At 42.9% G+C, this 56,747-nt stretch carries 60 protein-coding genes, 4 tRNA genes and 1 pseudogene (2 of these 65 cut by a window edge); 30 read left to right on the forward strand and 35 right to left on the reverse strand.

Annotation, left to right across the window (positions count from 1 at the left end; translation table 11 throughout):
* On the reverse strand, positions 1-794 hold the 5' portion of the coding sequence (locus A4G13_RS07690) for a LysR family transcriptional regulator (protein ID WP_090656537.1). 124 nt of this gene lie to the left of the window's left edge; only the first 794 of its 918 coding nucleotides appear in the window; its start codon is at positions 792-794; the stop codon falls past the left edge of the window.
* 104 nt (positions 795-898) lie between these two features.
* On the opposite strand from A4G13_RS07690, the gene A4G13_RS07695 reads away from it, so the two are divergent.
* From A4G13_RS07695 to A4G13_RS07710, 4 genes are all read left to right on the forward strand, one after another.
* A complete protein-coding gene (locus tag A4G13_RS07695; protein WP_011201269.1) occupies positions 899-1,564 on the forward strand; it encodes an NAD(P)H-dependent oxidoreductase in 666 nt (221 codons plus the stop codon).
* A 131-nt stretch (positions 1,565-1,695) separates the two neighbouring features.
* Positions 1,696-2,157, forward strand: coding sequence for a DMT family transporter (locus A4G13_RS07700; protein ID WP_090656534.1), 462 nt, complete (start codon positions 1,696-1,698; stop codon positions 2,155-2,157).
* A 114-nt stretch (positions 2,158-2,271) separates the two neighbouring features.
* Positions 2,272-2,793, forward strand: coding sequence for a hypothetical protein (locus A4G13_RS07705; protein ID WP_090656531.1), 522 nt, complete (start codon positions 2,272-2,274; stop codon positions 2,791-2,793).
* Positions 2,786-3,874, forward strand: coding sequence for a ComEC/Rec2 family competence protein (locus A4G13_RS07710; RefSeq protein ID WP_090656528.1), 1,089 nt, complete (start codon positions 2,786-2,788; stop codon positions 3,872-3,874). Before A4G13_RS07705 ends, A4G13_RS07710 begins: the two co-directional genes overlap by 8 nt.
* A gap of 43 nt (positions 3,875-3,917) precedes the next feature.
* Here A4G13_RS07710 and A4G13_RS07715 read toward each other — a convergent pair whose 3' ends face one another.
* On the reverse strand, positions 3,918-5,129 hold the full coding sequence (locus tag A4G13_RS07715; RefSeq protein WP_090656525.1) for an ATP-binding protein: 1,212 nt from the start codon (positions 5,127-5,129) through the stop codon (positions 3,918-3,920).
* A gap of 222 nt (positions 5,130-5,351) precedes the next feature.
* Here A4G13_RS07715 and A4G13_RS10555 point away from each other — a divergent pair, with 222 nt between their 5' ends.
* Complete coding sequence (locus A4G13_RS10555) at positions 5,352-5,732, forward strand: hypothetical protein (RefSeq protein WP_090656523.1); 381 nt, start codon at positions 5,352-5,354, stop codon at positions 5,730-5,732.
* A 42-nt stretch (positions 5,733-5,774) separates the two neighbouring features.
* Here A4G13_RS10555 and A4G13_RS07725 read toward each other — a convergent pair whose 3' ends face one another.
* The 4 genes and pseudogenes from A4G13_RS07725 to A4G13_RS07745 form a co-directional block, all read right to left on the reverse strand.
* Positions 5,775-6,428: a DNA alkylation repair protein gene (locus A4G13_RS07725; RefSeq protein WP_090656520.1), complete on the reverse strand. Its 654-nt coding sequence runs from the start codon at positions 6,426-6,428 to the stop codon at positions 5,775-5,777.
* A 214-nt stretch (positions 6,429-6,642) separates the two neighbouring features.
* The gene (locus tag A4G13_RS07730; protein WP_090656517.1) at positions 6,643-8,784 is read right to left on the reverse strand and encodes a YecA family protein; all 2,142 of its coding nucleotides are present in this window, start codon (positions 8,782-8,784) and stop codon (positions 6,643-6,645) included.
* 64 nt (positions 8,785-8,848) lie between these two features.
* Positions 8,849-9,640: pseudogene (locus A4G13_RS10560) on the reverse strand (type II toxin-antitoxin system death-on-curing family toxin); the annotation flags it as partial.
* Between the two features lie 54 nt (positions 9,641-9,694).
* Positions 9,695-10,552 carry an AraC family transcriptional regulator gene (locus A4G13_RS07745; RefSeq protein WP_090656574.1) on the reverse strand — a complete coding sequence of 286 codons (858 nt, stop codon included), beginning with the start codon at positions 10,550-10,552 and terminating at the stop codon, positions 9,695-9,697.
* Positions 10,553-10,683: 131 nt separating this feature from the next.
* Here A4G13_RS07745 and A4G13_RS07750 point away from each other — a divergent pair, with 131 nt between their 5' ends.
* The 6 genes from A4G13_RS07750 (at position 10,684) to A4G13_RS07775 (ending at position 14,924) form a co-directional block, all read left to right on the forward strand.
* Positions 10,684-11,136 carry a ferritin-like domain-containing protein gene (locus A4G13_RS07750; protein WP_165898028.1) on the forward strand — a complete coding sequence of 151 codons (453 nt, stop codon included), beginning with the start codon at positions 10,684-10,686 and terminating at the stop codon, positions 11,134-11,136.
* A gap of 19 nt (positions 11,137-11,155) precedes the next feature.
* Positions 11,156-11,947, forward strand: a complete 792-nt coding sequence (locus tag A4G13_RS07755; protein ID WP_090656509.1) for an HpcH/HpaI aldolase family protein — start codon at positions 11,156-11,158, stop codon at positions 11,945-11,947.
* A gap of 26 nt (positions 11,948-11,973) precedes the next feature.
* Positions 11,974-12,414, forward strand: coding sequence for a YiiD C-terminal domain-containing protein (locus tag A4G13_RS07760; protein WP_090656507.1), 441 nt, complete (start codon positions 11,974-11,976; stop codon positions 12,412-12,414).
* Between the two features lie 41 nt (positions 12,415-12,455).
* A complete protein-coding gene (locus A4G13_RS07765) occupies positions 12,456-12,887 on the forward strand; it encodes an organic hydroperoxide resistance protein (protein ID WP_090656504.1) in 432 nt (143 codons plus the stop codon).
* A gap of 44 nt (positions 12,888-12,931) precedes the next feature.
* Entirely contained in the window at positions 12,932-13,558 is a 627-nt protein-coding gene (locus A4G13_RS07770; RefSeq protein WP_090656501.1) for a glutathione S-transferase family protein, read from the forward strand.
* 223 nt (positions 13,559-13,781) lie between these two features.
* On the forward strand, positions 13,782-14,924 hold the full coding sequence (locus A4G13_RS07775; RefSeq protein WP_011201252.1) for an NADH-dependent flavin oxidoreductase: 1,143 nt from the start codon (positions 13,782-13,784) through the stop codon (positions 14,922-14,924).
* 65 nt (positions 14,925-14,989) lie between these two features.
* On the opposite strand, the gene A4G13_RS07780 is transcribed toward A4G13_RS07775, so the two are convergent.
* The 4 genes from A4G13_RS07780 to A4G13_RS07795 all read right to left on the reverse strand — a co-directional run bounded on the left by A4G13_RS07780 (position 14,990) and on the right by A4G13_RS07795 (position 17,793).
* Positions 14,990-15,562 carry a flavin reductase family protein gene (locus tag A4G13_RS07780; protein WP_011201251.1) on the reverse strand — a complete coding sequence of 191 codons (573 nt, stop codon included), beginning with the start codon at positions 15,560-15,562 and terminating at the stop codon, positions 14,990-14,992.
* A gap of 9 nt (positions 15,563-15,571) precedes the next feature.
* Positions 15,572-16,147, reverse strand: coding sequence for a flavin reductase family protein (locus A4G13_RS07785; RefSeq protein ID WP_011201250.1), 576 nt, complete (start codon positions 16,145-16,147; stop codon positions 15,572-15,574).
* A gap of 149 nt (positions 16,148-16,296) precedes the next feature.
* Entirely contained in the window at positions 16,297-16,812 is a 516-nt protein-coding gene (locus A4G13_RS07790; protein ID WP_011201249.1) for an NAD(P)H-dependent oxidoreductase, read from the reverse strand.
* A 15-nt stretch (positions 16,813-16,827) separates the two neighbouring features.
* Complete coding sequence (locus A4G13_RS07795; RefSeq protein ID WP_090656500.1) at positions 16,828-17,793, reverse strand: aldo/keto reductase; 966 nt, start codon at positions 17,791-17,793, stop codon at positions 16,828-16,830.
* 107 nt (positions 17,794-17,900) lie between these two features.
* Between A4G13_RS07795 and A4G13_RS07800 the strand changes: the two genes are divergently transcribed.
* The 4 genes from A4G13_RS07800 to A4G13_RS07815 all read left to right on the forward strand — a co-directional run bounded on the left by A4G13_RS07800 (position 17,901) and on the right by A4G13_RS07815 (position 20,594).
* Positions 17,901-18,794: a LysR family transcriptional regulator gene (locus A4G13_RS07800; RefSeq protein WP_090656498.1), complete on the forward strand. Its 894-nt coding sequence runs from the start codon at positions 17,901-17,903 to the stop codon at positions 18,792-18,794.
* A 119-nt stretch (positions 18,795-18,913) separates the two neighbouring features.
* Positions 18,914-19,351, forward strand: coding sequence for a MarR family winged helix-turn-helix transcriptional regulator (locus tag A4G13_RS07805; RefSeq protein ID WP_090655457.1), 438 nt, complete (start codon positions 18,914-18,916; stop codon positions 19,349-19,351).
* Positions 19,351-20,205 (forward strand): ABC transporter six-transmembrane domain-containing protein, encoded by an 855-nt coding sequence (locus A4G13_RS07810; protein ID WP_090655460.1) that lies wholly within the window; start codon positions 19,351-19,353, stop codon positions 20,203-20,205. The genes A4G13_RS07805 and A4G13_RS07810 overlap by 1 nt, the downstream gene beginning before the upstream one ends.
* Before the next feature lie 98 nt (positions 20,206-20,303).
* Positions 20,304-20,594 (forward strand): DUF1330 domain-containing protein, encoded by a 291-nt coding sequence (locus tag A4G13_RS07815; protein WP_041640067.1) that lies wholly within the window; start codon positions 20,304-20,306, stop codon positions 20,592-20,594.
* A 33-nt stretch (positions 20,595-20,627) separates the two neighbouring features.
* On the opposite strand, the gene A4G13_RS07820 is transcribed toward A4G13_RS07815, so the two are convergent.
* Positions 20,628-21,527 (reverse strand): LysR family transcriptional regulator, encoded by a 900-nt coding sequence (locus tag A4G13_RS07820; RefSeq protein WP_090656637.1) that lies wholly within the window; start codon positions 21,525-21,527, stop codon positions 20,628-20,630.
* Between the two features lie 40 nt (positions 21,528-21,567).
* Positions 21,568-22,527: a hypothetical protein gene (locus A4G13_RS07825; protein ID WP_090656640.1), complete on the reverse strand. Its 960-nt coding sequence runs from the start codon at positions 22,525-22,527 to the stop codon at positions 21,568-21,570.
* Positions 22,528-22,642: 115 nt separating this feature from the next.
* Here A4G13_RS07825 and A4G13_RS07830 point away from each other — a divergent pair, with 115 nt between their 5' ends.
* Entirely contained in the window at positions 22,643-23,314 is a 672-nt protein-coding gene (locus A4G13_RS07830) for a nitroreductase family protein (protein ID WP_090656643.1), read from the forward strand.
* Positions 23,315-23,483: 169 nt separating this feature from the next.
* On the opposite strand, the gene A4G13_RS07835 is transcribed toward A4G13_RS07830, so the two are convergent.
* Both A4G13_RS07835 and A4G13_RS07840 read right to left on the reverse strand, forming a co-directional pair.
* The gene (locus A4G13_RS07835; RefSeq protein ID WP_090656645.1) at positions 23,484-24,392 is read right to left on the reverse strand and encodes a LysR family transcriptional regulator; all 909 of its coding nucleotides are present in this window, start codon (positions 24,390-24,392) and stop codon (positions 23,484-23,486) included.
* Between the two features lie 28 nt (positions 24,393-24,420).
* On the reverse strand, positions 24,421-25,287 hold the full coding sequence (locus A4G13_RS07840) for a LysR family transcriptional regulator (RefSeq protein ID WP_090656648.1): 867 nt from the start codon (positions 25,285-25,287) through the stop codon (positions 24,421-24,423).
* 138 nt (positions 25,288-25,425) lie between these two features.
* On the opposite strand from A4G13_RS07840, the gene A4G13_RS07845 reads away from it, so the two are divergent.
* The 6 genes from A4G13_RS07845 to A4G13_RS07870 all read left to right on the forward strand — a co-directional run bounded on the left by A4G13_RS07845 (position 25,426) and on the right by A4G13_RS07870 (position 30,961).
* Positions 25,426-26,568 (forward strand): NADH-dependent flavin oxidoreductase, encoded by a 1,143-nt coding sequence (locus tag A4G13_RS07845; RefSeq protein ID WP_176752356.1) that lies wholly within the window; start codon positions 25,426-25,428, stop codon positions 26,566-26,568.
* A 9-nt stretch (positions 26,569-26,577) separates the two neighbouring features.
* The gene (locus A4G13_RS07850; protein ID WP_011201306.1) at positions 26,578-27,432 is read left to right on the forward strand and encodes an alpha/beta fold hydrolase; all 855 of its coding nucleotides are present in this window, start codon (positions 26,578-26,580) and stop codon (positions 27,430-27,432) included.
* Positions 27,433-27,535: 103 nt separating this feature from the next.
* Positions 27,536-27,778: a tautomerase family protein gene (locus tag A4G13_RS10595; protein ID WP_090656653.1), complete on the forward strand. Its 243-nt coding sequence runs from the start codon at positions 27,536-27,538 to the stop codon at positions 27,776-27,778.
* Positions 27,772-28,671 carry a DsbA family protein gene (locus A4G13_RS07860; RefSeq protein ID WP_090656656.1) on the forward strand — a complete coding sequence of 300 codons (900 nt, stop codon included), beginning with the start codon at positions 27,772-27,774 and terminating at the stop codon, positions 28,669-28,671. The genes A4G13_RS10595 and A4G13_RS07860 overlap by 7 nt, the downstream gene beginning before the upstream one ends.
* A 240-nt stretch (positions 28,672-28,911) precedes the next feature.
* Entirely contained in the window at positions 28,912-29,853 is a 942-nt protein-coding gene (locus tag A4G13_RS07865; RefSeq protein ID WP_090656658.1) for an alpha/beta fold hydrolase, read from the forward strand.
* A gap of 163 nt (positions 29,854-30,016) precedes the next feature.
* Positions 30,017-30,961 (forward strand): DUF1848 domain-containing protein, encoded by a 945-nt coding sequence (locus tag A4G13_RS07870; RefSeq protein WP_090656662.1) that lies wholly within the window; start codon positions 30,017-30,019, stop codon positions 30,959-30,961.
* 191 nt (positions 30,962-31,152) lie between these two features.
* On the opposite strand, the gene A4G13_RS07875 is transcribed toward A4G13_RS07870, so the two are convergent.
* The 6 genes from A4G13_RS07875 to A4G13_RS07900 form a co-directional block, all read right to left on the reverse strand.
* Positions 31,153-32,229, reverse strand: coding sequence for a carboxymuconolactone decarboxylase family protein (locus A4G13_RS07875; RefSeq protein WP_243739730.1), 1,077 nt, complete (start codon positions 32,227-32,229; stop codon positions 31,153-31,155).
* A 20-nt stretch (positions 32,230-32,249) separates the two neighbouring features.
* Positions 32,250-32,618 carry a DUF2255 family protein gene (locus A4G13_RS07880; protein WP_090656665.1) on the reverse strand — a complete coding sequence of 123 codons (369 nt, stop codon included), beginning with the start codon at positions 32,616-32,618 and terminating at the stop codon, positions 32,250-32,252.
* Between the two features lie 33 nt (positions 32,619-32,651).
* Complete coding sequence (locus A4G13_RS07885) at positions 32,652-33,698, reverse strand: alpha/beta hydrolase (RefSeq protein WP_090656668.1); 1,047 nt, start codon at positions 33,696-33,698, stop codon at positions 32,652-32,654.
* A gap of 55 nt (positions 33,699-33,753) precedes the next feature.
* A complete protein-coding gene (locus tag A4G13_RS07890) occupies positions 33,754-34,344 on the reverse strand; it encodes an NAD(P)H-dependent oxidoreductase (RefSeq protein WP_165898029.1) in 591 nt (196 codons plus the stop codon).
* Between the two features lie 86 nt (positions 34,345-34,430).
* Positions 34,431-35,180: an SDR family oxidoreductase gene (locus A4G13_RS07895; RefSeq protein ID WP_090656674.1), complete on the reverse strand. Its 750-nt coding sequence runs from the start codon at positions 35,178-35,180 to the stop codon at positions 34,431-34,433.
* A gap of 255 nt (positions 35,181-35,435) precedes the next feature.
* Positions 35,436-36,230: an SDR family NAD(P)-dependent oxidoreductase gene (locus tag A4G13_RS07900; protein WP_165898030.1), complete on the reverse strand. Its 795-nt coding sequence runs from the start codon at positions 36,228-36,230 to the stop codon at positions 35,436-35,438.
* Positions 36,231-36,441: 211 nt separating this feature from the next.
* Here A4G13_RS07900 and A4G13_RS07905 point away from each other — a divergent pair, with 211 nt between their 5' ends.
* Positions 36,442-37,332: a LysR family transcriptional regulator gene (locus A4G13_RS07905; RefSeq protein WP_041640273.1), complete on the forward strand. Its 891-nt coding sequence runs from the start codon at positions 36,442-36,444 to the stop codon at positions 37,330-37,332.
* A gap of 107 nt (positions 37,333-37,439) precedes the next feature.
* On the opposite strand, the gene A4G13_RS07910 is transcribed toward A4G13_RS07905, so the two are convergent.
* The 5 genes from A4G13_RS07910 to A4G13_RS07930 all read right to left on the reverse strand — a co-directional run bounded on the left by A4G13_RS07910 (position 37,440) and on the right by A4G13_RS07930 (position 43,051).
* Positions 37,440-38,072 carry a tellurite resistance TerB family protein gene (locus A4G13_RS07910; protein WP_090656681.1) on the reverse strand — a complete coding sequence of 211 codons (633 nt, stop codon included), beginning with the start codon at positions 38,070-38,072 and terminating at the stop codon, positions 37,440-37,442.
* Between the two features lie 128 nt (positions 38,073-38,200).
* Positions 38,201-39,880, reverse strand: a complete 1,680-nt coding sequence (locus A4G13_RS07915; RefSeq protein ID WP_090656686.1) for a fructose-specific PTS transporter subunit EIIC — start codon at positions 39,878-39,880, stop codon at positions 38,201-38,203.
* 4 nt (positions 39,881-39,884) lie between these two features.
* On the reverse strand, positions 39,885-40,826 hold the full coding sequence (gene fruK / locus A4G13_RS07920; RefSeq protein WP_090656689.1) for a 1-phosphofructokinase: 942 nt from the start codon (positions 40,824-40,826) through the stop codon (positions 39,885-39,887).
* A 3-nt stretch (positions 40,827-40,829) separates the two neighbouring features.
* Complete coding sequence (fruB, locus tag A4G13_RS07925; RefSeq protein ID WP_090656691.1) at positions 40,830-42,338, reverse strand: fused PTS fructose transporter subunit IIA/HPr protein; 1,509 nt, start codon at positions 42,336-42,338, stop codon at positions 40,830-40,832.
* Positions 42,339-42,541: 203 nt separating this feature from the next.
* On the reverse strand, positions 42,542-43,051 hold the full coding sequence (locus tag A4G13_RS07930) for a hypothetical protein (protein ID WP_041640275.1): 510 nt from the start codon (positions 43,049-43,051) through the stop codon (positions 42,542-42,544).
* A 205-nt stretch (positions 43,052-43,256) separates the two neighbouring features.
* Between A4G13_RS07930 and glpE the strand changes: the two genes are divergently transcribed.
* Positions 43,257-43,577 (forward strand): thiosulfate sulfurtransferase GlpE, encoded by a 321-nt coding sequence (gene glpE, locus A4G13_RS07935; RefSeq protein ID WP_165898052.1) that lies wholly within the window; start codon positions 43,257-43,259, stop codon positions 43,575-43,577.
* Between the two features lie 20 nt (positions 43,578-43,597).
* Here glpE and A4G13_RS07940 read toward each other — a convergent pair whose 3' ends face one another.
* The gene (locus A4G13_RS07940) at positions 43,598-43,921 is read right to left on the reverse strand and encodes a DUF5389 family protein (protein ID WP_050738265.1); all 324 of its coding nucleotides are present in this window, start codon (positions 43,919-43,921) and stop codon (positions 43,598-43,600) included.
* 65 nt (positions 43,922-43,986) lie between these two features.
* On the opposite strand from A4G13_RS07940, the gene A4G13_RS07945 reads away from it, so the two are divergent.
* A complete protein-coding gene (locus A4G13_RS07945) occupies positions 43,987-44,862 on the forward strand; it encodes a rhomboid family intramembrane serine protease (protein ID WP_090656696.1) in 876 nt (291 codons plus the stop codon).
* A 40-nt stretch (positions 44,863-44,902) separates the two neighbouring features.
* On the forward strand, positions 44,903-45,661 hold the full coding sequence (locus A4G13_RS07950) for a DeoR/GlpR family transcriptional regulator (RefSeq protein WP_090656699.1): 759 nt from the start codon (positions 44,903-44,905) through the stop codon (positions 45,659-45,661).
* A 171-nt stretch (positions 45,662-45,832) separates the two neighbouring features.
* On the opposite strand, the gene tuf is transcribed toward A4G13_RS07950, so the two are convergent.
* The 5 genes from tuf to A4G13_RS07975 form a co-directional block, all read right to left on the reverse strand.
* Positions 45,833-47,017 carry an elongation factor Tu gene (tuf, locus tag A4G13_RS07955; protein WP_011199348.1) on the reverse strand — a complete coding sequence of 395 codons (1,185 nt, stop codon included), beginning with the start codon at positions 47,015-47,017 and terminating at the stop codon, positions 45,833-45,835.
* 121 nt (positions 47,018-47,138) lie between these two features.
* A tRNA-Thr gene (locus A4G13_RS07960) sits at positions 47,139-47,214 on the reverse strand.
* 3 nt (positions 47,215-47,217) lie between these two features.
* Positions 47,218-47,292: transfer RNA gene (locus A4G13_RS07965), tRNA-Gly, on the reverse strand.
* Positions 47,293-47,341: 49 nt separating this feature from the next.
* A tRNA-Tyr gene (locus tag A4G13_RS07970) sits at positions 47,342-47,426 on the reverse strand.
* A 27-nt stretch (positions 47,427-47,453) separates the two neighbouring features.
* Positions 47,454-47,529, reverse strand: a tRNA-Thr gene (locus A4G13_RS07975).
* Positions 47,530-47,746: 217 nt separating this feature from the next.
* Here A4G13_RS07975 and coaA point away from each other — a divergent pair.
* Complete coding sequence (gene coaA / locus A4G13_RS07980) at positions 47,747-48,700, forward strand: type I pantothenate kinase (RefSeq protein ID WP_424945105.1); 954 nt, start codon at positions 47,747-47,749, stop codon at positions 48,698-48,700.
* A 106-nt stretch (positions 48,701-48,806) separates the two neighbouring features.
* Here coaA and A4G13_RS07985 read toward each other — a convergent pair whose 3' ends face one another.
* On the reverse strand, positions 48,807-49,196 hold the full coding sequence (locus A4G13_RS07985) for a RidA family protein (RefSeq protein ID WP_090655643.1): 390 nt from the start codon (positions 49,194-49,196) through the stop codon (positions 48,807-48,809).
* Between the two features lie 119 nt (positions 49,197-49,315).
* On the reverse strand, positions 49,316-51,940 hold the full coding sequence (gene adhE, locus A4G13_RS07990) for a bifunctional acetaldehyde-CoA/alcohol dehydrogenase (RefSeq protein WP_090655646.1): 2,625 nt from the start codon (positions 51,938-51,940) through the stop codon (positions 49,316-49,318).
* A gap of 386 nt (positions 51,941-52,326) precedes the next feature.
* Here adhE and A4G13_RS07995 point away from each other — a divergent pair, with 386 nt between their 5' ends.
* A complete protein-coding gene (locus tag A4G13_RS07995) occupies positions 52,327-53,679 on the forward strand; it encodes a patatin-like phospholipase family protein (protein ID WP_090655649.1) in 1,353 nt (450 codons plus the stop codon).
* On the opposite strand, the gene A4G13_RS08000 is transcribed toward A4G13_RS07995, so the two are convergent.
* Both A4G13_RS08000 and A4G13_RS08005 read right to left on the reverse strand, forming a co-directional pair.
* Positions 53,671-54,264 (reverse strand): aminotransferase class IV family protein, encoded by a 594-nt coding sequence (locus A4G13_RS08000; RefSeq protein WP_090655652.1) that lies wholly within the window; start codon positions 54,262-54,264, stop codon positions 53,671-53,673. The two genes, A4G13_RS07995 and A4G13_RS08000, sit on opposite strands and share 9 nt — an antisense overlap.
* Before the next feature lie 8 nt (positions 54,265-54,272).
* Positions 54,273-55,256: an aminodeoxychorismate synthase component I gene (locus A4G13_RS08005; protein ID WP_090655654.1), complete on the reverse strand. Its 984-nt coding sequence runs from the start codon at positions 55,254-55,256 to the stop codon at positions 54,273-54,275.
* A gap of 105 nt (positions 55,257-55,361) precedes the next feature.
* On the opposite strand from A4G13_RS08005, the gene A4G13_RS08010 reads away from it, so the two are divergent.
* A complete protein-coding gene (locus A4G13_RS08010) occupies positions 55,362-55,931 on the forward strand; it encodes an anthranilate synthase component II (protein WP_011201345.1) in 570 nt (189 codons plus the stop codon).
* Between the two features lie 56 nt (positions 55,932-55,987).
* A protein-coding gene (gene trkA / locus A4G13_RS08015) for a Trk system potassium transporter TrkA (RefSeq protein ID WP_090655657.1) crosses the window boundary here: on the forward strand, positions 55,988-56,747 show its 5' portion. It continues 617 nt past the right edge of the window; the window shows 760 of its 1,377 coding nt (coding positions 1-760); it begins with the start codon at positions 55,988-55,990; its stop codon lies off the right edge, out of view.

Here is a 56,747-nt window from a genome sequence, read left to right on the forward strand (position 1 = left end):
TTATATTCAGGTAATAAGCGAACTACCTTGCCTTCCTTCAATAAATCTGACGCCGCCCAATTCGCCAGTAAAGCAATGCCCATTCCTTGAACGCAAGCCGTCGCAATCGCATTGCCGTTATTGCTGGTCAGCGCAATTTTAGGCGAACAGGCTTGCCAGTTTTCTCCCTCTTGTAATAGCCAGCGTAACGTCCCCGTTTTTCCTTTGTAAAATAAAGCATGGTGTTTCGCCAAATCAGCAGGAGCCTTAGGCGTACCGTACTTCTGCAAATAACTTGGCGAAGCGGCCAGACAAAAATGCTGTTGAGCCAAAATTCTTACTTTCAAGCTACTATCATTTAACGGCGCAAGGCGGAAAATAATATCGGTGCTATCGGTAAAGGGGTCGATATAATCATCCGTTTGCACTAAGTTAATGATAAGATTCGGATAGCGTGCTTGTAGTTCCGCCAAGTGGGGAATAATATGCAATTGCCCAAAAAACACAGGGGCATTGATACACACCGTGCCGGCAATTTCTGCCGTTTGTGCGGTAATCGCCTGTTCGGCGGCTTGAAATTGGCTCACGATTTGGCGCGCATATTCCGCCAGTAACAAACCGGTTTCCGTGGGGGTGATTGCTCGGGTATTACGGTAAAACAGTGCGGCTCCCCAGTCATCTTCGAGTTGCTTAATTAAGCGGGAAAGCATAGAAGCGGAAAGATTCTCCCGGCGGGCAACTTCCGACAGACTTCCCAGCTCAAGGACTTGTAAAAATAATTTTAAAGCGTAAACGCTGGTGTTTTTGGTGTTCATTGTTGTAATTTTTGCAAAGGTGTTTTGTTTATCTTTTACTATTTTTCAATAATACAACAATTTATAATATGTGCCAAATTTCATTTATTTAAAAGGAAAGCTCAATGACAATTTTAAGCACAGAACAAATTCTCTCCGCCTTCAAAAACCGTAAATCTTGCCGTCACTACGATGAAACTCGCAAAATCAGCGAACAAGATTTTAACTTTATTTTAGAACTTGGTCGTTTATCACCAAGCTCAGTGGGTTCAGAACCGTGGAAATTCATCGTATTACAAGACCCGAAACTACGTGAAGCCATCAAACCGTTTTCTTGGGGGATGGCAAGTACCTTAGATAGCGCAAGCCATATCGTGGTTATTCTTGCCAAGAAAAACGCCCGTTTTGACACACCGTTTATGTTAGAAGGCATTAAACGCCGCGGCGTTACCGAGCCTGAAGCTATTGAGAAAACCTTGGCAAAATATAAAGATTTCCAAGAAAACGATATGCAAACCTTAAATGACGAGCGCGCACTGTTTGACTGGTGCAGCAAACAAACTTACATTGCATTAGGCAATATGATGACAGGCGCGGCAATGGCGGGCATTGATTCTTGTCCAATCGAAGGTTTCAATTATGCGGAAATGAACCGTGTATTATCCGAAGCGGGTCTATTCGATGCCAACGAATGGGGCGTATCGGTTGCCGTAACCTTCGGCTACCGCACCCAAGAAATCGCACAAAAAGCCCGTCAGCCGCAAGAAGATGTGGTGATTTGGGCGAAATAGTTGAGGAATACGTTAATGGCTAAATTTTGTTATTTATAAGCCCTTGCGTAATCACTATAAGTAAAATTTCAAACTGCCTGAAAAGCGTGATACAGTTTTCAGGCAGTTTTTATTTGTTAAAAGGAAAAACAATGTCTTTACCCTATATTTTAATCGCACTTATTGCCGGTACCGCACTAGCCTCACAAGCTGCTATCAACAGCAAACTGGCTCAAGCGATGTTCGGACAGCCCTTAGTGTCTGCTTTCATCTCTTTTGCTAGCGGTACCATCGCATTATTACTACTCTGCTTATGGAAAGCGGATTTATCGGCATCACTACGAGAATTGCCCAATGTTGAACCGTGGAAGCTTATCGGCGGCGTTCTAGGTGCAGGCTTGGTACTCACCACCATCTTACTCGCCCCTAAACTCGGCATCACCAATATGCTGTTTTTCATCATCGTCGGGCAACTCTGTGCCGCCGCCGTTATCGACCACTTCGGTTTACTCGGTATGGCACAACGCCCATTTCAACTTTCCCAATTTATCGGCTTACTGATTATCGCTTGTGGGTTAGGGTTTTATTTCTTTGGGAATCGGATTGTGGATTAGACAAGCGGTGGGAATTTTAGAAAATTTTGCATATTTTTGACCTCTCTTTGAGAGTTGAAATATACTTCATTTATACCCATATAAAGCAAAATACCTAAGAAAGAGGAGTATAAATTGTATTCAAAATGTCAATTTGGAATTGCACTAACCACAGCAATATACTTATTTTTGCTATTGTGTATATATTTAATGGGAATGCTAGCTATTTCTAACATCATACATATTTCTGATGATAGTACTTGGAAGGGGATTATTACATCTCTCAATGAGTATAGTTCTGTTATGAATAGTATTTTCATTGGTGGAATTGGTGGTAGCGTTTATTGTTTAAGAGCTATCTATTTGAATTTCTCAGTTTTTAAGAAGTGGGATAATGATTATTTAATTTGGTATCTAATACGTCCAATTCTTAGCCTAGTTATAGGCGGAATTAGCTATCTATTTGTAAAAGCAGGACTAGTATTATTTAGTTCATCAGAACAATATGAATTAAATCAATTAAGCCTACTATCTTTATCATTCCTTTGTGGCTTAAATATAGATAAATTCATGAAGAAGCTTGAAAGCATCGGAGAAATGGTGTGGGGAATATCCCCATCAAATATGGGAAAAACAGAAGGAACTAAAAGTGAGTGATTTTTTTGAAATTGATTTCTTGGCAGTAGAAGCTAAGAAAAGTGGTGATGCAATTACTATTAGGTATTCTATTGATGGTAATGAAACAATTCATGTTGTTGATGGTGGATTTGAAGCAACAGGAAATTCAATAATTGCACATATAAAGGAATATTATGGACAAAGTAGAACTGTAAATATTGATCGGGTAATTGTAACTCATCAAGATCTTGATCATACAATGGGGCTAAGAACTGTTTTAGAAGAATGCAATGTTCGTGAACTATGGATGTTAAGACCTTGGGAATATAGTAGCTTATTAATTGATAGATTTAAAAGATGGTCAAATGTTGATAGCTTATCTAAAAAACTAAAAGAAATTTATCCTAATTTATTGGCTTTAGAAGAAATCGCAAACAACAAAGGCATTCCTATCTACGAACCATTCCAAGGTGCACAAATCGGGGAATTCCAAGTTTTAGCTCCATCAAAATATAGGTATTTGGAGCTTGTGGCTGATTCAGAAAAAACCCCTGACACTATTACTGAAAGTATAGAAAGTGCTTCAACTGGTATATTAAGTTCTATTTGGGATTCGGCAATTAGTTTCATTAAAGCAGCTTGGGGAGATGAAAATCTTTCAGATAAATCAACAAGCCGTGAAAATGAAATGAGTATTGTCCAATATGCTTCTTTAAATAATCAAAATATCTTATTAACTGGGGACGCTGGAGTTGAAACTTTATCTGAAGCTGTTACATATCTAAAGGAAATTAATGGTGGAATAATGCCTAAAATTCATCGATTCCAAGTTCCACATCATGGCTCAAGACGAAACTTATCATCTGAATTATTAGATAGCTTATTTGGTGAAAAATTATCATTTCCTTCATCTGAAGATAAATTTATAGCTATTATTTCCTCAGCAAAAGAAGATAAAAATCACCCGAGAAAAGCAATAATCAGAGCATTGAAACATAGAGGTGCAAAAGTAGTCGCAACAGAAGGAGTAACTATATGTACTTTTTCTTCTAATATGCCTTCTCGTTCAGGTTGGAGTTCTGTTACACCATTAGAATATCCAGAGGAACAAGAAGAATAAATTCAAAATACCGTCTAAAAATAATTTTCAGACGGTATTTTTATCACTCCCCCAACAAAAACCCCCCAATATGCTGATGTACAATCCCATCAATATTTTCTTGCCAAAAATCATCCATTGTAATCACATATTTTGGGTAATTATCGGCAATGGCTTGCAGTGATGAAAATTCTCGTTGAACGGTTTGTTCGCTTTCTAATTTGTAGGCAACTTGAATATAGACTTTTTCATTCTGCTTTTGCGCCACAAAATCCACTTCTTGCGTGCCGAGTTTGCCGATATAAACCTGATAACCACGGCGTTTGAGTTCGAGATAAACCAGATTTTCTAAAATGCCGGCAATCAGGCTGGTGCGAAAGCCCATTGTGGCGTATAGCAAAGAGACATCACCCAAATAGAATTTTTCTTGGGTTTTCAGGATTTCTTTGCTCTTGAGATCAAAGCGTTCCACTCGATGCAAAATAAAGGCGGATTCAAGGGCTTTAAGATAGTTATAAACGGTATTGACATCTACTTTGCGCTGTTGGCTTTTGAAATAATCCGCGACATTTTTGCCTGAAAAGGTGTTGCCAATATTATCAAAAGCATATTTGACAATACGTTCTAACAGCTCCACATCACGGATTTTATGGCGCTGCACGGTATCCCGCAAAATCACAGAAGCATAAATATCCTGCACGATTTTATATACCGTTTCTTGCGGATAATCCGCCGTATGTACCATCGGGAAGCCGCCTTTTTGTAGATATTCATTAAAAAGTGCGGTCGAATTTTGGACAGTTTTGTTGGTGTAGCCCGCCTTAAAATCCAAAAATTCCTTATAAGACAGGGTGAAAATCGGCATTTCCACATAACGCCCTGCAAGGTAGGTTGAAAGTTCCGATGAGAGCAAATGCGAGTTGGAACCGGTGATATACAAGTCCAAATTGAAATCCACCATAAAAGCATTCACTGCCTTTTCCCAGTCGGTAACTTCCTGAATTTCATCAAGCAATAGATAGTATTTATCTGTGGTTTGAATTTTTTCCTTCACTAAGGCATAAAGCTTATTAGCGGTTTTGAACTCACTAAATGCAAAACTTTCAAAATTGATATGGATAATTTGCTGCTCAGCAATACCTTGCGCCATAAGATCCGCTCGTAGCAATTTCATCACAGTAGATTTACCCGAACGGCGGATCCCCGTAATCACTTTGATTAAAGGTGTATTGATAAATGGCTTGAGTTGCTGAAGATAGTTTGGCCGGTTGATCATAGTCAAATCTTTTGGGTATATCCTAAATTAGCAATGATTTTACTCTTTTATTTTGGGTATAACCATAAAAACTTTTACAATATTAATGTTTTTATGGTTACACCCATAAAAAAATCAAAAACCTTCCGCTTTCCGCAAAACTGTTTTCCAAACTTTTGACTATTGCTCAATAATCCAACGCCTTATAATAGACAACGTCTTCCCCCAAAAAACGAGGTAATTATGCAAATTCAACTCAACGACAGGCTTACGCTCAGCCGTTTCAGCCATGGTTATTGGCGGGCGCATCAATGGCAACTTTTGTCTGCGCAATATACGCAACTGATTGAAAATATTCTGGAATTGGGTATTACCACATTTGACCACGCTGCCTGTTACGGCGGTTTTACCAATGAAACGGCGTTCGGCAAGGGGCTGGCGAACCAGCCGAGTTTGCCAAAATTATACCTGTCATCGGCAGCGAACAACTCGAACGAATCCGCAACGCCGTGGACGCACTTAAAATTACTTTCAGTGAAGAAGATTGGATCAGCGTTTACAGTGCATCAATGGGGAAAGACGTGCCGTAAGGGCAGCGAATGCAAGCGGTTGTTTTTCGCTTAAATTTTGCAAATTGTTGAGAAATTTTAACCGCTTGTAGCAGGGCTACAAATACTTCCCTGCTTCTCTTATCGTCAGCTTAGACAAGCCCGCTTCGTTTTCGGCGAGAAACGCCCGCACCCAGTCGGGGTTGGTTTTGGAATAATCACGCAAAATCCAGCCCATCGCTTTATTGATAAAAAACTCGGTTTGATTGAGATTATTCAGCAAAATCTGTTTTAACAAGTCCTGCTTGGTTTTCTCTTTGCGTAGAAGCTGATGATCAATCGCCACTCGGCGCAGCCAAATGTTATCCGCCTTGCTCCAAGCCAACATCGTGTTATCAATAATTTGGCTTGGGAAACAAATATTGCCGATAGTTCTATCCAAGCTATCCACCGTGTCCCACCACGATTTGGTGATAACCAGCTCTTGCAAACGGGGCAAATCCTGCTCGCTCAAAAACGACTGCATTGTGTGCAAATAATCGGTGGCAACGTATTGAAACTCACGTTCGGGCAATGCCCAAAGACGTTCTACCGCCAGCCAGTCAATGCGTTTTTGTGCTTTTTCTTGCTTGAAATAAGCGGTACACAGACGTTTCCGCTCGGGCGTTTGAATGCCTAAAAATGGGAATTGGTCTTTCATATACGCCGCCATCTGCACGGCTTGTTGAGCGTTCTTTTGCTGGTATAACTGGGCGATAAGCTGTTCTAACATTGTTTTTTTCCGTGTTGTGGATAAGTATATAGCATTTCACGCTGGGAATTTGAAATAGGGAATGTCGTCTGAATTTGGAGTCAGACGACGTTTTTATTAATTAGCCTAATGTAATTCTAAAAGAAAAAGTTGTATCTATAATTCATACTTAGCTACTATCGTTGTTTTCATGTTTGTATAATAAATTTTGAAATAATTTCATATGAGAGTTATTTTATTTAGGAATACAACACTTTTTGTATTTTTTCCCACTGCCACATGGACAGGGCTCATTTCGACCTACTTTATGGGCAGATGGGTATACCATTTTTCTAGAGAAAGGAAAGGACTCTGTATTTTGATCCATTTCATCGGACTGTTGCCAGTTATAAATTTTATTTACACCAAATCTTACTCTAGCATTGTCAATATCAATGGCTATACCAAACCAACGATCTGATTTATGTTTATATTTCCTGAGCATGCAATGGCTATCTAATTTAGGCATAGCTACATCGTAAGGATCATTAGTACAGTGGATAGTAAGACCACAAGAAGCTTCAGTATCAAAAGTTAAAGTAAGATCGTGCAATTTTCTATCTCTGATACTAGTTAATTGAATTCTATTAACATTTTCATTCAGCACAGATACTGTAACTTCATTTAACATTAATAATTCAAATCCTAAATCAATGACTTTAGGATTTGGATTATTTTCAATATCTTTAATCAATCTATCAAAGAATGTTCCTTGATATTTAGTTAATATACCATCTGGGATATCTTTATTTGACAATCCTGTTCTTTTAGACTGCATTACTAGGTCTAATTCAGCATTTAAATTATCATCAAGTGATAAAACTAAATTTTCTTCATCCAAATATAAATTATTTTTTAAATGGTAAGAAAGGACTGTCAATTCATGAGCAGAATGAAGCTTATTACCATACATAACTCGGCGATTAATATAACTTAAAAAATATAGTGGAGTTTGTAATATTTCTGTAATTACATCTAAAGTAAAAACATCTATCACAAAAGCTGGTTTAATAGCTGAATATTTTTCTTGTTTTAAAAAATGTCTAGCTTGTGTAGCTAAAGCAGGGTAATGATCTGAAACAATAGATAAAGGATATATTTCAGTAAAATTTCTATTAATATTTAATTCTTCACCTGACGATAGGATTAGTTTATTTGAGGGCTCTAATAAAAGTTTTCCACATTCTACTGCCTGATCATAAGATGCTTGAATGGCTTTCTTAAAATCATCATGCAAAGCATTATCATTTCCTGCTCTAGCAAGAATTGTTAATTTTTTAGCTTTTGCTTGTAATATTATTGCTCTATTACCAAAGATAACTAATACATCTATTTCTCCCAATTTATTACTATTAGTATCTTTTATGTCAACATTTTTAAACACATTTTTTTCACCGAAAACAAGTTTTAGTCGTTCATAAGAAAAATCTTCTGTAAATCGTCCTCTATGCTCCATTGCTTTATTTTTATAATTAGAATCTTGGGTGAACCAAAAGAATGGCGTCTCATACAGCGCTTCCACTAAGCTATAATATTGGAATAGTAAGAAATTATCATCACCTAATGGTAGAATAGGGTATGCATTAATGGCATTAAAATCATTTATACAATTAAAATTGTCATTATCTCTTTCCGAGAAAGAAAAAGAATTAATAATATTCTCTATAATTTTTACCTCTAATTCTGTTTTGATAAAAATATCTTGTATAGAAAATATATATCCTGGCAGTATTGTCCAACCAAGCGGATTCTTATTTTGCAAAGATTCTAATGTTTTCTTTATTTTTTCTACTTGTATATCTTCTAACGCTACAATAACTTGATACAGTTGTTCGACAGAATATCCTTTTTGAGTAGTAAACCACTCGTTGTCATAGCTATATTTTAGCTTTGATAAATCTCTATACTGAAAATGATATGCTGATTCACCGGTATAAAATATAGGTTCTCTTAGCATTTTTCCAGATTGTATATATTCTAGCCATTCTTCTATTGATTTAGAATCAAAAGAAGGCTTTATCATTGATGAATGTAATTCCGCTAATAAATATTCTGTTTTCTCTATAGTCTCTTGGAATATTTGCGGTTCAGGAATTGTTAAATCCAGCGCTTTCTTACACATTAAACCAATGAGTAGAGATATTTCATTTCTGATCAATCTATTCTCATTATATTGTCCCAATATATCGTCTGTTGTAACTTGTTCAGAATTAGAAAATATAGAATTATCTCTAAAACAAAAGAAAGCAATTATATGTGCGTAACCAGCTTGCTGGCATAGGTTTTCTAACTCCCTAAAGATCACTTTTTCGTCTCGCACATTATCTAATGTGTACATATCTTGCTCCTAAGTAAATATACTTAAATTGAATTTACCCCATAAACCAATCCAGACGGTTTGTTTAGTCGGCTTGTTTAAGCATATGCATCACAAGGCGAATCAAGGTTCCTTTTTGTTTTGGATCAGATTCTGCAACAAGCAAAGTGAGTGCAGCAAGCCCTGTGTCATTAATGACGGGAATACCGTCATCATTGAGTAATCTACCGTTGCTGTGTAAGAAATCCACAAACAGGAAAGCACCGCTGCGTTTATTGCCGTCTGAAAACGGGTGGTTTTTGACCACGAAATAGAGCAAATGCGCGGCTTTGACTTTTCAATACTTGGGTATGCTGGTTCGCCGAATACGGTTTGATCTAAATTACCTAAAATAGCGGACAAGCCGTCATCACGTTCACGCCCAAATAAACCCGAGGCTTCGCCACGTTCCATTAACTGAATTTTTAATGATTGTAACGCTTGTTTGGCTTCAGTATAAGTCGGTAATGTACCGCCCGTTTGCACTTTAGGCTCGGCAAGCAACCCTTCATCATATTGTTGCAACCACAAAAATGTTTGCGTATAACGGCTAACAATGTCCACCAAACAAACCACGACCGCTTTCCAGCGTTAATTCCGAGGATTTCGCTGTTTTTTGAATCAGCGCCAATTCCTGTTCCAACTCGTGAGCGTTTTGGCTTAAACGCTGTTGGTTGATGGCATAGCCTTTAGTTAGATAATCTTTTAAGCGAGCGGTAGCCCAGATACGGAATTTTGTACCTAATACCGAATTTACCCGATAACCCACCGAGATAATCGCATCTAGGTTGTAATATTCAATTTCACGCCTAACCTGGCGTTTACCTTCTTTTTGAACTGTTGCATTTTTTGCATATTGATTTTCTCATTAAATCCCAAACGACACTTTTACCTATCGGACACTCGGAGCTTTGCCAAAATAACGTTTATATTCTCGGCTAAACTGGCTTGGGCTTTCATAGCCGACTTGGAATGCTGCAGTAGAAATGGGTAAATTTTCTTGTGAAATTAACCGGTTAGCTTCCATTAGACGTAGCGATTTTTGATATTGTAACGGCGAAAGGGTGGTGTGCTTTTTAAAATGGTTGTGAAAGCCGGAAAGCGACATTCCGCACAGTTCTGCAAGGCTTTCGACTGTAATTGTTTCGATGTAATGCGCCTTTAAATATTCCGTTGCTTTGGCGATTTTTTGTGTGTTTGAACCAAAGCTAACCATTTGCTTGAGTTTGTCACCTTGTTCACCCGTCAATAATCGATAATAAATTTCTTGCTGAATTAAAGGTGCTAAAAAAGCAATATATTTTGTATTTTCGTGCAAGAGCAATAGACGTTCAAACGCATTTTCTAATTCAGTATCTAAATGCCACTGTCCGAAAGCGGTCTGATTTTCACTGTTTTTTGCAAAAAGTGCGGTCTGTTCTAGCAGAATTTTATTCACCGCTTGTAAATCAATCTTCATTGACATCACCACAAAAGGTTCTTCTGCTGTAGCTTGAAGAACCTTACCACACATTGGTACATTCACGGGGCAGAACATAAAATGTCGGTTGTCAAATAAATAACATTGGTTCCCTAGTTGTACTTCACGTTCACCACGAATAACAATACAGATACTCGGTTCTTGTATCACATTATCATAGGAAAACGGATGATCAGAATGATGAATAATCAAACCTTTAATCGGTGAATGATAGGTTTGATTGTGAGGAATCACGTCTAATAAACGTGCAAAACTTTGTTCGGAAAACATAATAATTTGGATAAATAGGCAAGTAATTAAGAGAAATAATATACCGCTCACTTTTAAAAATCAATATACTGAACACATTCCAGAACGGAACGGATTAAGACAACAATTAATTCATACATGAGGTGAACAAAATGGCTACTGAAAAACAGATTGAAATTTTAAAAGGTATGGCAAAGGCTTGGTTTGGCAATTCACAACAGCACAGCATTCACGCTGAAATTATCCGTCAAAAAGGATTTAGCAAATTGGCTGATAAAATTCAGGCGGAAGCAGAAGGTGAATGGAAAGAAGCGCAACGTGTCAATGCTCGTCTGCTTGAGCTAGGAGTAACACCAACTTTAGCGATTGATACTTATCCAATTATTACTGATATTCGTGAGCAATTGGAATATGATTACAACGAAGGCTTAAAAGGCATGGCTGAATTAAATGCAATGATTGCCGAATTTTCAGATGATTACATCACCCGCCGTATGATTGAAGAATTTATTGTGGATGAGCAGGAACATACCAACTGGCTTGCGGAACATATCGGTTTAATTGAAGAAATCGGTTACCAAAATTATTTAATCCAACAACTGTAAAATAGGATAAGGCAAAATTATGAACGTTTTTGATAAAGCATTTTTACATAACAAATTTAAAGCAGCTGTGTTAGAGCATAAAACTCAAATTGGTTTCGGTTTGGTATCAGGTTCGGCTGTGAATGCGGAAATTGTGGCGGGTTCGGGGTATGATTTCATCTGGATTGACGGCGAACACGGTCCGAATACGGTAACAACGATTATTGATCAAGCTCGTGCAATTGCACCTTATGGTAGCCACGTTATTGTTCGTCCGTTAGAAGCAGATCGTGCCTTGATTAAACAGCTTTTAGATGCAGGTATTCAATCTATTATTGCCCCTATGGTAGAAAGCGGTGAGCAAGCAGAATATATTGCACAATCAATGTATTACCCTGCTCGTGGTAAACGTGGTTTTGGTGCGCCGGCGGTGCGTGCTGGTCGTTGGGGGCGATTACCTGAATATATCAAACACGCTGAAGATGAACTGTTCTTAGCAGTACAAATCGAAAGCAAAAAAGGCGTGGAAAACCTGAAAGACATCGTCACCACTGACGGCGTAGATGCCGTTTTCTTAGGCCCTGCGGATTTAGCGGTAGATATGGGATACTTCGGTGATTTTTCAGGTGAAGAAATGCAAGCAACCATTGAAAAATTGATCAAATATGTTAGAGCATTAGGTAAACCTGTGGGTACAATCGCTGGCTCACCAGAAGAAGCAAAACGTTATATTGACTGGGGCGCAAGTTTCGTTGTGGTGGGTGCGGATACGGTATTCTTAGCTCATATGGCAGACAGTGTTTTAGGTGCTTGTCGTTCTATTGTTAAATAATTTTATTTAACGTAATAAAGGAAATAATGATGCAACCCATTGACCAATTTATCGCACAATATATTCCTGCGGCTCAGGCATTAAATCTGCGTGTTGTGGAAAGTAGCCCGCAACGTGTTGTGATTAAAGCACCCTTTGAGTGCAACAGCAATCATCATCACACGATGTTTGGTGGAAGTCAGGCGTTATTAGCAACATTAAATGCGTGGTCATTGGTTTATCTTAATTTCCCTGAAGCAAACGGCAATATTGTGATCCGCAGTAGTCAAATTCGCTATTTGAAGCCTGCGCCGAGCGATGTTATTGCAGTAAGCATTTGCCCTGATAGTTTAGAAATGAATTTAGCGCAGCAAATGCTGACCAAAAAAGGTAAAGCAAAAATGACCATTCAATGCCAACTTTATTGTGATGATATTATTGTCAGCAAATGGACGGGTGAATTTGTTTTATCTCGAGAACTCTTTTAAACAGTCTTAGGTGACTCTTTTTAACTCAATAGGAGCAAATTATGAAAATTTTTTACCATACATCAGCAACAGCAACTGGCGGTCGTGACGGACATACTCGTGTCGATGACGGTTCAATCGGTTTCGATTTAGTCGGCTTTCAAAATGAAAGCGGCAAAGTAGGCACCAACCCTGAACAGCTTTTTGCAATGGGTTATGCGGCTTGTTTTGATAGCGCAATGAACCACGTTGCACCGACATTAAATTTGAAACCGACCAAATCCAGCACCACTGTTGGCGTAGGTATTGGTCAGAAACCCGACGGCGCATTTGGTCTGGATTTGGACATTACCATCACCGTAGAGGGGTTGAGCTTGGAAGAAGCCAAAACCTTAATCAACAAAGCCCACGAAGTTTGCCCATATTCAAATGCAACTCGTGGCAACGTTGATGTGCGTTTACACGTGAATGTTATTCAGTCTTTTGATCTGTAATTTATCGAACCCCACTTATGTGGGGTTTTTAGATAGGAGAAACTATGATTACCTTACATTATCTTAAACAGTCTTGTTCACACCGCATTGTCTGGCTACTGGAAGCACTTGGCTTGGATTATGAACTGAAAATCTACGATCGTGATCCACAAACCTTAATGGCTCCTGCAGAACTGAAAGCTCAACATCCTCTCGGTAAAGCCCCTGTATTACAAGATGGTGATTTAGTAGTAGCGGAGGGTAATGCAATTATCCAACATTTACTCGACCGCTACGACGATGAAAATCGTTTCACGCCGGCACATAAAACGGGCGCTTATTCGAACTATGTTTATTGGTTGGCAGTATCCGCCTCTATGTTCAGCGCAAATTTCTTAGCATTACTCTCTACACGCAGCGATTTAGGTGATTTTGCTCAATATGCAACGGCACAAACGCCTCTGTTTTTCAACCACGTGGAACAAACTCTTGAAGGCAAACAATGGATTGTTGGCGAACAGCTTACCGGTGCGGACTTTGCCCTTAGCTTCCCGCTGCAATGGGGTTTCAACTATGTGAATAAAACGGATTATCCGAATATCGTGCGTTATTTGGAACAGGTTGAAAATCATCCCGCCTACTTAAAAGCTAACGAAAAAACCGCAGGTGAATTGGATTTAAGCAAGTTCTAATTTGTAAAATTTAAATGCGATTTAACCGCTTTGAAATGCCGTTTGAAATTGAGTTACAGACGGCATTTTTGCATTGAATGAGTAAGAGGTAGGTTTTTGCAAAAATTTTGCTATAAACGCTTGAACTATCGCAAATTCCGCAAAACTCTTTTCCAAACTTTTGACTATTCTTCAACAATCCTAGCCTTTATAATAAGAAGACTATTTTAGTTAGGAGCAAACTATGAACGCTAAATTTTCCCCATTATTTCAAAGCTACACTTTAAACAATGGTGTAGAAATCAAAAACCGTTTGGTGGTCGCCCCGATGACTCACTTCGGTTCAAACCCGGATGGTACATTAGGCGAGAATGAACGTGAATTTATCTCAAATCGTGCTAACGATATGGGTATGTTTATTTTGGCAGCAACCTTGGTACAAGACGGCGGTAAAGCATTCCATGGTCAGCCGGAAGCGATTCACGCTTCACAATTAGCCAGCCTAAAAGAAACTGCCGACATCATCAAAGCGCAAGGTGCGAAAGCGATTTTGCAGTTGCATCACGGCGGTAAACAAGCGGTAACCGAGCTGTTAAACGGTAAAGATAAAATCACTGCCAGCGATGATGAAGCAACCGGTACGCGTGCAGCAACGGTAGAAGAAATCCACTCGCTAATCAACGCTTTTGCTAACGCAGCAGATTTAGCCATTCAAGCGGGCTTCGATGGTGTAGAAATTCACGGGGCTAATAACTACTTAATCCAACAGTTCTACTCCGGTCATTCAAACCGTCGTACCGATGAATGGGGTGGCTCGCGCGAAAACCGTATGCGTTTCCCATTGGCGATTGTGGACGAAGTGTTAGCGGTGAAAGCGAAACATCAAGCGAATGATTTTATCGTGGGTTATCGCTTCTCGCCTGAAGAACCGGAAGAATTAGGTTTAACCATGGAAGATACCTTGGCTTTGATTGATACGTTGAAAGGAAAAGCATTGCAATACTTGCACATTTCATTGCACGAGTTCTTTAAAAAAGCGCGTCGTGGTGCGGATACTAATGCCTTCCGTATGCAGTTAGTACATGATCGCATCGGCGGAAAATTACCGTTAATTGGCGTAGGTAGCCTGTTCACCGCAGAACAAATTCTCGAAGCCTACAACACTGGCTGGGCGGAATTTATCGCTTTAGGTAAAACCGTCATGATCAACCCAACAATTGCCACTTTGATCAAAGAAGGTAAAGAAAACGAAATCGTGACCACGCTCGATCCGGAAAAAGCTGACCAATATGGTATTAAAGGCATTTTATGGGATCTCTGCAAAAATGGCGGCGCTTGGTTACCACCATTAAAAGGCAAAGATGATTGGCATCCTGTGGATGTGTAGTTTAAGTTATAGATAAAAAATACCGTCTGAACGATCTGATCGTTTTCAGACGGTTTTTTATCAATTTAATCCTGCCCCGGTCCGTGGTCAAACTTCGTCCCTTTACCCATTGCATAGAATTGACCGCCGGCCACATAATGCACGGTGCGTAATTCGTCCGGTGCGGTATCAAACGTCCAATGTCTGCCATCAAATACTCGGTCGTCCGCCCATGCCGCTACGATTTCGCCCATAAAGGAATCATAGTTCTGTTCTTGCTGTGGGTTTGGAATCACTTGGCACAACAAGTAACCCGCACTGCCTTCTACCATCGGAATATCAACACCTTCCTGATAAAACAGAGGCAGATTATCCAGCTTATTCGGCATGGTATGTTTACTGTGTTCGCCTACGTATAACACCGTTTCCATTTGCTGTACCGTAGGGATATGCACCACAAAATAGCCGTTTTGCTCCACCAATTTACGTGTGTAGGCTTGTGTGCCGATGTAAGCAATGATTTTGTTCGGTCCACCCAAACCGACCCACGCTGCCGCCATTACGTCCGCATCGCCGTCGTGTTTGGCGGAAAGCATGGTGGTTGAACCTAATTGCACTAAGCGATAGGCTTTTGAAATTTCTACTGATTTAATTGTCATTTTTGTTCCTTATGAATTTAAAATACTTTGCCCAATGCTCCACGCATCGCCCACGCGTTCGCCCAGTGTGAAATAACCACGACTGAACGAGTCAAAGAAAATCATACCCAATTTGCTCGCGTCCACTTTGCCTTGCGCGTCCAGCACCGATTCATCAACCGAGACATTTTTCACGCGCCCAATAATCGTATGGATATGTTCTTGATACAAAATTTCCACCAATTCGCACTCAATTACCAATGTACTGCCGTCAATAATTGGGGCATTGACATATTTCGCTTTGTGCGCAGTTAAGCCTGATTTTTCAAATTTATCAGGATATTGGAAACCTGAATAAGTACCGAAAAAATCCGCATACGGCATCAATTTTTCAGTCGCCAACGTGACGGTAAACGCTTTCATCTTTTCAATATTCAAGTGCGTTTTTTTGTTGGTGTTAATGTTCAAATTGATGTAGCCACCGTGATTTAATGCACCCCAATGCGAATTCATAAAATTCACTCTGCCATCTTCATCATAAGTGCCGATCATAAAAAGCGGTGTTGGGTGTCCGTAGCCAAATTCTCTTGCTGTTAAATCTTTCATTTTTAACCCCTATTGATTGAATGGCGAGATTATAAAACTAGCATTGTTGCTTGCTAATCGCTAAAACAACAAATCAGAATTGCATAATTAGCAATAATAATTCAAAGATTCAGGCTGCCTAAACAATTCAGGCAGCCTGAAAACACAAATTATGCTGATAATACAGCTTGATAACGCGGTACTTGTGCAGCAATTTCATCATCGCTGATATTCAAGCAATTACCCGTTACAAACATTTTGCCGTAATTCATACCCAAATAGCTGGCAATCGTTTCATACGCCACCAAAAATTCTGCTACGGTGTGTCCTGCTAAACCGTCTTTTTGATAAAACTCTTCGCCACCGCCTGTGGTTACGGCAAGCATTAATTCTTTGCCTTTTAAGGCTTGTTTGTCGCCATACGCCCAGCCATAAGCCAATACATCATCCAGCCATTGTTTCAGCAGAGCGGGTGAGCTGTACCAATACATTGGGAATTGCAATACGATACGGTCGGCTTTTTCCAACACCGCTTGTTCGGCGGTCGCGTCGATTTTGCCGTCGGGATAAAGGTCATACAGATAGCGCACTTTTACGCCCGCCACGTCTGCCGCGCCTTTTGCCAAGGCGGCGTTCACGCGGGATTGTTTGATATTCGGATGAACGACTAATACGGTAGTTTTCATGTTTGAATTCCTTAATTAAAAAAATGTTTCGTTAATATCCAGTTTGGACAGAGCGGTGTTGAGATCGGCAAGTTCCTCTGCGCTTAATTCAATCTCTGCGCCTTTAAAGTTTTCTTCCAGACGATGCAGTTTAGTGGTGCCCGGAATCGGCACGATATAAGGTTTTTGCGCCAGCTCCCAAGCCAGTACCACCTGCGCCGAAGTGGCGTTTTTGCTGGCGGCTATTTGAGCTATCAAATCCAATAAGGCTTGGTTTTGCGCCATCACTTCGGGTTTAAAGCGCCCCATCTGGCCGCGGAAATCGCCTTCCTGATATTCGGTATTTTGTGCCACTTTACCGCTTAAAAAACCATTGCCGAGCGGGCTGTACGCCATAAAGCCGATACCCAATTCATCACACATCGGGAACAAATCCTGCTCGGGTTTGCGCCACATCATTGAATACTGATCTTCAATGGCGCTGACGGGGCACACTGCATGAGCACGGCGGATATAATCCGCAGGTGCATTGGAAATCCCCCAGTATTTGATTTTTCCTTCGGCAATCAACGCTTTCATGGTTTGCGCAACCACTTCCGGTTCCACCTTCGGATCAACACGATGTTGATAGAACAGATCGATGTAATCTGTCTGCAAGCGTTGCAATGAACCGTCCAACTGCTCGCGAATAGAAGCGGGGCTACTGTCCAACACCGGCACCGGCTGACCGTCCACCAGTTCCATATCCAACACGCCGAGTTTGGTCGCAATCACCACATTTTCACGATGATCTTTCAGCGCTTTGCCTAATAATTCTTCATTTTCAAAGCCATAAATCGGTGCGGTATCAAACAGATTGCAGCCCAATTCGATGGCTTTATGAATCAGCGTTATCATCGCTTGGCGATCCACAGGCTTGCCATAACCGTGATCCATCCCCATACAGCCCAGCCCCATTTCCGAAACCAGCAAACCTTGGCTGCCTAACTTTCTCATTTTCATCGTAATCTCCTTACGCTTCGTGTTCTGAATAGACGGATTATAACGCTGGCTTCATTGCAGATTAATCGTTAAAATCACAAGACAGTATTGCTAATTTCACAATAATTATGAACAAACTTGACGCCCTCAAATTCTTTATCACCGCCGCAGAAACCCTGAATTTTCGTGAAGCGGCGGTAAAACTCGCCATTTCACCATCGGTGGTCACGCGCACCATTGCCGAGCTGGAAAACCAACTCGGCGAACCGCTGTTTAAACGCAACACCCGCTCGATTACGCTAACCAGCTTCGGCGAACTGTTTTTGCCCAAAGCCAAACGCCTGCTGGAAGATTCCGACGCCCTGTTTCAGACGGCAAAAGACGATAACGAGATGAAAGGCGTTGTGCGGATTACCTTGTTCCGCTTGCCCAATCACGAGCAAATTTTGTACGAATTACTGACCGCACTTCGCCCTTATCCCGAGCTGTTTATCGATTGGCGCTTGGATATGATGCGGCTTGATACCGTTGAGCACCGCATTGACATCGGCATTCGTGTCGGGCGCGAACCCAATCCGAATTTCATCATCAAGCCGATTGCCAAGGTTCAGCATATCTTCGTCGCCGCTCCCGATTTGCTGGAACGCTTGGGCGCACCGAAAGATTTTGAAGACCTGCGCCAACGCTATCCGTTCAGCGGCTTAATCAATCCTGAAACCGGCAAAGTGTGGGAATTTATGCTCGACGGCGTGAATACTTTTCTGCCCCGCCATCTCGAATTTTTCAGCACCGACCCCGACACGCAAATTCAGGCGGCACTGGCGGGAAGAGCGGTGGTACAAGCCAGCGATTTAGCCTGTAAGGAATATTTGGCAAACGGCAGATTGGTCAAAGTCTTGCCCCAAATTCAGCAGGAAAAATGGCAACTTTATCTGTACCGCCCTTATCAAACGATTACCCCAAAACGGGTGATGAAGGTGTTTGAGGTGTTGGAAGGGGTTTTACGGAAATATCTTGGATAAAAATGCCTGTCTGAAGTTTTGTGCTTTCAGACAGGCATTTTTATACCCCCACGATTGACAAAGTCCAAAATTAGACTAAAATACCGCTTTCATTTAGTCCAATATTAGACCTTAATACCATGCAAAACCATATCACTTCCATTGATTTATTAGCCGAAACCATGATGCAGTCGCTTCAGATTTACATGAAGTACGCAAGAAAAATGGGCTTGGCGGAGAACGAATATGTCGTGCTGTATTCCGTTTATCACCATCAGGGCTGTTCGCAGAAAGACATTGTGGCGGATTGGGAATTGCCGAAGCAGACGGTGTCGTTTGTGTGCAAACAGCTTGTTGAACGCGGCTGGTTGGCGTTTGTGCCCGACCCGAATGACAAGCGCGGTAAGTTGATGAATTTGACCGCAGACGGTTTTGCCGTGATTGCGCCGATTATTGAAGCGCAAACGGCGGCGGAGCAACAAAGTGCGGTCGAATTCGGCGAAGAAAAACTGGCGACCTTGGTGCAGGATTTAATCCGCTTAAACAAAGTCTTAAGCAAAAATTTAGGGGTGGAATAATGCAGACATCCAATGCCTTGGGCAACTTAAAATCCATCGCTAAAAACAACAAAAAACGCCTTGCCGGCACTTTTGGTTTAGTGGCGGCGGAAAACGTTTTATTTTTGACCTATCCCGTATTCGGCAGTTTCGCGGTTAATGCGATGATGAGCGGCGATGTGTGGACATCGCTTTCTTATTCATTGTTGGTGCTGGTTATCTGGAGTATCGGCGCCATGCGCCGCGCGGTGGATACCCGCGCATTCGCCCGAATTTATGCGGAACTTGCCGTGCCGGTGGTGGCAAGCCAGCGTGCGAAAGGCTTGGATACCTCTTCCGTTACCGCACGCGTTGCGCTATCCCGCCAGTTTGTGGATTTCTTCGAGCAGCATTTGCCGATTTTGATGATGTCCGCTTTTCAGATTATCGGCTCGGCGCTGATGTTGCTGATTCTGGAATTCTGGGCAGGGGTTACCGCTTGTGCGATTTTGGCGTTCTTCGCCTTTTTAATGCCGAAATACGCCAAAACCAATGATTTGCTCTACCTCAAACTCAACAACCGTTTGGAAAAAGAAGTGGACGTCATCGAGCGCAACAACGGCTACCAGCTCAACAAACACTACGGCTGGCTGGCAAAACTGCGTATCCGCATTTCCAATCGTGAAGCGGCGGGTTATTTGTGGATTGGCGTGGCGATGGCGCTGCTGTTCGGCGTCACCGTGGTGCAAATCGCCACCACCCAAGGCGTAAAAGCCGGGCATATTTATGCGGTGATTACCTACTTATGGCAATTTGCCATGAGCCTGGACGATATGCCGCGATTGCTGGAGGAGTTTTCCAATTTGAAAGATATTGGCAAGCGGGTGGAGGTTTAAGCTGCCTGCAAGCGGTAAAAAAACATCAAAAATTTGCGAAACCGCACCAACAAACCGCTAAAATAGCGAAATGTTTAACAGAAAATAAGGAAAATCATATGACAGCTTATGTTGTTTTTATTCGGGACGAAATGAAAGACCAAGCGGCTTACGACCGTTATCTGCAATTGGGCGTGCCGACGCTCGCCCCTTTCGGCGGCGAAATTTTGGTGGCCAACGGGGCGCACGAAGCCTTTGAAGGGGCGGATTTTGACGGCTCGGTCGTGCTGCGTTTTCCCGATATGGCGTCAGCCCGCGCGTGGTACACCAGCCCGGAATACGAAGCGGTGAAATCCATGCGCCTAGAAGCAACGCTCGGACGCGCGGTGCTACTGGAAGGGGTGGCTTAAACATAGTAAGGCGGGCGGGAATGCCCGCTTTTTTCAGACAGGCATTCCTTCCCCGCCAACCCAATCCTTTAAAAACCCGATAAACGCCTTCACCACTGCCGATTGATGGCGGTGCGGCAAATACAGGGCATAGGTTTTATAACTGGCTGAAGACGGATAATCCGCCAAAATTGGCACAACTTTATTTTGTTCAATCAACTTCTTAGCAGTATATTCCGAGATAAAACACAGCGCGCGCCCTGTGGTCGCAAGGTGAATGATTGCCGAATTGTCGTTGGATAAAAACATACACGGCACATCCAGCGATTGATTTTTGCCTTGTTGATTTTGCCATTCAAAAACAATACTTTTTTGCCCCAAGCGGCCGAAGCTAGCGCAAGGGAAGTTGACTAAATCCTGCGGCGTTTGCGGTTCGCCAAATTTTTGAATAAATTCATGACCGGCAACCCACGCCCCGCTAAATTGCATTATCAGCATCGCTATCACATTATCCGTTTGTAATTCCCCCGAACGAAAAGCCACATCAATACCGTCCGCCACCAAATCCACCACCCGTTCAGTCGCTTGACAATACACCTGCACATCAGGAAAGCGTTGCTGAAAAGCCAGCACCATTTCCCAAATATGGTCGGCGGCAATGGTGGTGGAAATCCGTAACATCCCGCCTAAAGCCTGCTTGTCGGATTGCAAATTGCGCTCGGTATGCAGCAGATTATCAATATTCAAATACACTTGCTCATAAAACAACTGCCCTTGCGCAGTGGGCTTTACGCCCGTTTTATGGCGGTCAAGCAGTTGGATATTCAGCGATTGTTCCAGCAGTTTGATTTGTCGGCTGATGGTGGCAATGGGTACGCCCAGTTCATCGCTGGCTTTAGATAAACTGCCTGCTTGCACGGTGGCGACAAATAGGCGGACGGCGTTTAAGTCCATGTTTGTTCCTTAAATCATATAAGAATTCGTATAAAGCAATTCAGTTATCCATAGAAGGAATAAGTTTTATATCTTGATTATCAATTTCTCCTATTAGCTCGTCATCACAAGTATCTTTTAATTGATATAATATATTTAGTAGTACACCTATGGGATTATTCCAATTTTTAATAATTATTTCATTAACAATGTAAGAATAATTACTATTTTCATGGTAACTAATATGAGACTTTCCGTAATTAAAAATAATCCTGAATTCATTAATTACAAAGTAAAAATCACGAACAACAAAACTATTTTTTTCAAATAAAACATTTAACTTTGGGTACTTTCCTTCATAAAAAAACTCTTCTATATAAAAAACACCTTTTTTATATCCATCCACAGCACCTATGCCTAATACGCACAAATTAGGCTTATGATTCCAAAAGCTATCTTGAAATAATTTATCGCCGTGATTTCCTTCTATTTCTCCAAAAATAGCAATGTTTTTGTCTTCATCTGTATCTTTTAAAATTAAGCAAAAATCTGAATTTTTCACTAAATAATCTTTTTCAAGAAAATCTAATTCAGTATATCTAGGGTAAATTTCATCATATCTTCTGGAGATTTTGCTAGATAATTCCGAATCAAGACCTGAAATATAAAATCTGAAGTCATTATAGTTTTGATAATGTGGAATATTAAATAATCCATCAAGATTTTCCTTTATCCCATCCACGATTTTTAATCCCATTCGATGATTTAAAAAATGAACCATAAAATATTGCATTCCCCAATTCTGAATAGAATTAGCCATTAAATCAAAGAAACTATTTGGATATTGGCTTTTCATTGCAGCAAGAGAACTTATTGAATGACTACCGCCTACGGCACGAAATTGCAAATTTTTATGATATGCCAAGCATTCCAATATAGAAATAAATTGCATACTCCAATATGATAAAGAATTATCATAAATTGGCATATTGTATTCATTTAATAAATGTATTTTAGCCATGACTTAACCAGCATTTCCAAATATGAAAACCAAATTCTCATTTTACGCTATTCTATACCAAATTTAAATGTATTAAACTACGCACCATCAATCACTCTTCAATAGGAAACCCCAAATGTTAGACTTTGAAACCACCGTTCGCGCCCGCCATTCTGTGCGCCAATTTTTGCCGACACCAATGACCAACGCGCAAATCCGTGAAGTCGCTGAAGATGCCCGCCGTTCGCCGTCATCCACCAACACCCAACCGTGGAGCGTGCATATCGTGTCGGGCGAGACCTTGGCACGGCTGAAAAAGCGCATTATGGAAAAATTTGAACAAGGCGAACTTTGCCCCGATTTTGCCTACGACCAAAGCAAATTTGACGGCATTTACGAACCCCGCTGGCGTGAGTTTTATAAAGAAATGTTCGCCGCCAACGGCGTTACTCGTGATGACAGCGAAGGCCGCAAAAAAATCACCCGCCGCAACGCCGAATTTTACGACGCACCGCATGCCGCCTTTTTGTTTATGCCGGATGTGGGCGACGGCAACGTGAATGCCGCGTCTGATATGGGGATGTATTCGCAAACCTTTTTGCTGTCGCTCACCGCGCGTGGTTTTGGCGGCATTCCGATGTTATTTTTGGCGATGTTTGCCGATGTGGTGCGTGAAGAATTAGGCATTTCGCCCGATTTCAAACTGCTGCACGGTATTGCCTTTGGCTACCCTGATAAAGACGCTCCAATCAATCAATTCCGCTCTAAACGAGCAAGCGTTGATGAGACGGTGACTTTTTATGAGTAAGGCTTTTTAGCCAGTTTGATAAAAAACACTTAGGGCGAAACGGATTGCCTTACGCCCTGTGGTGCAGCGTGCAATGATGTTGCCAGCCGATTGCTTAAATTTTTGTACCGCTGCGTGAAAACTGTGATTGAGGATTTAATGCAGGATCTTGTATCAATTTGACCGCTTGCTACCATCCCAACTCCTCCATCTTTTCCTGCAAAAACTCAATCAACACCTGCACGCGTTTCACTTTTTGCGATTTTGGTTGGTAATACAAATACATGGGTTGGAAGGTCTGCCAATGCTTTTTTAACACGGGCAACAGATCGATTTTGCTTTCCAACCGCTCGTATTGCGGTTCAAAAATCCGCCCGATACCGAATCCTTGGCGGATGGCGTCAATTGCCATTTCACTATCGTTGAGAATCAGCGACATCGGCATTTCGATCGTATGCGGTTGCCCGTTTTCCATCAGTGTGAGCGGGTGGAAGCGGTTGGCGGTGATAAAGCGGTAGCCGATAAGTTGATGATGGGCTAGGTCGGCGAGGGTTCTCGGTGTGCCGAATTTCTGGGCGTATTGGGGTGAGATAAACAAGCCTTCACGGATTTCGCCCGTTAGTCTGCGTGCCACAATACCTTCTTCTAAATGATTACCGAAGCGGATACCTAAGTCGAACTGTTCGTCAATCAAATTGACGGTGGCGTTGTTAATGGAAATATCCAGCACGATATGCGGATAACGTTCGCGAAACTCAGCATAAACGGGCTGTAAAATCAGCGAAAATGCCACTTGTGACACCGTAATCCGCACCGTGCCGGTGGGCGTTTGGGCGAGCGTTTTGGCGTTTTCAAAGGCTTGCGACAGCGTGTCCACCGCCTGCACGGTTTGTTCCAGCAGTTGTACGCCTGTTTCGGTCAGTTGAATTTTACGCGTGCTACGCTGAAACAGTGGCACGCCCAAGCGGTTTTCCAACTGGCGTAAGGCTTTGCTGACCGCCGGCACGGAAATGCTTAATGCTCTGGCACAAGCGGAAATCGAGCCTTCTTTGGCGATGGTTTGGAAGATGAGAAGTTGTCCGTATTCGGTGCTGTTCATTGAAGTTATCCTATTTTTTTATCATATACTAAACCAAGCTATTTACTATCGCTTTTACCTTTGGCTGTAAATGTAATTTCTTCTGCCATAACACATAAATAGGTTCAGGTGGTGGCGTAAATTCAGGGAGTAATTGTACCAATTTACCTGCTTCTACGGCTGGTTGAATGAGCCAATCAGGTAAAAAGGCAATGCCACAATCCGCCAATACCGCCTGTAAACGTGCATCGCCGTCATTGATTTGGTGCTGTACATTTAGGGGGAATCCTGTTGATTTGCCTTGTTCGTTCATCAACCGCCAAGAAATTTGATTGCCTACAATGCAGGGAAAATGAGTTAAATCATCTGGGTGGTTGAGTTTTCCCCACTTTGACACAAAGGCAGGTGTCGCACAAAGTTGATTTTGAAAACAATCAATTTGTTTGGCAATAATGTCTGTTAAATCTGCTAATTCCCCAAATCGCACAGCAATATCAATATGTTCCGCAATCATATCCACTTTGCGATCTTGAAAGCTAATATTTAAATGAAGCTTTGGATAATCTGCTTGTATGGCAAGCAATTTGGGCAAAATATGACTGCGCCCATAAGTGGTGGGCAAATCAATTCGTATTTCGCCAATAATTTGTTGTGATTGACTAGAAAGTAACAATTTCGCCTGTTCTAATTCTTCCATCATTCGCCGACAACTTGCTAGCCAAACTTCACCTTCTCGAGTCAGCGTGATTTTACGGGTTGATCGGTGAAAAAGCTGCGTATTCAATCGTTGTTCCAATCTTGAAATACTTTTTCCCACCGCAGAACCTGTTAAATTCAATCGTTCTGCTGCAGCACTGAAACTGCCCATTTCTACTGTCATTAAAAATTCTTCAATACCTGAAAATTTATCATTCATTTGTAAAAATCCTTAAAGTTTAACCGCTCTTATTATGGAATAAAATTCCATAATATTTATCATATTTTCATCTTAATCAATTTATAGGAATAAGTAAAATAAGCCGTAACAAAATTGACTTAAAAGGAACACAAAATGATGAACCCAAAATATCAGCCTTTATTTGAACCCTATACACTCAACAATGGTGTGGAAATTAAAAATCGTCTCACAGTCGCACCACTCACGATTTACGATTCAGGCAAAGATGGCGAAATGACCGAAACAGGTCGCCGTTTTTGGCAAAATCGCTTTGAGGGTTTTGGCTTGTACATTATGCCGTTTACCAATGTTCACCCTAGCGGCATAGGCTTTGAATCGCCCAATGCTTTTGATGAACGCCATTTGCCGACCTTGCGTGAATACGCCGAAATGGCGCATTCACAAGGTGCAAAAGCGGTGGTGCAGATTGCTCATAGCGGTTTGCGAGCTGATCCTGCGATGACACAAGGTGCAGAGTTAGTAGCTGCGACAGGTGATTATTACGGACGTTTCCGCACAATGAGCGAACAAGAAGTATGGGATATGGTGACAAACTATGCTTATGCGGCGGAACTGGTGTTGCGAGCAGGTTTTGATGGTGTGGAAATTCACGGTGCAAATGGTTGGCAAATTCAACAATTCTTTTCAGCCAGCACCAATTTGCGTAACGATTATTGGGGTGGGACGCTGGAAAAACGAATGCGTTTCCCTCTGGCAATTATTGATGGGATTGATGAAATGCGTCAAAAACATAACCGACCTGATTTTATTATTGGTTATCGTTTCTCGCCCGAAGAGCCCGGGGAGGATGGCATTACGATGAAAGAAACGCTGGCGTTGGTGGATGCGTTGTTAGAAAAACCATTGCAATATTTGCACATTTCGCTTTGGGATTTTTATAAAAAAGTTCGCCGTGGTGCAGATACCCATTTAACCCGAATGCAAGTAGTACACGACCGTATTGCAGGGCGTTTGCCATTCTTTGGTTCAGGTAATCTTTACACCGCAGATGATATGCTCAAAGCCTATCAAACAGGCTGGGTAGAAAGTGTTTCTATTGGCAAAAGTATTATGCTCAATCCAAATCTTGTCGAACTGATTGAGACAGGACGAGAAAGCGAAATTGAAAGCGCATTTGACTGGGATAAAGCCGATTACTATCGCTATACCCCCGCAATGTTAGACGGCACTCGTGCAGGGACAGACTTCTTCCCGCCGTCTAAACAGAATGGCGTGCGATATAAAACCAATCATTTCTAGGCGAAAAATATGCAAAAACTGAAAATTGAAACACAAAGTGGTACGTTACTTGATGGCGTATTGTTCAGTCAAACGCCATCAAAAACGGTAATCATTGCCATCACAGGCATTCACGGTAATTTTTATTCTAACCCATTTTATTACAACATTGGCCACACATTGAGTCAAAGTGGTATTGATTTTATTTATGCACAAACTCGAAATGCGTTCGGTAAAACGGATTTTGTGAACCCTAAAACAGGACAGCCGGAAAGTATTGGTTCGTGGAATGAGGATTTTGCAAAAACCATTGAAGATTTAACCGCTTACGTTGATTTTGCCGAACAAAAAGGCTATCAACATATTGTGCTGGCAGGGCATTCGCTAGGGGCAAATAAGGTGATTCATTATCTTGCCGAAACCCAAGACAAACGTGTGGCGAAGTTTATTTTGCTCAGCCCAGCAAACGTTACGCATTTAACCAATGCAATCAGTGAACAACAACGAGCTTACATTCGTCATCAAGTCGAAAAGGGTAATAGTCAAAGATTATTACCTTTTGAGTTATTTGGCTGGTTGCCTTGTATTGCTGATACAGCATTTCAATGGCTCTATTCACCGTTGTTGAATAATGTTCACGTGGAACCTAATAGCGATTTTTCGCAAGTGGCAAAAATTCAGCACACTGGAGCATTGCTGATTGGTACGCTTGATCGTTTTACTTACGGAGATCCGCCAGGTTTTTTGCGAAATATCAATAACCATTTCCAAAGTGCGGACAAAAATACGCTGATTTTTATTGAAAATACAGGGCATACTTATCAGCAAAAAGAGCAGGAAGTGGCGGATAAATTGTTGGATTTAGTGAAAGATTGGGGGTATTAAATGCCATTTATTACTTTTAAAACTAACTTAACGCTTACGGCAACTTAAATCAGGTTTTGGGAAGGTAATAGAATTTGTACCATACAAATCAGAGCAATCGTTGATGATAGATTTTCACGATCAAGTAAATTTGTATCTAAAAGGTGATAACCGAGATTCTATGGCATATTTGCGGATTGCCGTATTTGGCAATCCTACACATCAAGGATATGCTGAATTAAGCCACGTTGTAACCCAATTAATATCACAAATTTTACACATTTCACCCCAACATATTTACATTCAATATGAGGATATTCCAAGTTGGGCGGTTGCGGGAATGTTTTTTGAGTCAAACATATGCTAAAAATCACCACCTTTACCGACCCAATGATGGGCTTATCTTACGAAAGTGAGCCATTTTTCCGTAAACTGGAAACACATTTTGCAGGTCATATTGAATTTCATACCGTTATGGCAGGTTTAGTACGAAATGTTTATGATTTTGTCAATCCTGCTGACCTTGCCATTAGCGAAGCGATGGCGATTGAACGCTATTTGCCACACCTTGCTGCCATTTACAATGCAGAGCAAAGCATTAGTGGAATGCCGATTTCAATGGAAAATTTGGATTTATTCTCCACGGATCGCACATCATCAATTCCGCTTAATCTTGCTTACAAAACCGTGCAACAGTTAGCACCTGAAAAGGCAGATGAATTTCTCTACCGCTTACGTTTTGCCACCATTGTGGAAGTTCGCCCAACAACAAAGTTAAATGAACTTGCCAGAGTAGCGGGACAAGTTGGCATAAACGAACAAACATTTCTCAACGCGTATCATCTTGATGACGTTAAGGCATCGTTAACAGAAGATTTTCAACGATTCCAACAACTTGGCATTCGTGGTCTGCCAGCTTATTTATTGGAATATCAGGGTAAACAAGTCGTGGTCAATGGCGTATTAGATGACCGACAATTTTTTATCCTGATTGCTCAATTAACACAAAATAATCTATTGCCCCAAAAACCAGAAATAAGTCAAAGTACGGTCAAAAATTTGATTGAAAAACACAAACTCATTTCGCCTATTGAAATTCAATATGCTTTTGGTTTAGCAAGCGTAAATGATATTATGCCTTATCTCAATCCCCTTTTAATGAATGGCGAAATCAAACGAATTGAAGTTAAAGACAGGAGGAAGTTGAGTTCATTGAATTATTCCTTTTTCAGCCTATACGGGCCGTATAGGGTTCTTTGAGCCGAGCTGCTTCACAGTTCTTAATAACAAAGATAATAGAGCGATAGCGTGACTCGGTTTAATTAACCTAGCAAGGCTCGTGCCAGGTGGTAAAATTAAATAATATTTAACTTATGGTTAAGGGTTTTATAACTTATTCTAATCTAGTAAATAAAAATCTGAAAGCTAAAATAGTTGTCATTCGTAGGGTGCGTGTGAACGCACCATTTCAATTATCGTTAATCCACATAAGGAAAGATTATGACTATTTCAGCGCTCGACTTCTTCAAACGTGACGTCACTTTGCCCAACCAGTTAGACGGTTTGCCGCACAAATTATCCGATGTAACAGGCTTGCAAATCGGCTCGTTCAAAACCAATGACGGCGTGTCGCTAAACTATTGGAAAGCGGGCTCGGGCGAACCGTTGGTGTTCGTGCCTGGTTGGTCGTCAAACGGGGCGGAATACATCAATTTAATCCATTTGTTGAAAGATAAATTTACCGTTTATGTGTTGGACCAACGCAATCACGGCTTGTCGGACAAAGTGAAATTCGGCAACCGTATCAGCCGTTTCGCAATGGATTTACACGAATTTTTCAACGCCGAAAATATTGAAAAAGCGCACTTGTGCGGCTGGTCGATGGGTTGTTCGGTGATTTGGGGCTATGTGGATTTGTTCGGTACCAGCCGTGTAGAAAAATTTGTGTTTATTGATGAAGCACCATCAATTTATTGTCATAGCAACTGGACGGAAGAAGAACGTATCAACGCTGGTGCATTTACCACCTCTGCCGAGATGATGATTGATATGTATTACGGACGTGGCACGTGCAATATGTTGCAAGTAAATACGGATTTATTCAATTTCTACAACACGATTGATGCGCCGGCCTTTGAAAACTCAATGGCACTATGTGATCAAGTCTGCCCACACGATAAAGACGCATTGGAACAGGTATTGTTTGACCATATTCTGAACGACTGGCGAGATGTGCTTATCAATAAAATCGACAAACCGACTTTAGTAGTGTCAGGCGAACACAGCAACTGGGTGGAAAGCCAACGCTGGATTGCCCAAACCGTGCCGAACAGTGAGGACTTGATTTACGGCAAACACGAACACGGCGACCATTTCCTGCATTTGAAAATGCCGCAAAAATTCGCAGGCGAATTGACGGAATTTTTAAATAGAATGTCGTAATAAAATCCATCATATTCAGCCTAAGTAGTAGCAAAACAAAAAGAGTTTCATAGGTAGCGCATTTTAAATAAAGCTGTTTTGGGCGAATAATCAATTAAAGTGCGGTCGTTTTTAGGCAAGTTTTTGTAAAAAAAACAACCGCTTGCATTCACAAAGGAAAACTATGATTATCAACACAGGCGGGCGCACGGACACGGTGCATTATTATTCGAAGTGGTTACTCAAACGCTTTGAAGAAGGCTATGTGCTGTCGCGTAATCCGCTGTTCCCGAATAAAGTTACCCGTTATGAATTGACTCCGGATAAAGTGGATTGCGTGGTGTTTTGTTCAAAGAATTACCGTCCAATTTTGCCGGATTTGCACAAAATCACCGATCGTTTTAACACCTATTTTCATTACACTATCACTGCCTACGGCAAAGATATTGAGCCGGGCGTGCAGACCATTGAGAAAAGTGTTGAAACTCTGAAGCGGTTGGCAGACATTGTGGGTAAACAACGCATTGCCTGGCGTTATGATCCGGTGTTACTAACCGAAAAATATACTATCGAACGTCATTTGGAAACTTTTGATTATCTCGCTCGCGAGCTCACACCTTATGTGGATCGTTGCATTTTTAGTTTTGTGGAAATGTATAAAAAATTAGCGGTGAATATGCCCGAAATTATTTTGCTCACGGATGAAGATAAACACCGTTTAGCAAAAGCTATGGGCGAAATTGCGCAACGTTACGGTTTATATCTACAAACTTGCGCGACCGAAGGCGATTTTTCCGCTTACGGCATTCACGGCTCGGGTTGTATGACGCTTGATATTATCGGGCGTGCCAACGGCGTGAATTTTAAATCGCTTAAACATAAAGGCAACCGACAACATTGCGGTTGTGTGGAAAGTCGTGACATTGGTGCTTACGACAGTTGTCCCAGCGGTTGCAAATATTGTTATGCCAATAAAAGCCCCGCCAAAGCCCGTGCGATGCAGCAATATCACGATCCCGATTCGCCCTTATTGCTTGGACATTTGCGTGAAACCGATGTTGTCACACAAAGCACACAAAAGAGCTTTCTTGCCCCGCAGCAAATGGATTTAATTGGATTGTGGGGATAATTTAAACAAGCCATAATTCCACCACCATCTGAAATTCCTTAGAGTTTCCCTTACAATTCGGATAGAACTCCACTCTAAGGGAATGACAAAATGCTAACCTAGGGTATACGTACCCTAGATCGTTTAAGAAAAACCAAGCGGTCGAATTCTGGAAAAACTTTGCTAAACCCGACCGCACTTTTCTATTTCATCTATTTCAACTTCGCATATTCCTCGTCGGACACCCGTTCCGCCCATTCATTACTGGTGTTTTCCCCTTCAATTTCTACGGCTAGATGTTGGAACCAGGAGTCTTTGGCTGCGCCGTGCCAGTGTTTGACATTGGCGGGGATATGTACCACATCGCCCGGTTTGAGTTCTTGTGCCGGTTTGCCCCATTCCTGATAATAGCCGCGTCCTGCGGTGACGATTAGCATTTGTCCGCCGCCTTTGGTGGCGTGATGGATATGCCAGTCGTTGCGGCAACTTGGCTCAAAGGTTACGTTGAACATTTTTACCTGTTCGGTAGAAACCGGATAAAGATAGCTTTTGCCGGTGAAATATTGCGCGTAGGCATCATTCGGTTCGCCGATGGGGAATTGGCTGAGTTGTGGCAAGCCAGACGGTTGAATGGCTTTGATGGCTGCGATTTGTTCGTCGTTTACGCCGTTTTTCTTGCTGATACCGATATGTGCGTTAAGCTGGCTTTCCACACCTTGCAAATGGCTTAATGCGCCGACTGTCACGATTTCGCGCTCTTGCCAGTTAAGCAGATCGCTGGCAAAAATATCGCCGAATAAATGGGTTTTTAAATAGCGGTCAATTTCCGGTGATAGTGCCGAAATATCCACTTTTTGTCCAGTGAGTTCGGTTTGGGTTTGGCTGCCGAGTGCCAGAATATCGGTGTTTGCCGGCAATGGGGTGGCGGTTTTGCCCTGTTCGCTTTTTAAGCCTTTTGCTTCACGTTCTTTTACCGTTTCAGCTAAGGCGTTTAAGGCATTTAAGCTGCGCGGAAAGCCGGTATAAGCATAAAGTTGCACCATAGCGTCTTTAATTTCGTTTACGCTTAAACCGCTATCCAACGCCTGATTGACTGCGGTTTTCAAACTGTCTATATCGCCGGTTGCGGTAAAGGCACCGATTTGTGCCAGACTAAGTTGGCGTGCTGAAAGTGTCATTTGCTTTACTCCTTGAGTGGTTTGTGCGGCGGATTGCGTGTCAGCGGCAAACATTGTCGTTGGCAGAGAAAGCGCGCTTGCTATAAAAAGAATTTTGCTCAGTTTTTTCATCGCTTTCACCCTTTGTATCGTTAGCGCGGAATAACCTCCACCGTCGCCGCACGGCTGCCGGCGCTTATCATATGGCTCATATATCGGCTTGAGCTATATTTGGTGCGGTAAGCGTCGTCGATTTTTTGGTTCAACGCTTCATCTTTAATCGGTTCGAATTTCACCTCTAACACCTGACCTATGGCGTGAATTTTGCCGGCTTTTTGCGCAAGGGCGGATTGATACCAGCGGGAATTGGTGCCGTAATAGGCGCGCACGAATAAACGCCCGTCCACCGCCACTTCCCAAATCCAGGTCGGGGTGCCGGTGCTGGTCATATCCGGATGAAATGGGGCGATTTTCAGATCGTCCGCTTGACAGATTTGCTTTAATGTATTGCTATCCCACATTTTTTTCTCCTTCTCTAAACAGAGGAATTATTACTATTTTGCCAACATTTGTTGGATCGCATTGGTGCGCGCCAGCTTGTAAGCCAGCGTTTGCGACGCATTCGGGTTGAATATTTCAAAGGCGTGATAAACACCGGAAACCAGCTGTAAATCCGTCGGCACGCCCGCTTGTACCAGGCGGTTGGCATAATCCATATCTTCATTGGCAAATAGATCCAAGCTACCTACCATCATATAGGTAGGCGGTAAACCGGCGAGATCCGTGGCGGTTGCCGCCGAATAGTAAGGCATTTCCGCTTGCGCAATAGTTTGCCCGCCGCGCAAAGTCTCCCAGCCGATACGGTTAAATTCCGCCGTCCACACATAGCCGCCGGTATAAGGTGTGTTGTACAGGCTTTGAGGGGTGCCGGTGCGATAATCCAGCATCGGATAAATTAAGACCTGTCCCGCCAGTTTGAACTCGCCTTTATCGCGCACTTTCAGTGCTAAACGAGCCGCCAGCCCGCCGCCGGCACTCTCGCCCATAATCACCACTTTATTGGTGTCGGCATTGAGTTTTTGCCCGTTCTTAAACAGATAGGCCAAGCCGTGATAAGCGTCATCAATATCGGCAGGGTAAGGCGTTTGGCTTGCCAAGCGGTATTCCACACTGACCACCACCGCCTTATTGAGATCCGCCAGCTCCGCCAACGCTGCATTGTTTTGGCGGGCATTGCCGAATAAGTAACCGCCGCCGTGCATAAAATAGATCACCGGCAATTTTTCATTTTTTGCTGTTGCCGGACGGTAAATGTAGAGATCTACCGCCGGTTGCGCCTCTTGCGCCGGTGCGGTAATTTTCTCATTCGGTTGCACCGCTGATTGCTCAGCCGCCTGTAAAAACGCCGCGTTTAATTCGGCAAGCTTGGCTTTGTCCTGCAATTGTTCTGGAGTGAAGCGCACGCTTTCCAGCAAACTCAAATCACGAAATTCCGATGCTAGCAGAGGATAGGACGGATGATTTTTGCCTCCATCGGCGGCGACATTCAACGCCACTCCGAGGCTTAACAAAAGTGCGGTTAGTTTTAGCAAGATTTTCATAAATTACTCCTGCGGTTTAATTTAGGGATTGGGGTGAGATTTAGCCCACCATCTATCACTGCGTAAGCCGTTCAATCAACTGCTGTTGATAATTCGCTAATTCACTGCTTCTGACGCCTTGAAACACCAACGGCGGTAAATAGGTCATACCGCAATGCAGGGCGCTGGCTTTCATTGGTAGGAACACATCCGCCAGCTCTACGCCGACTCGCCCGTTTTTGCCATAGGTTTCGTTTCCGCCCGCGGCAGTGGAAACCACCAACATTTCTTTGCCCTGCCACAAGCCCGGTCCGACGCTGCCCCAAGTCTCATTCAGATAGGCTTTCATCATCGGCGTGATATTGAACCAGTGGGTTGGGAAGATAAAGACCACGCGGTCGTGGGCGCGCATAATGCGGCGTTCCTCATCGCCTTTAACGGCGCGGGTATCAAAGCCGTAAATGGTTTCCAGATTACGCACCGTCACGCCTTCCACGGTTTCCGCTGCCTGTTGTAAGCCTTTGATAAAGGTGGAACTTTCGGGATAGGGATGGGAAACAATCACCAAAGTCTTTTTGCTCGGCGTTTTCGCCTGCGCACGACCAAAAGGCATAGCGGCTGCGGCGGCAAGAGCCGCGCCCGCTTTCAGTAAATTTCTACGGTTCATATATTCCTCTCCTAAGGTGGAGTATCTACATTTGCAAAATGTTGATAAAAAACGACCGCTTGTATGGCGACAAACGGTCAGAAACATTACCAAGGCTGAGTGGTCGGTCCGATGGTGAACTCACTCACATTGGTGTCATCCGGTTGGCTTAAGGCAAAAGCAACTACGTTAGCAACGCGCTCCGCCGGAATCTCATAGGTATCGTAAAGTTGGCGATAGCCCTGAGAGGTTGCATCATCAGTAATACCCGCCACCAATTCAGACTGTACCGCCGCAGGATAAATGGTCGCGGTGCGAATATTGGTGCCCGCTTGCGCGCTTTCCATTCTCAAGCCTTCCATAATCGCTTTGACCGCCCATTTGGTACCGCAATATACCGTACCGCCGGGATACACTTTCAAACCCGCCACGGAAGATGTCGCCAATACGTGCCCTGATTTCTGCGCTTCAAAGGTCGGCAACACTGCCGCAATCCCGTTCAACACGCCTTTGATATTGACGTCGATCATACGATTCCAGTTATCGGTTTCCAATGCGGAAAGCGGTGCGCTCGGCATCAAACCGGCATTTAAGAAAATCGCATCCACTTTACCGAAGGCGGATTTCGCCAATTCGACCAAGGCTTGGTTGTCTTCGGGTTTCACCACATCGGTAACCCGATATACCGCTTCACCGCCTTTGGCTTTAATATTGTCGGCAATGGCTTTTAATTGCGCTTCACGACGCGCCGCCAGCACGATTTTCGCCCCCTGTTCCGCTAATTTATAAGCGGTCGCTTCGCCGATACCGGAGGACGCACCGGTGATGATAACGACTTTACCTTGAATATTGTTCATAATCCGTTTCCTCTTTGTGTGATAATCAGTTTGAGTATACGCCCGTTTTTTATTCGTTTGTATTATGAATTTCCGAATTCACTATTAGGTAGAAACGAATAATTTACAGGATTGATATAAATATCATAACGCGGTCTTAAATTCCCAAAAATGAATAAAATCAGAAAACAGAATTCCGGAAAGTGAGATTATGAGAATATGCTTTTGCAAGTGGTAGGGTAGGAATCCTACACCTTTAAACATTCCACAATCATTTTAAATAACTGTGAATGCCGCTTGTTGAGCGGAATCTTCACTATCTCGACGATAATGGGAATCCGGCTGTTTATTGAAAAAATATCCGCCGCTGGTTTGTGCGGCGGGATCGGTTCCCTCCGCAAGCCAGACCAAGGTTTCATAGGCTTGACGTAGCGGATCAGGCGCGCTGCCGCCGCTCATTTTAGTCCCGACCCAGCCCGGATGCATCGCATTGACCCGCACCTTCGACCAACGCACCGCCAAACTTTTCGCCAAGGTCAGCAGCTGCAGTTTGCTGTCGCTGTATCCTACATTTCCCGCATTGAATGCGTCTAAGCGGAGTTCGCCGCCGTTGTGCATATTGGAGCTGACATAAATCAGAGTTTGCGGTTGAGTGATTTTTGCCGTCAATACGTAAGGCGCAAGCAAATTGATCTGGAAAATGTTTTCGCCGCGGTAAACGCCGGCATTGTGAATAATTACATCAAACCGTCCGAGGGCATTGACTTGAGCGGCAATTTTGTCCACTTCATCGGGTTTTGCCAAATCGCCGATAACCACATGCTTTATTTCGGGTAAATCCCGTTTCACATCAGCGGCACGTTTGGCGTCTCTGGCATGCGCCACCACTTCGTAACCTTTTGCCAACAGCATTTTAGCCGTCAGCTCGCCGATACCGGCGGAAGAACCGGTAATAAAAATCCGTTTTGCCGGTTTCGGATTGAGCGGACGGATATGTTTCTCAATATATTCCATTTCCGCCGCCACTTCTTCGGTGTTGTAGCTGCCCACACCGTATTTTGTCTGTGCCATAGTTACCTCTGTGAGAATCAGCCCGCTAAACAGGGTCAGGATTATTTTTTTGAACATGATTTTACCTATTGTGTTGCCGGAATTTGCAGTATAACGACATTCAATGTAACAAAATATGCAGTTTTATTCTATCACTGTGCCGAAGATTGCATTTTCATATTTATTCCATAAAATGAAGACAGCCAAATCATTTATTCCGGAGAATGAGATTATGAACCGATTAGACGCCCTTAAATATTTTATTGTAGCGGCGGAAACGCTGAGTTTTAAATCGACGGCAAGCCGGTTTTCGGTGTCCCCTCAGGTGATTACAAGGGTAATTTCCGAGTTGGAAGGAGAGTTGGGCGAACAGTTGTTTAAACGCAATACCCGAGCTATTCGGATAACGGATTTCGGTAGTCGGTTTTTAGCCGATGCCATTGCTTTTTTACAGCAGGAAGAGCGGTTATTCGGCGGCGTAAAAACTGCGGAAGAGAGCCTTTCCGGCTTAGTGCGGATTACGTTACCGCCTTCCGATTATGCGGATAAAATTTTATTGCGATTGCTAACCGCACTTGCGCCCTATCCGGATATTCAGATTGACTGGCGCACGGATTTCGATACGCTCAAAGCGGTGGATGACCAAATTGATATCGGTATTCGCATCAGCCGCACGCCCGAAGATCATTGGGTGGCGAAAAAGATTACTGACCTACAAGAGCCTATCGTGGCAGCACCAAGTCTTATCGCTAAAACCGGATTGCCAAAAGACGTTTTTGATTTAGCCGCCAATTTTCCGGTAGGCTATATTTTAAATCCTAAGACCGGCAAAGTATGGGACTGGATGATGGGTGAACAACCCATAATTCTAACTAAGCCGACGGTTATCACCAGCGATATTAAAAGCTTGTTACCGGCGGTCTTATCCGGCAGGATTTTCGCGCCGATAATGTATCATGACTGTAAATCCTATCTTGATTCCGGCGAGTTACAAGTAGTCTTCTCTAATGAGGAAACCTTGATTTGGGGAATTTACCTCTACCGTCCTTATCAAACCATTACTCCCAAACGGGTGTTGCTGGTATTTGAGTTATTGGAGAAAATTTTAGAAGAAGGGTTTTAATAGAAGAAGTTAGAACAGGCATTTTCGAAACGTCTTGCAAATGCAAAAGTGCGGTAAAAAAAATCGTTATTTTTGACCGCACTTTTGCACATCGCGGAATGATTAAATCAGAAACCCGCCTGTTTTTCTAACTGTTCTACAAGCGCTTCATCTAACCCCAACGCTTGCGCTAAATTTGCTAAGAAAACAATTTCTTTGCGTGCTAAATCGGCGCAAACCATTCTTGCCGCCAGATACACCTGTGATGCTAATGCCTGATTATCACCCACTTGTTGGGCGATTTCCCGCACTGTTGCCGGTTGATACATTTCTTGCCGAATCCACTGCTGTACTTCCGCATCATCGCCGGCCTGGCTTAAAATCGCTTGTTGTTCCCGGTCGGAAATTGCGCCGTCTGCAGCCGCCGCCGCAATCATTGCCTGCAAAATCACTTTGCTGAGCTCTGCCGATTGTTGTACGCTTTGGGTAAATTCCGTTTCAGTAACCGGTACAACTTGGCTTTGTTTATGTTGATAATCCTGGTAAGCCTGATAAGCAAGGCTGCCTAATGCGGCAAGCGAGCCTAATTTTGCAAGCCCCGCCCCGCCGGTACGCCCGAAAATCATCGAAAGCACGCCGATAGCCGCTGCACCGCCACCGATTTTTGCCACTTTATCCGTTGTGCTATTGCCGCTTGCCGTTTTCTTAACGGTTTCCTGAGCGGCACTTAAAACTTGATTTAAAATTGCATTGAAATCCATATTGTTCCTCCTGTGCTATGAACACTTCTTTTGTCTGCCAATTTTTCTATTAGTTCGGGCAAAGCGGAATACTTATAGAAAAAGCCTTTGTTTTGAGATAAACAAAGGCTTTATGCTTGATTAGGAAATTATTCCGCAGCTTGTTTCGGTTTGATAATTGCGTAAAGAACGCCGGTTGTTAAGGCGCCTACGGCAATCGCGCCCAAATACATTAACGGTTGCGACACAAACGGAATCACGAATAAACCGCCGTGAGGCGCTTGCAGCGTAATGGCAAGGCTCATAGAAATTGCGCCGGCAATGGCTCCGCCAATTACACTTGAAACAATCACGCGTACAGGGTCGGCGGCAACAAACGGTAACGCACCTTCGGAAATAAAGCATAAACCTAGTACGAATGAAGCTTTACCCGCATCACGTTGGCTTGCGTTAAATTTAGCGCGCGCAATCCAGGTGGCAATCGCCATTCCTAAAGGCGGTACCATACCCGCAGCCATTACCGCAGCCATCGGCGTATAAACCTGTGAACCAATCATACCCGTACCGAATACATAAGCGGCTTTGTTTACCGGACCGCCCATATCGATACACATCATACCGCCAAGAATCGCACCCAACACCAGCGCGTTTGCCGAGCCCAAACCTTTTAACCATTCGGTTAGCGCATTCATTGCCGCAGCAACCGGCGGATTTAATAAATAAATCATTGCCAGGCCGACGATCGCCGAACCTAATAAAGGCAGAATTAAAATCGGTTTTAACGAAGTTAAACTGGCTGGCAGTTGAATGGCATCATTCAGGAATTTCACTACATAACCGGCAAGAAAACCCGCGATAATACCGCCCAAAATACCGGCACCGGCGGATGTGGCAAGCATACCGCCGATAAGACCTACGGCTAAACCCGGACGGTCTGCAATAGAGAATGCAACATAACCTGCAAATACGGCAATCATTAAGTGGAACGCCGCACCGCCGCCGATATCCATTAATGCTTTCGGCAAGCCGCCTGCGATGTTTTCGTCTTTAAACGCCTCAATACCGAACATAAACGAAATAGCAATCAATAAACCGCCGGCAACGACAAGCGGTAACATATGGGAAACCCCGGTCATAAGATGTTTATATACACCTTTTTTCTCGCCTGAAGTTTGTGTTTCTGTGGCGGTTGTAGTTTCTTCACCCTGATAAATCGTCGCTTCTTTAAAGGCTTTATCAAATTCCTGTGCGGTTTTCTTCAATGCTAAGCCCGTTGAAGTACGATACATCGGTTTTCCTTTGAATTTGCTTAAATCCACATTAATATCCGTAGCGATAAAGACTAAATCGGCCGCCGCCACATCTTCCGCAGAAATAATATTGTTCGCACCGACTTGACCTCTGGTTTCCACTTTTACATTCCAACCTTGCTGTTGGCAGTAGGTTGTAATCGCCTCGGCAGACATAAAGGTGTGTGCCACCCCGGTCGGACAAGCGGTAACCGCCACGATATTTTTCATACCGGAAGCAGTTGCGGGTTGCACGTCCTGTTGCGCCGGTTGAACATAATCCACAGCCTCGGTTAATGCCTGCGCGACGGTATTTTCAGGCGCATTCAACGCTTGTTCTTCATCCGCCAAATACACTTTTTTACCTAAAAGTGCGGTCAAATTCGGCAAAGTTTTACCGAAAACAATCGCTAAATCCGCTTGTTCGGCATTTTCTACCAGTTGATGATTTTGTTGTTTTACTGCGGCAGCCAAAACCTGGCGCAATAAAAACGCTTTTGCGCGACCTAAATTTGGTGATTGCGTAAGAAAAATATTCATCGGCTTATCCTTCAATCGTTGTGATTTTTACATTTGCTAAGATTGGGTCGAGCAACTTGCGATCACTGACACCTACGTTACTTTGTGAAACGGCGAAGGCAGATACCGCACTTGCAAACGCCAATGTTTCTTGTTGAGATAAATTATTTACAAAACCATAAATTAAACCTGCGACCATCGAATCGCCGGCACCGACTGTGCTTACTACGTTTTCACATTTCGGCGGCTGAGCCAAAATCACGCCGTTATCACTTAGCCATAATGAGCCGTTTGCGCCCATGGAAATAATAACATTGGCTATCCCTTGTGCTTTTAATTGTTTTGCGGCGTCAATGATGTCTTTCAAAGTCGATAACTCATGGCCGACCCAGGCTTCTAATTCGCGGTGATTCGGTTTCACTAACCAAGGATTTGCTTTAAGACCTGCTGTTAATGCGGCATTACTACTATCTAGTACGACTTTTACACCCGCTTGATGTAATTGGCTTAACCAGCTTTGAAACATATCCGCCGTTACGCCGCGGGGCAAACTGCCACACACGGCAACGATGTCGAATTCTTTACAATAAGCGAGAGAATCTGCGGTAAATTTCCGCCAATCCTGTTCACTGATTTGATAACCAAGAAAATTCAAATCCGTTACATCCGCGTCCGTTTCGGTGATTTTTACGTTTATTCGGGTTTTACCGGCAACCCGCTGGAATTTATCCTGCAAACCTTGTTGTTGGAATAAATGCTCGAAATCGCCTACGTTATCTTCACCGAGAAAACCACCGACCGCGACTTCAACGTCTAAGTCATTTAACACCTTAGCCACATTGATACCTTTACCGGCAGGGAATAAACCGAGGGTTTCCACCGTATTCACTTCGCCCAACTCAATGCGTTTTAAACGCCCGACCAAATCATAGGCGGCGTTTAATGTGATTGTTGCCACTTTTGCCATTGTTTATTCTCCTAAACCTGCCGCGATTGCCGCACCGATACCGTCAATCGCTTGTTGCGCTTCTTCACCGGTGGCGACAAAATGCAGACGAGAACCTTTTGTCGCCCCTAATGCAACGATTTTCATCATGCTTTTAGCGCTCACTAACCCACCGTCGCGATCTAAATTACGAACCGCCACCGACGCATTATATTTTTTAACTTCATTCACTAAAGTCGCCGCAGGACGAGCATGCAGACCGTTTTCATTATTAATCACAAAAACCGCTTCGATACTGTCGGATTTTGGTTGCTCAACTTCCGGTGTCGCCGGGTTAGCGACTTCAATAGTATCCGGTTCTGCCGGCGGAACGGCGGAAACAGGCTCACCCAAGCCCGCCGCAATTTCTTTAGCGATGGCTTCAATCGCCTGCTGTGCCTGCGCACCTTCGGCAACAAAACGCAAACGGTGACCTTGAGTTACTCCTAAGGCAACCACCTTCATTAAACTTTTCGCACTCACTGCCGCTGTACCGCGGGTAATATTTTCCACCGTGATTTTTGCATCAAACTTTTTAACTAAGTTAACCAGATTCGCACAAGGACGCGCGTGTAAGCCGTTTTCATTGCGTAGCGTAAATGTGCCGATTACCGTACCGGCAGCCGGCACCGCTTGTGTCGTTACTTGTTCGGCAGTTACCGCTTGTTCCGCCTGTATGCCGTTCAATGCGGCAATAATTTGCTCCGCATTACCGGCAAGCAAAGTTTGTTGTACTTGTTCACTTAATAAGCGGGCAAGGGTTTCATTTACCGCATCGTCTTTCGCTGAAACGGTTACAACCCCTTGCACATTTTTACCGTTAACCGAAAAAGCGTTCTTTGCACGACTAAAAGCCAGCGCGTTCTTAAGGTTGCCTAGCGGGCTGTCAGTCACCCATAATCCGTTACCCAAAGGTAACGCAGGGCTGGCAATTACATCGGAAACAAAGGAATTTTCTACCGCACTTTGTTGCTCCAATTTACCGGCATTAATCGCCACAAGGGTTAATAAACTTTGAGTATCTACATCTAAGCTGATATTTTCCGTTTTAACCGCAAATTCATCATCTTCGCCCATTAAAATCGCGCGGAATTTTTTCGCATCCTGTAAGGTTGCTAATTTCGCCGCCGTATCTTCCTCACCTAATACGTGCGTTAATTGGCGCAATAACGCCAAATGCTCATCAGAACGGGCGGCAATGCCAATCACAACATAAGCGATATTACCATCTCCCCACTCAATACCTTGCGGGAACTGGAATATTTGCACGCCGGTATTTTTTACCATATTACGGGTTTCTAACGTACCGTGGGGAATAGCAATCCCGTTGCCTAAAAATGTTGAGGTCTGTAATTCACGACCCAACATACCTTGTAAGTAACCGCTTTCTACATAACCGGCCTGCTCCAACGCTTTCGCCGCTAATTCGATAGCCTGCTCTTTATTGCCAGCCTGAGCTGATAAATGAATGTTGTTTTCAGGTAAATTAAACATTCTGTATCCTTATTTGATTTAGGTTATTTGAAGCCCGATAAAATACCGAAGATTTTCATAAGCCGCAGCTTGCAAAAACGTTTCAGTTTTTATGTTCTAAAAGAAAGAGAATTGATAAATTATCACGAATAATAAAAAAATGAGCAAGCTCACAATGACATAAAAAGTCAAAAGTTTGAACTTGCTCACAGTTTCAATATAAATTATTTACAAAGGTTTAATAATTCTTCACTACCTTTTGTAATATATTCGTCATTTTCGCCGCGAACCTTACCTTTGCGTAAATCAATTACCGCATCGTAAATACCTTGGGTCATACTTTGGGTGTCTACTTTAGACCAACAAGTTGCGCTTAAACGGCTAAAGTTAGTCTGCAAATCCGCTGCAAAAATCACACCGCTGTAATAGGCGTGCAATTTGCTGTCTAATCCGCTACCCAATCTTGCGCGAATTTGTTCCGTCGGCACTAAAATGCGCCCTAAATACCAGTCGTTTGCGCCGCTGGCAAAGGAATTCACGTCGTAATCTTCGGTAATGCGTCCATTATAGGATTGAACCGTCGAAGCATAAGCCACCGCATAAGATTTTTGATCGATTTTGTCTTTATCAAGATTAATAACGGGTTTGTCATTGCCCATAAACGGTACGTAAGAAGATAAAGAACAAGCCGATAACATTGCCAGCATAGCAATAAAAGATAGTTTTTTTAACATAAGCGCCCTTTTAGTTAAGAAAATAGCCTCGTTCATTATACTGTGAGTTGAATATATGCCAAATAGTTTTCGCATTTTGATCGGAAAAGCAATAAAAGTGCGGTCAAAAACGGTAAAAAATATTGAGATAATCTTGTCGGCGCATTTACCATTTTATAAAACGTTGCTATATTAGCGCTCATACCTTACAAAATTACTCGGAATTATTATGTTTAAAGAAATTACCCCTCAACAGGCCTGGCAATTAATGATCGAAGAAAACGCAACCTTAGTGGATATCCGCGACGAACAACGCTTTACTTATAGCCATGCAAAGGGCGCATTTCATTTAACCGACCAAAGCTACGGCAAGTTTCAAATACAATGTGATTTCGATGATCCCGTTATTGTCAGCTGCTATCATGGTATCAGTAGTAGAAATGTCGCCGCTTTTTTAGTCGAGCAGGGATACGACAACATATATAGCATAATTGGCGGCTTTGAAGGCTGGCAACGAGCGGGGTTACCTATTGAAACGGCATATTAGATCGGCAGGTCTTTAATAAATTATCCGCTAAACCCTACCCTAGCCACATAAAATAAAATTCCGTAAAAAATTACCGCACTTGTCATTAACAGACGTTTTGCCGATTTAGGGCTCCCTTGATGCAACTTATAGCAAATACGAGCCATAACCGCCAATAATAAAGGATACAGCCAGAGAAACATCGACATAGACATGCTTTGTTGCTGGCTTAATGCCGGATTTTTTTCTAAATTAGTGGAAACCAGCAACGCTAAAGGCCACAGAAAAACCGGTAAACAAAACGCGGCAATCGCCCAGCTGAATTTGCTAAACCCTTCCGGCATGGAATCTTGTTGATTATCCATTGTATTCTTCCCCATTTCGTTGCTATCCCTTACAATAAATAAAATTCAGATTAGGAATATATCAAATGCAGTTACTGTTTAGAAGCGAAATTCCAAGCTTTGCCTGGCAATTTCGCGATTACATTCGTAAAAAATATCAAATTGAACTCATTTTACAGCAAGAAAAAACCGATATGCGGCAAAACGTTATTGCCGTATATCTTTCGGGAAATAGCGAGCAAACCGCGGCCATTTTACAGGATCTTGCAGAATTTCATCGTAATCCTTTTGATGAACGTTACGAACGGGCAAGTTGGGAAACCGGTGATGTGTCAAGCGGCTCACATTCATTAAAAGAGCTTGCGGAAAACTCAAGCCAAGGAATTAAGCAACAGTTGCTCAAAACAGGCCCCGTCACTTTATTAATTACGCTTATTTGTATTATTGTATATGGTTTTGAAATCAGCGGCATGGCTGAACAAATTATGCAATTTGCGCATTTTCCTTATGAATTCGGCGAAAATCAGCAAATTTGGCGTTATTTCACCCATAGTTTAGTTCACCTTTCATCTATGCATATTACTTTTAATCTTGTTTGGTGGTGGATTTTCGGCGGCGCAATCGAACGCTATTTTGGCAGCACAAAATTAATCATAATCTATGTTTTAGCCGCATTCGCAACAGGCGTTACCCAGAATTTTGCCTCCGGACCTCATTTTTTCGGTTTATCCGGGGTAGTATATGCCGTATTAGGTTATGTTTTTGTTGCAGATAAATTTAGTCCGAATAACCGATTTAACCTGCCTTCGGGTTTCTTCAATGTTTTAATCATAGGGATTGCACTCGGTTTTGTAACCCCGTTGATTGGCTTTAAAATGGGTAATACCGCTCATATCACAGGGTTGATAGTTGGACTAATTCTTGCTTTTTTACAAGAAAAAATCGGCAAAAAAAGTAAATAGAGGGTACAATGGCCTTGTCTTTTATTTCTAGAGGAACATTATGAAACAGTCTATTCGCCATCAAAAAATTGTTGAACTTGTTAAGCTTCAAGGCTACATCAGCACGGATGAATTGGTTACACTACTCAATGTTAGCCCGCAAACCATCCGTCGCGATCTCAATGAACTGGCGGAAAACAACCTCATTCGCCGCCATCACGGTGGTGCGGCATCACCCTCAAGTGCGGAAAACAGCGATTATTCCGAACGTAAGCTATTCTTCTCATTGGAAAAAAATCATATCGCTCAAGCGGTTTCCCGCCTAATTCCAAACGGTTCCTCGCTGTTTATTGATATTGGGACGACATCCGAAGCGGTGGCAAATGCATTGCTAAGCCATCAAAACTTACGCATCGTTACCAACAATCTCAATGCCGCTCATATTCTAATGAAAAATGACACCTTTAAAATCACTGTTGCCGGCGGCTCGTTACGTCAAGACGGCGGAATCATTGGAGAAGCCACGGTAAACTTTATCTCCCAATTTCGCTTGGATTACGGTATTTTAGGCATTAGCAGTATTGATCTTGACGGTTCGTTGTTGGATTATGACTATCATGAAGTGCAAGTAAAACGAGCTATTATGGAAAGCTCCCGCGAAACAGTATTAGTTACGGATCATTCAAAATTTTCACGTCAAGCCATTGTGAAGTTGGCTTCCGTCACCGATGTGGACTATTTATTTACCGACCAAGAACCGCCTAAATCCATTATGGAATTAATCCATAACAGCTCGGTAGAATTAAGAGTATGTAAATAACCGCTCAAGTGCCGAAATAAAACCGATAAAAAAGTGCGGTAGAAAATTTCAAATTTTTCACCGCACTTTTGCATTTATTTTCTGAAAAAAATAAGACTTCACAAAAATAAAATTTATGCCGTAAAAAAAGGGACTCTTTCGAGCCCCTTTTCAGATTTGCCGTTACATCAATTATTTGATGATTTTCGCAACAACACCCGCACCTACTGTACGGCCGCCTTCACGGATTGCAAAACGTAAACCTTGGTCCATCGCAATCGGGTGGATTAAGCTTACGGTCATTTTGATGTTATCGCCAGGCATTACCATTTCCACGCCTTCAGGTAATTCGATTGTACCTGTTACGTCCGTTGTACGGAAGTAGAATTGTGGACGGTAGCCTTTGAAGAACGGAGTATGACGACCGCCTTCTTCTTTTGATAATACGTAAACTTCTGATTCGAAGTCTGTGTGTGGTGTGATTGAACCCGGTTTCGCTAATACTTGACCACGTTCGATTTCTTCACGTTTAGTACCGCGTAATAATGCACCGATGTTTTCACCCGCACGACCTTCGTCGAGTAATTTACGGAACATTTCAACACCTGTTACCGTTGTTTTCGCCGTTTCTTTGATACCAACGATTTCTACTTCGTCACCCGTACGGATGATTCCGCGCTCTACACGACCTGTTACTACCGTACCACGACCTGAGATTGAGAATACGTCTTCAATCGGTAATAAGAACGGTTGGTCAATCGCACGTTCCGGTTCCGGAATGTATGTATCCAATGCGTTTGCTAACTCAAGGATTTTTTCTTCCCATTGCGCTTCGCCTTCTAACGCTTTTAACGCTGAACCGCGGATGATTGGTGTATCGTCACCCGGGAAATCGTATTGAGAAAGAAGTTCGCGAACTTCCATTTCTACTAATTCTAATAACTCTTCGTCATCTACCATGTCGCATTTGTTTAAGAATACGATGATGTATGGTACGCCTACTTGGCGACCTAATAAGATGTGCTCACGAGTTTGCGGCATTGGGCCGTCTGTCGCCGCTACTACTAAGATTGCGCCGTCCATTTGCGCCGCACCGGTGATCATGTTTTTAACATAGTCCGCGTGTCCCGGGCAGTCTACGTGTGCGTAGTGACGGGTCGGCGTATCGTATTCAACGTGTGAAGTGTTGATGGTGATACCGCGCGCTTTTTCTTCCGGCGCGTTATCGATTTGGTCGAATGCGCGAGCCGCACCACCGTAGTGTTTTGATAATACGGTAGTGATTGCCGCTGTTAAAGTTGTTTTACCATGGTCAACGTGGCCGATTGTACCCACGTTTACGTGCGGTTTTGTACGTTCAAATTTTTCTTTAGACATTGAGAGTCCCTCTAAACAAACACGGTTATCGATGGTTCAATAATACCACATTAACCAAATGTAGAAAATTAAATATTAACCTGGTTTGAGGGAAAGATTGGAATTTGGAAACTTAAGTGAATGGTGCTGATAGGCGGATTTGAACCGCCGACCTCACCCTTACCAAGGGTGCGCTCTACCAACTGAGCTATATCAGCGCTTGGAGCGGGCAGCGGGAATCGAACCCGCATCATTAGCTTGGAAGGCTAAGGTAATAGCCATTATACGATGCCCGCTGTTCTAAATTCGTCTGTCCCATCAAATCTGGATACTTCCATTAACGAATGGTGGAGGGAGAAGGATTCGAACCTTCGAAGGCTGAGCCGGCAGATTTACAGTCTGCTCCCTTTGGCCGCTCGGGAATCCCTCCACGATAATGAAGACTTGAAAATGAGAATGGTGCCGACTATCGGAATCGAACTGATGACCTACTGATTACAAGTCAGTTGCTCTACCTACTGAGCTAAGTCGGCATCTCATAAGCAAGTGAGGCGTATTATAGGGAAAATTTTATGACTGACAAGTGTTTTTTTGAAAAAAAATACTTTTTTTTTGTTGTCAGGCTAATATTCAGACAAAAACAACGGTTTTTGCCACCTTTTTAACCATTTTTTATATATTTTTCTGCATAAAAAATTTTTCTATTGTATATTCACAGTAATTTTTACTTTCTTAACATTAGAATGAGCCGTGAACATAGAAAGCCAATCGTCAGTTTCAGAGAAATTCAGCCCGTTTTTGACATTTACCCGTAAACAATGGGCGGAATTGCGGAAATCCGTGCCTTTAAAACTGACAGAACAAGATTTAAAGCCTTTACTCGGTTTTAACGAAGAATTATCGTTGGAAGAAGTCAGCACCATTTACCTGCCTCTTGCGCGTTTAATTAATTATTATATTGAAGAAAATTTACGTCGCCAGACCGTAATGAACCGTTTTCTCGGCAATACCAACGCCAATGTACCTTATATTATCAGTATTGCCGGCAGCGTTTCGGTCGGGAAAAGCACTTCCGCGCGTATTTTGCAGTCTTTACTGTCTAACTGGCCTGAAAATCGCAAAGTGGATTTGATTACTACCGACGGTTTTCTCTATCCTTTAGAAAAATTAAAAAAAGAAAATTTATTGCATAAAAAAGGCTTCCCCGTTTCTTACGATACGCCCAAATTAATCAAATTTCTGGCGGACGTAAAATCCGGCAAACCGAACGTGTCGGCGCCGATTTATTCGCATTTGACCTATGATATTATCCCCAATAAATTTAACAAGGTAGATCGCCCGGATATTCTTATATTGGAAGGTTTAAACGTATTACAAACCGGTTCGCGCAAAGCGGAACAGACTTTTGTCTCCGATTTTGTTGATTTTTCCGTTTATGTGGACGCCGATGAAGCCTTATTAAAGGAATGGTATATTCGCCGCTTTTTGAAATTCCGTGAAAGCGCGTTTACCGATCCGAATTCCTATTTTAAAGATTATGCGAAACTCTCTAAAGAAGAAGCGGTTGAAACCGCCGCCAATATTTGGAATACCATTAACGGCTTAAATTTACGGCAAAATATTTTGCCGACCCGTGAACGGGCAAATTTAATCTTGCGTAAAGGCGCCGATCATGCGGTGCAAGAAGTGAAGTTGCGCAAATAAATCATCAAATAGCAAAAAGGCATGGTCAATAAAACTATGCCTTTTCTTTTACAAAAAGAACGGATTTTTGACCGCACTTTTGTGTAAATAAACGCTTGACCCAGCCTTATTTGCGCACCGCAATAGCTTCAATTTCCAAGCCGACGTCTTTCGGTAAACGCGCCACTTCAACGCATGAGCGAGCAGGGAAATTCGGATGGTCATTCTCTTTGAAAAAACGTTCGTATTCCGCATTTACGGTGGCAAAATCGTTTAAATCCTTAACAAAAACCGTAGTTTTTACAATATCCGCCACGGTTAACCCTGCCTGTTCGATAATAGCTTTAACGTTTTCTAAAGATTGGCGGACTTGTGCGCTAATATCCGCCGGCACTTCACCGGTTGCCGGATTCACCGGAATTTGCCCCGAAGTCAGCACTAAATTGCCTAAATCTACCGCTTGAACATAAGGACCGATTGCTGCGGGCGCGTTTTCTGTATGAATAGTTGTTGCCATAATTGTTTCCTTTAATATCAATAAATCCTGTTGATTTTACCCTTTAGACGGATAAAAACAATCAAAAAAATACCGCACTTTTAGAAAAAGTGCGGTACGATTTTTAAGAATTTTACAAATTAGTATTTGCTTTCATCATAACCATAGTAGGCGTTAGTGAGAATTTCTTCCATGTCCGCCACAATCGGTAATCGCGGATTTGCCGGCGAACATTGGTCTTCATAGGCAAGCAATGCAATTTCATGGCGGGCGTCCATCCAGGCCTGCTCTTCCAGTCCCTGTTCTTTGAAGGACATTTTAATACCGCAACGTACCGCTAAATCGTAAACCGCTTTGGCATAAGATTTCACCCCCTCTTCCGCGGTCGCCGCAGGTAAGCCTAATAAACGGGCGATATCCTGATATTTTTCGTCCGCTTTGTAATAGTTGTATTTCGGCCATGTGGCGGTTTTCGTCGGTTTAGTACCGTTATAACGGATCACATGCGGCATTAAGATCGCATTAGTACGCCCGTGAGGCGTATGGAAATGGCCGCCAAGTTTATGCGCAAGGGAATGATTCATACCTAAGAATGCATTGGCAAACGCCATACCCGCAATGGTGGACGCATTATGCATCTTTTCTCTTGCCTCCGGATCATTTTCTTTTACGGATTTTTCCAAATACCGGAATACCAGTTTAATCGCCTGTAAAGCAAGACCGTCGGTATAATCGTTGGCCAGTACGGAAACATAAGCTTCGGTGGCATGGGTTAATACGTCTAATCCCGTATCCGCCGCTACATGGGCAGGTACCGTCATAACTAATGCCGGATCCACTAAAGCGATAGTCGGCGTTAGCGAATAGTCCGCAATCGGATATTTTTTGTTACCTTCGGTAATCACCGCAAACGGGGTCACTTCCGAACCCGTACCGGATGTGGTCGGAATGCCGATATAGCGGGCTTTTTTTCCCAATGACGGGAATTTAAAGGCACGTTTACGAATATCCATGAATTTTTGAACCAAATCACGGAAGTCAATTTCCGGTTGTTCATAGAATAACCACATCACTTTTGCCGCATCCATGGCGGAACCGCCGCCAAGCGCGATAATAGTGTCCGGTTTGAAATTACGGATTAAATCCACACCGCGGCGCACGGTTTGAATGCTCGGATCCGGTTCTACATCGGCAAATAACTGGTAAGAAACCGGATCGCGACGGGATTCCAACTGATGGGCGATTTTTTGTACAAACCCAAGATCCACCATAGTGCGGTCGGTTACGATAACTACTCGCCGCATATCCGGTACGGATTGTAAATATTGAATTGAATCCCGTTCAAAATAGATTTTTGAAGGTACTTTAAACCATTGCATATTATTTCTCCGTCTTCCCACGCGTTTGATATTTACTAAGTTCATGGCGCTGACATTGTTGCTGACGGAATTTTTGCCGTAAGAACCGCAACCCAGGGTTAATGAAGGCAGGAAGGCGTTATAAACGTCGCCGATACCGCCGAAGGTAGAAGGCGAATTCCAGATAACGCGAATGGCTTTAACGCGCTCGCCGAAGCGTTTGGCAAGCGCCGCATCTTTGGTGTGAATTGCCGCGGAGTGTCCTAAACCGTTAAATTCCACCATGGCTTCGGCAAGCGTTAATCCCTCTTCGGTAGAACGGGATTTTAAAACGGCAAGCACCGGTGATAATTTTTCCCGGGTTAAAGGTTCTTTCGGGCTGACTTCTTTACATTCTGCAGCAAGAATATTGGTTTTTTTCGGCACTTCAAAGCCCGCTTGTTGAGCAATCCAGTATGCGGATTTACCTACCACGTCGGCGTTTAGTTTCGCACCGGCGCAATTTGCACCGTTAGCTTTTACACCGAACATAAATTCTTCCAATAAAGTTTTTTCTTTTTTATTGACGAAATACACACCGTAGGATTTTAATTCATTGACGAATTCCTCATAAATTTCCGCATCGGCAATAGCGGCTTGCTCTGAAGCGCATACCATACCGTTATCAAAGGATTTCGACATCACGATATCGTGAGTTGCCTGTTTAATATCGGCGGATTTTTCCACATAAGCGGGCACATTTCCGGCACCGACTCCCAATGCCGGCTTGCCACATGAATAAGCGGCCTGCACCATAGCGTTACCGCCGGTAGCCAGAATGGTGGCAATGCCCGGGTGATTCATTAACGCATTAGTACCTTCCATAGAAGGTTGTGCAATCCATTGAATACAGTTTTCCGGCGCACCGGCGGCTACTGCGGCATCACGCACGATTTGTGCGGCATGAGCGGAAGACTGTTGGGCGGAAGGGTGGAAAGCGAAAACAATAGGATTGCGGGTTTTTAAAGCGATCAGTGATTTGAAGATAGCCGTGGAAGTAGGATTAGTGGTAGGTGTAATGCCGCAAACCACTCCCACCGGATCGGCAATTTCGGTGATACCTGTGACATCGTCGTCACTGATAATCCCGGCGGTTTTCCAGTGTCGCATTTTGTTCACTACATGTTCACAGGCAAACAGGTTTTTAGTGGCTTTGTCCTCGAACACGCCGCGCCCGGTTTCCTCTAACGCATGTAGCGCCAATGCTCCATGTTGGTCTAAAGCGGCAACAGAAGCTTTCGCTACAATGTAGTCCACCTGTTCCTGATTTAGTTGGCGGAATTGCTCCAGTGCCACTAAACCTTTCTCAACCAGTGAGTTCACCTCCGCTTGAGCGGGGCTTACTGTGTTTTCAACAGCGTTACTCATAATCATTTCTCCTAAAGTTGTTTAATATTTAAATTTGGTTACTGGTGCGAATTTTACTACTTTGGAGTTATGAAATGGGATTAATAATGCGATTAAATTGATTTAAATCAAATAAAAAATTTTAATTTAAAAGGTAATCGGTTTCAAAATAAAATACCAATAAGAATTACCGAGGCTTAGAATTCATAAGAATTTTCTCATGAAAAAATGTTTGTTTATCTTTCTTCATTATTTGAGTACATTAGTCATTTATAAAATTTTCCTTGCATAGAAAAAGCGGTTTGCCTTCTGATAAGATATGAACGCAGGATAAAATTAATATAGTACGATGTAGCATATTATTTTCTTTTTCTATAAATAAAAATTTAGATTTATCCGTTACAACTATGATGCTAAAAAATATTTTCGCCGGTTTGACTGTTTTGTTGTTGTCAGCCTGTACCTTAGTGACTTATCAGCCCGTTGATACCATCAGCCATGTGAACGCCAAGCAAGGGTATCGAATGAGAAATGCCATTCAGCAACCCGACGGCAATTTGATTATTTTAATGTTTTCGGGCGGCGGCAGTCGGGCGGCAAGTTTGGGCTACGGCGTGTTAGAGGGATTTAAAAACGCCGCCGTGCGCCCGACGGCAAAAGGTACAACCCTAATTGATAATGTGGATTTGGTATACGGCGTATCCGGCGGATCCGTATTAGCCACCTATTATTCCCTATACGGGCGGGATGCGGTGCCTAAATTTGAAGAAAACTTCCTGAAAAAAAATTTCCAGCGGGAAATTATCAGTCAGGTTTTCTCCCTTTCCAATTTACCGCGAATAACCTCCCCTCAATTCGGTCGCGGCGACTTATTACAGGAACAGCTGGATCAAACGTTATACAAAGGCGCTACCTTCGGTGATCTTGAGCGAAAACGTAAAGGACCGTTTGTCGTAGTGAGTGCAACGGATATGAATTTAGGACAAAAAATAACCTTTACGCAAGAATTTTTCGACGGTCTTTGTATTGACTTAAGTAAAATGGAAATTTCCCGTGCCGTCGCCGCATCAAGTTCGGTACCGTTGCTGTTCAGCCCGTTGACTTTAAACAACAACGGCGGCAACTGCCATTTCGATATACCGGAATTAATTCAAATCAGCCAAAATATCAGCAATGATGCGCAAAAATCAAAAAATCTGGAAGAATTAAAAAATACCTTGTCTTTATATCAAAACAGCAAAGAACGCCCTTTTATTCATTTGGTGGACGGCGGTTTAACGGATAATTTAGGACTGTCCGGCTTAATTGATATTTATGATGTTGCGGGTCAGGAAGGTATGTACCGGGAAGCGGTAAAGAATCAATTAAAAAACATCATTGTAATCAACGTGAACGCACAAAACGAGGTGAGCAGTGAAATTGATAAAACGGCAAATGTGCCAGGTACAAGAGATGTAATCAACACCATAATCAACGTGCCTATCGATCGCAACAGCCAGGTGAGCCTGCGCCGGTTCCGAGAATTTACCGATGAATGGAATAAATCCATGGCAAACAAACCGCCCAAACAACGCATTAATATGCACTTTGTGAATTTATCGCTGAAAGATTTGCCTGAATCGCAGTTGAAAAAAGAGGTGCTGAATATCAGTACGTCTTTTTATTTACTACATTCGGACGTCAATAAATTAAAACGTTCGGCAAAAATATTACTGCAACAATCTAAAGAATATCAGGACGTGTTGCGCGCTTTACAATGATTCGGAAAACGGATTCATGGCATTAATCAGCCTGATTTCATCAAATTGAGCGATATCCTGTCGTTTGATATTAAGAGTTTGAATTCGCTTTTCAGCAAGCAGTTTTGCCCGTTGCGTACCGTTCAGCAACGGAGCTTCGGGCGTAAACCATTGCTGATTTTTGCGAAATAATAAATTACCGATAGTACAATCCGTGACCAGCCCTTGCTTGATGATAATGATTTCATCATGCTTGCCTTTTTGTCGCAGCAATTCGGCAAAAATCCGGCGGTCGCTGAATTTCAGTCCATAATCGATATAATCGCAAATCACCGGTTGAAAAGAGCGAAACACTTTTCGTTGATAAGCAAAACACTGTAATCGATAGTCTTGATCATTATAGTCAATACGGCAGCGGATCAGCGGCTCACTGCGCTTTAATGTTAAAAGTGCGGTGGATTTTTGCAAAATTTCCTGAAGATTGAAAGGCAATACCTTACGCCCGTAATATTGATGTAACGCCTGTTCATAACGCGTCTGATGATAATCAAGATTTAATATTTCGCCCCGTTCAACGGCAACGGTTTCAAACAATGGGTAATCCATAAAAATTCCTATTCGACACAATGAATCGGCAAATACACTTTTTGGCAGTATTCTTCATATTCTTCCTGCAACCGGCTTTGGCTGGTAATACCACCGCCGCTACGAAAATAAAGCTGCCCGTCTTTTCGCTCAATATAGCGAATCGCCACCGCACTGTTCAGCTCTTCGCCGTTAAAAATACCGAAAATACCGCTGTAATAGCCCCGTTTACCGCCTTCCGCCTGCCGAATAATACTGACGGTTTTTTCTTTCGGCGCACCGCTTATTGAACCCGCCGGTAACAATGCGGCTAATATGGAACCGATACGGCTTTGCCAATCTGCGGTCAAATTTCCTGTAATTTCGGAGCTGGTTTGTAGAATTTCGCCCCGATTAGTTGAAATTTTATCAATATAACGAAAGCGACGTACCCGGATATTTTCCGCTACCATGGCTAAATCATTACGCATAAGATCCACAATAGTATAATGCTCGCGCCGCTCTTTTTCCGACTGCATAAGCTGCTGTTCCGCTTGAGGCAATGCGGCGTCGATTGTGCCTTTCATCGGATAGGTAAAAATCTGATTTTGCCGGATTCGGATAAAAGATTCCGGTGAAAAACACACAAACTGATCCTGCAACAACAATTTATAAGGCGCTTTTGTGGCTTGGAAAATCTGTGCTAAGTTGTAATTAGTATTAATCTTGCTAGGATAGGTTAAATTCAGCAAATAAGAATTGCCTTTTTGTAATTCCTGTTGCACGAGTGCGAACCCCGCGGCATAGCGCTCAAAAGAAACAGGCTCGCTGGAAAACCTTATCTTTTGCCGCGGTAATTCAACGGGTCGGTTAAAATTCGTATTGCCTTCAACAGAAAAAATTATGCCGTTTTCCACCGCACTTTCAAGCGGGCTGATCAAAGGCTTTTGCCGCTCAAAATCAATTAAAAAGAAAAACGCCGTTTTTTGTCGCCCCAATCGGTTGGCTTGTCGGATAAAAGAAGCAAAATTCATATTCTTAATAAAAAGTGAGAAATGACCGGATTCTAGCTTAAAGTCACAGAAAAATCTTATTTTTTATTTTATACTTATAACAATTATGGACGATTCGGAAAATTTATGTCAAAACGCTTACTTATTGTGAATAATCATGACTCATTCACCTACAATTTAGTGGATTTGATCCGCCGATTATCCGTCCCCATGCGAGTGATTGAGGTAGAAAAATTAGATTTAGACGAAGTGGAACAGTTCAGCCATATTTTATTATCGCCGGGCCCCGACGTGCCGGAAGCCTATCCCGAAATGTTCGCTTTGTTAACCCGTTATTATCGGCATAAGGCGATTCTCGGCGTGTGCCTTGGCCACCAAACCTTGTGTCGGTTTTTCGGCGGGCGTTTGTATAATTTACGGCAGGTACGCCACGGTGTTTGCGGGCGGTTAAAAGTGCGGTCAAAATCCGCCATTTTTTCGGGCTTGCCGGAGGAATTTGATATTGGTCTGTATCATTCCTGGGCGGTAGACAGCCAAAATTTTCCGGCGGAATTAACGATTACCGCCGAATGCCATGAAGAAGTCGTCATGGCGTTTGAACATAAGACCTTACCGATTTACGGCGTGCAGTTTCATCCCGAATCTTATATTTCGGAATATGGCGAACAAATGCTAATAAATTGGCTGAATAGCTGATTTTTTAGGTAAACTAGTTCAATTTTTATGATTGAACCCAATAAAAAGGAATACTTGTGAAAATTATTATTCTTGGCGCGGGTCAAGTGGGTACGACGCTGGCAGAAAATCTGGTAAGCGAAGATAACGACATTACCTTAGTAGATAATGAATTGCTCCGTTTAGAAGACTTGCAGGATAAACACGATTTGCGGGTGGTTGCCGGTTCCGCGTCATCGCCGCGCGTACTTCGCGAGGCGGGCGCTCCCGATGCCGATTTATTAGTGGCCGTTACCAGTTCCGATGAGGTGAATATGGTCGCCTGTCAAATGGCGTACACCCTATTCCATACCCCCACTAAAATTTCACGTATTCGGAATTCCGAATATTTACGGGAAAAAGATAAATTATTTCATAACGATATGATCCCGATTGATCATATTATTTCCCCTGAAAATCTGGTAACGGAAGAAATTATCCGGTTAATCGACTACCCCGGCGCATTACAGGTCGCCCATTTCGCCGACAGACGCATTAGCCTGGTAGTATTAAAAGCCTATTACGGCGGCCCTTTGGTGGGTTATGCCATTTCTATGCTGAAAGAACATTTGCCTTATATCGATTACCGTATCGTGTCTATTTTGCGCCACGATAAATTAATTCGTCCGCAAGGTTCAACTATCATTGAAGCGGGTGACGAAATCACCTTTATCAGCGCAACCGTACACATTAAAGCCATTATGGCTGAAATTCAGCGTTTGGATAAACCTTATAAGCGCATTATGATTGTAGGCGGCGGCAACATCGGCGCCGGCGTGGCAAAACAATTGGAAGCCG

The organism is Basfia succiniciproducens (genome assembly GCF_011455875.1).
In the GTDB taxonomy this organism is placed as follows: Bacteria; Pseudomonadota; Gammaproteobacteria; order Enterobacterales; family Pasteurellaceae; genus Basfia; species Basfia succiniciproducens.

Bases quoted from the DNA above. Each gene is read 5' to 3' on its own strand.
- A4G13_RS07835 (WP_090656645.1), bottom strand. From the start codon at position 24,392: ATGAACAGCACCGAATACGGACAACTTCTCATCTTCCAAACCATCGCC.
- A4G13_RS07910 (WP_090656681.1), bottom strand. From the start codon at position 38,072: ATGGATTTCAATGCAATTTTAAATCAAGTTTTAAGTGCCGCTCAGGAA.
- A4G13_RS07845 (WP_176752356.1), top strand. From the start codon at position 25,426: ATGAACCCAAAATATCAGCCTTTATTTGAACCCTATACACTCAACAAT.
- A4G13_RS10595 (WP_090656653.1), top strand. From the start codon at position 27,536: ATGATAGATTTTCACGATCAAGTAAATTTGTATCTAAAAGGTGATAAC.
- A4G13_RS07885 (WP_090656668.1), bottom strand. From the start codon at position 33,698: ATGAAAATCTTGCTAAAACTAACCGCACTTTTGTTAAGCCTCGGAGTG.
- A4G13_RS07900 (WP_165898030.1), bottom strand. From the start codon at position 36,230: ATGGCACAGACAAAATACGGTGTGGGCAGCTACAACACCGAAGAAGTG.
- A4G13_RS07745 (WP_090656574.1), bottom strand. From the start codon at position 10,552: ATGTTTTCCGAACAAAGTTTTGCACGTTTATTAGACGTGATTCCTCAC.
- fruK (WP_090656689.1), bottom strand. From the start codon at position 40,826: ATGGCAAAAGTGGCAACAATCACATTAAACGCCGCCTATGATTTGGTC.
- A4G13_RS07905 (WP_041640273.1), top strand. From the start codon at position 36,442: ATGAACCGATTAGACGCCCTTAAATATTTTATTGTAGCGGCGGAAACG.
- A4G13_RS07725 (WP_090656520.1), bottom strand. From the start codon at position 6,428: ATGTTAGAACAGCTTATCGCCCAGTTATACCAGCAAAAGAACGCTCAA.
- A4G13_RS07870 (WP_090656662.1), top strand. From the start codon at position 30,017: ATGATTATCAACACAGGCGGGCGCACGGACACGGTGCATTATTATTCG.
- A4G13_RS07750 (WP_165898028.1), top strand. From the start codon at position 10,684: ATGGCTACTGAAAAACAGATTGAAATTTTAAAAGGTATGGCAAAGGCT.
- A4G13_RS07780 (WP_011201251.1), bottom strand. From the start codon at position 15,562: ATGACAATTAAATCAGTAGAAATTTCAAAAGCCTATCGCTTAGTGCAA.
- A4G13_RS07930 (WP_041640275.1), bottom strand. From the start codon at position 43,051: ATGTTAAAAAAACTATCTTTTATTGCTATGCTGGCAATGTTATCGGCT.
- fruB (WP_090656691.1), bottom strand. From the start codon at position 42,338: ATGTTTAATTTACCTGAAAACAACATTCATTTATCAGCTCAGGCTGGC.
- A4G13_RS07795 (WP_090656500.1), bottom strand. From the start codon at position 17,793: ATGAAAATGAGAAAGTTAGGCAGCCAAGGTTTGCTGGTTTCGGAAATG.
- A4G13_RS07950 (WP_090656699.1), top strand. From the start codon at position 44,903: ATGAAACAGTCTATTCGCCATCAAAAAATTGTTGAACTTGTTAAGCTT.
- A4G13_RS07880 (WP_090656665.1), bottom strand. From the start codon at position 32,618: ATGTGGGATAGCAATACATTAAAGCAAATCTGTCAAGCGGACGATCTG.
- A4G13_RS07860 (WP_090656656.1), top strand. From the start codon at position 27,772: ATGCTAAAAATCACCACCTTTACCGACCCAATGATGGGCTTATCTTAC.
- A4G13_RS08005 (WP_090655654.1), bottom strand. From the start codon at position 55,256: ATGAATTTTGCTTCTTTTATCCGACAAGCCAACCGATTGGGGCGACAA.
- A4G13_RS08010 (WP_011201345.1), top strand. From the start codon at position 55,362: ATGTCAAAACGCTTACTTATTGTGAATAATCATGACTCATTCACCTAC.
- A4G13_RS07805 (WP_090655457.1), top strand. From the start codon at position 18,914: ATGCAAAACCATATCACTTCCATTGATTTATTAGCCGAAACCATGATG.
- A4G13_RS07985 (WP_090655643.1), bottom strand. From the start codon at position 49,196: ATGGCAACAACTATTCATACAGAAAACGCGCCCGCAGCAATCGGTCCT.
- A4G13_RS07815 (WP_041640067.1), top strand. From the start codon at position 20,304: ATGACAGCTTATGTTGTTTTTATTCGGGACGAAATGAAAGACCAAGCG.
- A4G13_RS07890 (WP_165898029.1), bottom strand. From the start codon at position 34,344: ATGAACCGTAGAAATTTACTGAAAGCGGGCGCGGCTCTTGCCGCCGCA.
- A4G13_RS07760 (WP_090656507.1), top strand. From the start codon at position 11,974: ATGATGCAACCCATTGACCAATTTATCGCACAATATATTCCTGCGGCT.
- A4G13_RS07945 (WP_090656696.1), top strand. From the start codon at position 43,987: ATGCAGTTACTGTTTAGAAGCGAAATTCCAAGCTTTGCCTGGCAATTT.
- A4G13_RS07790 (WP_011201249.1), bottom strand. From the start codon at position 16,812: ATGAAAACTACCGTATTAGTCGTTCATCCGAATATCAAACAATCCCGC.
- A4G13_RS07875 (WP_243739730.1), bottom strand. From the start codon at position 32,229: ATGAAAAAACTGAGCAAAATTCTTTTTATAGCAAGCGCGCTTTCTCTG.
- A4G13_RS07775 (WP_011201252.1), top strand. From the start codon at position 13,782: ATGAACGCTAAATTTTCCCCATTATTTCAAAGCTACACTTTAAACAAT.
- A4G13_RS07915 (WP_090656686.1), bottom strand. From the start codon at position 39,880: ATGAATATTTTTCTTACGCAATCACCAAATTTAGGTCGCGCAAAAGCG.
- A4G13_RS07695 (WP_011201269.1), top strand. From the start codon at position 899: ATGACAATTTTAAGCACAGAACAAATTCTCTCCGCCTTCAAAAACCGT.
- A4G13_RS07770 (WP_090656501.1), top strand. From the start codon at position 12,932: ATGATTACCTTACATTATCTTAAACAGTCTTGTTCACACCGCATTGTC.
- A4G13_RS07995 (WP_090655649.1), top strand. From the start codon at position 52,327: ATGATGCTAAAAAATATTTTCGCCGGTTTGACTGTTTTGTTGTTGTCA.
- A4G13_RS07895 (WP_090656674.1), bottom strand. From the start codon at position 35,180: ATGAACAATATTCAAGGTAAAGTCGTTATCATCACCGGTGCGTCCTCC.
- A4G13_RS07755 (WP_090656509.1), top strand. From the start codon at position 11,156: ATGAACGTTTTTGATAAAGCATTTTTACATAACAAATTTAAAGCAGCT.
- A4G13_RS07785 (WP_011201250.1), bottom strand. From the start codon at position 16,147: ATGAAAGATTTAACAGCAAGAGAATTTGGCTACGGACACCCAACACCG.
- A4G13_RS07840 (WP_090656648.1), bottom strand. From the start codon at position 25,287: ATGAATGATAAATTTTCAGGTATTGAAGAATTTTTAATGACAGTAGAA.
- A4G13_RS10555 (WP_090656523.1), top strand. From the start codon at position 5,352: ATGCAAATTCAACTCAACGACAGGCTTACGCTCAGCCGTTTCAGCCAT.
- A4G13_RS07765 (WP_090656504.1), top strand. From the start codon at position 12,456: ATGAAAATTTTTTACCATACATCAGCAACAGCAACTGGCGGTCGTGAC.
- A4G13_RS07820 (WP_090656637.1), bottom strand. From the start codon at position 21,527: ATGGACTTAAACGCCGTCCGCCTATTTGTCGCCACCGTGCAAGCAGGC.
- adhE (WP_090655646.1), bottom strand. From the start codon at position 51,940: ATGAGTAACGCTGTTGAAAACACAGTAAGCCCCGCTCAAGCGGAGGTG.
- A4G13_RS07825 (WP_090656640.1), bottom strand. From the start codon at position 22,527: ATGGCTAAAATACATTTATTAAATGAATACAATATGCCAATTTATGAT.
- A4G13_RS07730 (WP_090656517.1), bottom strand. From the start codon at position 8,784: ATGTACACATTAGATAATGTGCGAGACGAAAAAGTGATCTTTAGGGAG.
- A4G13_RS07800 (WP_090656498.1), top strand. From the start codon at position 17,901: ATGAACAAACTTGACGCCCTCAAATTCTTTATCACCGCCGCAGAAACC.
- A4G13_RS07810 (WP_090655460.1), top strand. From the start codon at position 19,351: ATGCAGACATCCAATGCCTTGGGCAACTTAAAATCCATCGCTAAAAAC.
- A4G13_RS07940 (WP_050738265.1), bottom strand. From the start codon at position 43,921: ATGGATAATCAACAAGATTCCATGCCGGAAGGGTTTAGCAAATTCAGC.
- tuf (WP_011199348.1), bottom strand. From the start codon at position 47,017: ATGTCTAAAGAAAAATTTGAACGTACAAAACCGCACGTAAACGTGGGT.
- A4G13_RS07715 (WP_090656525.1), bottom strand. From the start codon at position 5,129: ATGATCAACCGGCCAAACTATCTTCAGCAACTCAAGCCATTTATCAAT.
- A4G13_RS07700 (WP_090656534.1), top strand. From the start codon at position 1,696: ATGTCTTTACCCTATATTTTAATCGCACTTATTGCCGGTACCGCACTA.
- A4G13_RS07865 (WP_090656658.1), top strand. From the start codon at position 28,912: ATGACTATTTCAGCGCTCGACTTCTTCAAACGTGACGTCACTTTGCCC.
- A4G13_RS07850 (WP_011201306.1), top strand. From the start codon at position 26,578: ATGCAAAAACTGAAAATTGAAACACAAAGTGGTACGTTACTTGATGGC.
- A4G13_RS07830 (WP_090656643.1), top strand. From the start codon at position 22,643: ATGTTAGACTTTGAAACCACCGTTCGCGCCCGCCATTCTGTGCGCCAA.
- A4G13_RS08000 (WP_090655652.1), bottom strand. From the start codon at position 54,264: ATGGATTACCCATTGTTTGAAACCGTTGCCGTTGAACGGGGCGAAATA.